General features: G+C 63.6%; 43 protein-coding genes (1 of these 43 only partly in view). 22 read left to right on the top strand and 21 right to left on the bottom strand.

Annotation, left to right across the window (positions count from 1 at the left end; translation table 11 throughout):
* The first annotated feature begins 282 nt into the window (after positions 1 to 282).
* The 9 genes from ACKLLE_RS16445 to ACKLLE_RS16405 all read left to right on the top strand — a co-directional run bounded on the left by ACKLLE_RS16445 (position 283) and on the right by ACKLLE_RS16405 (position 10,383).
* Positions 283 to 1,590 carry a CitMHS family transporter gene (locus tag ACKLLE_RS16445; RefSeq protein ID WP_009403428.1) on the top strand — a complete coding sequence of 436 codons (1,308 nt, stop codon included), beginning with the start codon at positions 283 to 285 and terminating at the stop codon, positions 1,588 to 1,590.
* 70 nt (positions 1,591 to 1,660) lie between these two features.
* A complete protein-coding gene (locus ACKLLE_RS16440) occupies positions 1,661 to 2,395 on the top strand; it encodes a TerC family protein (protein WP_009403423.1) in 735 nt (244 codons plus the stop codon).
* Positions 2,396 to 2,630: 235 nt separating this feature from the next.
* Positions 2,631 to 4,289: a Na/Pi cotransporter family protein gene (locus tag ACKLLE_RS16435; protein WP_009403422.1), complete on the top strand. Its 1,659-nt coding sequence runs from the start codon at positions 2,631 to 2,633 to the stop codon at positions 4,287 to 4,289.
* A gap of 37 nt (positions 4,290 to 4,326) precedes the next feature.
* Positions 4,327 to 5,700: a M16 family metallopeptidase gene (locus tag ACKLLE_RS16430; RefSeq protein ID WP_420058539.1), complete on the top strand. Its 1,374-nt coding sequence runs from the start codon at positions 4,327 to 4,329 to the stop codon at positions 5,698 to 5,700.
* 130 nt (positions 5,701 to 5,830) lie between these two features.
* Positions 5,831 to 6,853: a DUF5924 family protein gene (locus tag ACKLLE_RS16425; RefSeq protein WP_064303902.1), complete on the top strand. Its 1,023-nt coding sequence runs from the start codon at positions 5,831 to 5,833 to the stop codon at positions 6,851 to 6,853.
* 39 nt (positions 6,854 to 6,892) lie between these two features.
* Entirely contained in the window at positions 6,893 to 8,035 is a 1,143-nt protein-coding gene (locus tag ACKLLE_RS16420) for an ABC transporter permease (RefSeq protein ID WP_009403414.1), read from the top strand.
* On the top strand, positions 8,032 to 8,829 hold the full coding sequence (locus tag ACKLLE_RS16415) for an ABC transporter ATP-binding protein (protein ID WP_420058538.1): 798 nt from the start codon (positions 8,032 to 8,034) through the stop codon (positions 8,827 to 8,829). Before ACKLLE_RS16420 ends, ACKLLE_RS16415 begins: the two co-directional genes overlap by 4 nt.
* A gap of 1 nt (position 8,830) precedes the next feature.
* Complete coding sequence (locus tag ACKLLE_RS16410; protein WP_009403412.1) at positions 8,831 to 9,769, top strand: MlaD family protein; 939 nt, start codon at positions 8,831 to 8,833, stop codon at positions 9,767 to 9,769.
* The gene (locus tag ACKLLE_RS16405; protein ID WP_064303904.1) at positions 9,766 to 10,383 is read left to right on the top strand and encodes an ABC-type transport auxiliary lipoprotein family protein; all 618 of its coding nucleotides are present in this window, start codon (positions 9,766 to 9,768) and stop codon (positions 10,381 to 10,383) included. The genes ACKLLE_RS16410 and ACKLLE_RS16405 overlap by 4 nt, the downstream gene beginning before the upstream one ends.
* On the opposite strand, the gene ACKLLE_RS16400 is transcribed toward ACKLLE_RS16405, so the two are convergent.
* From ACKLLE_RS16400 to ACKLLE_RS16380, 5 genes are all read right to left on the bottom strand, one after another.
* Positions 10,365 to 11,594: a nucleoside recognition domain-containing protein gene (locus ACKLLE_RS16400; protein WP_064303905.1), complete on the bottom strand. Its 1,230-nt coding sequence runs from the start codon at positions 11,592 to 11,594 to the stop codon at positions 10,365 to 10,367. The genes ACKLLE_RS16405 and ACKLLE_RS16400 overlap by 19 nt on opposite strands.
* 218 nt (positions 11,595 to 11,812) lie before the next feature.
* Positions 11,813 to 13,144 (bottom strand): glutamate/aspartate:proton symporter GltP, encoded by a 1,332-nt coding sequence (gltP, locus tag ACKLLE_RS16395; RefSeq protein WP_064303906.1) that lies wholly within the window; start codon positions 13,142 to 13,144, stop codon positions 11,813 to 11,815.
* Positions 13,145 to 13,857: 713 nt separating this feature from the next.
* Positions 13,858 to 14,328: an inhibitor of vertebrate lysozyme family protein gene (locus ACKLLE_RS16390; protein WP_009401689.1), complete on the bottom strand. Its 471-nt coding sequence runs from the start codon at positions 14,326 to 14,328 to the stop codon at positions 13,858 to 13,860.
* A gap of 5 nt (positions 14,329 to 14,333) precedes the next feature.
* Positions 14,334 to 14,498, bottom strand: coding sequence for a DUF1328 domain-containing protein (locus ACKLLE_RS16385; RefSeq protein ID WP_009401691.1), 165 nt, complete (start codon positions 14,496 to 14,498; stop codon positions 14,334 to 14,336).
* 45 nt (positions 14,499 to 14,543) lie between these two features.
* Positions 14,544 to 14,822: a hypothetical protein gene (locus ACKLLE_RS16380; RefSeq protein ID WP_009401692.1), complete on the bottom strand. Its 279-nt coding sequence runs from the start codon at positions 14,820 to 14,822 to the stop codon at positions 14,544 to 14,546.
* A 325-nt stretch (positions 14,823 to 15,147) separates the two neighbouring features.
* Between ACKLLE_RS16380 and algB the strand changes: the two genes are divergently transcribed.
* Both algB and ACKLLE_RS16370 read left to right on the top strand, forming a co-directional pair.
* Complete coding sequence (gene algB / locus ACKLLE_RS16375) at positions 15,148 to 16,494, top strand: sigma-54-dependent response regulator transcription factor AlgB (RefSeq protein WP_009401694.1); 1,347 nt, start codon at positions 15,148 to 15,150, stop codon at positions 16,492 to 16,494.
* Entirely contained in the window at positions 16,491 to 18,281 is a 1,791-nt protein-coding gene (locus ACKLLE_RS16370) for a KinB sensor domain-containing domain (RefSeq protein WP_064303908.1), read from the top strand. The genes algB and ACKLLE_RS16370 overlap by 4 nt, the downstream gene beginning before the upstream one ends.
* On the opposite strand, the gene ACKLLE_RS16365 is transcribed toward ACKLLE_RS16370, so the two are convergent.
* From ACKLLE_RS16365 to ACKLLE_RS16335, 7 genes are all read right to left on the bottom strand, one after another.
* Positions 18,282 to 19,904, bottom strand: a complete 1,623-nt coding sequence (locus tag ACKLLE_RS16365) for an EAL domain-containing protein (RefSeq protein ID WP_420058536.1) — start codon at positions 19,902 to 19,904, stop codon at positions 18,282 to 18,284. It abuts the gene before it with no gap.
* Between the two features lie 151 nt (positions 19,905 to 20,055).
* The gene (locus ACKLLE_RS16360) at positions 20,056 to 20,841 is read right to left on the bottom strand and encodes an N-acetylmuramoyl-L-alanine amidase (protein ID WP_064303910.1); all 786 of its coding nucleotides are present in this window, start codon (positions 20,839 to 20,841) and stop codon (positions 20,056 to 20,058) included.
* Between the two features lie 63 nt (positions 20,842 to 20,904).
* Positions 20,905 to 22,866, bottom strand: a complete 1,962-nt coding sequence (locus ACKLLE_RS16355) for a GGDEF domain-containing protein (protein ID WP_420058535.1) — start codon at positions 22,864 to 22,866, stop codon at positions 20,905 to 20,907.
* 24 nt (positions 22,867 to 22,890) lie between these two features.
* Complete coding sequence (locus ACKLLE_RS16350) at positions 22,891 to 23,745, bottom strand: endonuclease/exonuclease/phosphatase family protein (protein ID WP_064303925.1); 855 nt, start codon at positions 23,743 to 23,745, stop codon at positions 22,891 to 22,893.
* 12 nt (positions 23,746 to 23,757) lie between these two features.
* On the bottom strand, positions 23,758 to 24,387 hold the full coding sequence (dsbA, locus tag ACKLLE_RS16345) for a thiol:disulfide interchange protein DsbA (RefSeq protein WP_009401704.1): 630 nt from the start codon (positions 24,385 to 24,387) through the stop codon (positions 23,758 to 23,760).
* 176 nt (positions 24,388 to 24,563) lie between these two features.
* On the bottom strand, positions 24,564 to 25,181 hold the full coding sequence (locus ACKLLE_RS16340) for a c-type cytochrome (protein WP_279899787.1): 618 nt from the start codon (positions 25,179 to 25,181) through the stop codon (positions 24,564 to 24,566).
* A 33-nt stretch (positions 25,182 to 25,214) separates the two neighbouring features.
* On the bottom strand, positions 25,215 to 25,517 hold the full coding sequence (locus ACKLLE_RS16335) for a c-type cytochrome (RefSeq protein WP_009401707.1): 303 nt from the start codon (positions 25,515 to 25,517) through the stop codon (positions 25,215 to 25,217).
* Positions 25,518 to 25,709: 192 nt separating this feature from the next.
* Between ACKLLE_RS16335 and yihA the strand changes: the two genes are divergently transcribed.
* Positions 25,710 to 26,342 (top strand): ribosome biogenesis GTP-binding protein YihA/YsxC, encoded by a 633-nt coding sequence (gene yihA / locus ACKLLE_RS16330; RefSeq protein WP_064303913.1) that lies wholly within the window; start codon positions 25,710 to 25,712, stop codon positions 26,340 to 26,342.
* Positions 26,343 to 26,635: 293 nt separating this feature from the next.
* On the opposite strand, the gene polA is transcribed toward yihA, so the two are convergent.
* On the bottom strand, positions 26,636 to 29,449 hold the full coding sequence (gene polA, locus ACKLLE_RS16325) for a DNA polymerase I (protein ID WP_420058534.1): 2,814 nt from the start codon (positions 29,447 to 29,449) through the stop codon (positions 26,636 to 26,638).
* Positions 29,450 to 29,523: 74 nt separating this feature from the next.
* On the opposite strand from polA, the gene ACKLLE_RS16320 reads away from it, so the two are divergent.
* Together ACKLLE_RS16320 and ACKLLE_RS16315 are read left to right on the top strand one after the other, a co-directional pair.
* Positions 29,524 to 29,811, top strand: coding sequence for a DUF2782 domain-containing protein (locus ACKLLE_RS16320; protein ID WP_009401712.1), 288 nt, complete (start codon positions 29,524 to 29,526; stop codon positions 29,809 to 29,811).
* 63 nt (positions 29,812 to 29,874) lie between these two features.
* The gene (locus ACKLLE_RS16315) at positions 29,875 to 30,825 is read left to right on the top strand and encodes a homoserine kinase (RefSeq protein WP_420058533.1); all 951 of its coding nucleotides are present in this window, start codon (positions 29,875 to 29,877) and stop codon (positions 30,823 to 30,825) included.
* 112 nt (positions 30,826 to 30,937) lie between these two features.
* Here ACKLLE_RS16315 and znuA read toward each other — a convergent pair whose 3' ends face one another.
* The gene (gene znuA / locus ACKLLE_RS16310) at positions 30,938 to 31,876 is read right to left on the bottom strand and encodes a zinc ABC transporter substrate-binding protein ZnuA (RefSeq protein WP_420058532.1); all 939 of its coding nucleotides are present in this window, start codon (positions 31,874 to 31,876) and stop codon (positions 30,938 to 30,940) included.
* A gap of 66 nt (positions 31,877 to 31,942) precedes the next feature.
* Here znuA and zur point away from each other — a divergent pair, with 66 nt between their 5' ends.
* The 4 genes from zur (at position 31,943) to ACKLLE_RS16290 (ending at position 34,822) form a co-directional block, all read left to right on the top strand.
* Positions 31,943 to 32,425, top strand: coding sequence for a zinc uptake transcriptional repressor Zur (gene zur / locus ACKLLE_RS16305; protein ID WP_420058531.1), 483 nt, complete (start codon positions 31,943 to 31,945; stop codon positions 32,423 to 32,425).
* On the top strand, positions 32,425 to 33,192 hold the full coding sequence (znuC, locus tag ACKLLE_RS16300) for a zinc ABC transporter ATP-binding protein ZnuC (protein WP_420058530.1): 768 nt from the start codon (positions 32,425 to 32,427) through the stop codon (positions 33,190 to 33,192). The genes zur and znuC overlap by 1 nt, the downstream gene beginning before the upstream one ends.
* Positions 33,185 to 33,967, top strand: coding sequence for a zinc ABC transporter permease subunit ZnuB (gene znuB, locus ACKLLE_RS16295; protein ID WP_064303918.1), 783 nt, complete (start codon positions 33,185 to 33,187; stop codon positions 33,965 to 33,967). The genes znuC and znuB overlap by 8 nt, the downstream gene beginning before the upstream one ends.
* Before the next feature lie 135 nt (positions 33,968 to 34,102).
* Positions 34,103 to 34,822, top strand: coding sequence for a PA5502 family lipoprotein (locus ACKLLE_RS16290; RefSeq protein WP_420058528.1), 720 nt, complete (start codon positions 34,103 to 34,105; stop codon positions 34,820 to 34,822).
* A gap of 95 nt (positions 34,823 to 34,917) precedes the next feature.
* Here ACKLLE_RS16290 and katE read toward each other — a convergent pair whose 3' ends face one another.
* Positions 34,918 to 37,056, bottom strand: a complete 2,139-nt coding sequence (katE, locus tag ACKLLE_RS16285; RefSeq protein ID WP_420058527.1) for a catalase HPII — start codon at positions 37,054 to 37,056, stop codon at positions 34,918 to 34,920.
* 228 nt (positions 37,057 to 37,284) lie between these two features.
* Here katE and ACKLLE_RS16280 point away from each other — a divergent pair, with 228 nt between their 5' ends.
* Genes ACKLLE_RS16280 through ACKLLE_RS16270 form a run of 3 tightly spaced genes read left to right on the top strand, consistent with a single transcriptional unit; the run spans position 37,285 to position 39,802 of the window.
* The gene (locus ACKLLE_RS16280; RefSeq protein ID WP_064303921.1) at positions 37,285 to 38,292 is read left to right on the top strand and encodes a methionine ABC transporter ATP-binding protein; all 1,008 of its coding nucleotides are present in this window, start codon (positions 37,285 to 37,287) and stop codon (positions 38,290 to 38,292) included.
* Positions 38,292 to 38,963 (top strand): methionine ABC transporter permease, encoded by a 672-nt coding sequence (locus ACKLLE_RS16275; RefSeq protein ID WP_009401743.1) that lies wholly within the window; start codon positions 38,292 to 38,294, stop codon positions 38,961 to 38,963. Before ACKLLE_RS16280 ends, ACKLLE_RS16275 begins: the two co-directional genes overlap by 1 nt.
* Positions 38,964 to 39,019: 56 nt before the next feature.
* Entirely contained in the window at positions 39,020 to 39,802 is a 783-nt protein-coding gene (locus tag ACKLLE_RS16270) for a MetQ/NlpA family ABC transporter substrate-binding protein (protein ID WP_064303922.1), read from the top strand.
* A gap of 99 nt (positions 39,803 to 39,901) precedes the next feature.
* On the opposite strand, the gene ACKLLE_RS16265 is transcribed toward ACKLLE_RS16270, so the two are convergent.
* Genes ACKLLE_RS16265 through ACKLLE_RS16245 form a run of 5 tightly spaced genes read right to left on the bottom strand, consistent with a single transcriptional unit; the run spans position 39,902 to position 43,815 of the window.
* Positions 39,902 to 40,534, bottom strand: a complete 633-nt coding sequence (locus ACKLLE_RS16265; protein ID WP_064302115.1) for an SCO family protein — start codon at positions 40,532 to 40,534, stop codon at positions 39,902 to 39,904.
* Entirely contained in the window at positions 40,531 to 41,430 is a 900-nt protein-coding gene (cyoE, locus tag ACKLLE_RS16260) for a heme o synthase (RefSeq protein ID WP_420058526.1), read from the bottom strand. Before cyoE ends, ACKLLE_RS16265 begins: the two co-directional genes overlap by 4 nt.
* The gene (locus tag ACKLLE_RS16255) at positions 41,415 to 42,497 is read right to left on the bottom strand and encodes a COX15/CtaA family protein (RefSeq protein WP_279899798.1); all 1,083 of its coding nucleotides are present in this window, start codon (positions 42,495 to 42,497) and stop codon (positions 41,415 to 41,417) included. Before ACKLLE_RS16255 ends, cyoE begins: the two co-directional genes overlap by 16 nt.
* 9 nt (positions 42,498 to 42,506) lie before the next feature.
* Positions 42,507 to 43,100, bottom strand: coding sequence for a hypothetical protein (locus ACKLLE_RS16250; protein WP_420058525.1), 594 nt, complete (start codon positions 43,098 to 43,100; stop codon positions 42,507 to 42,509).
* On the bottom strand, positions 43,066 to 43,815 hold the full coding sequence (locus ACKLLE_RS16245; protein ID WP_420058524.1) for an SURF1 family protein: 750 nt from the start codon (positions 43,813 to 43,815) through the stop codon (positions 43,066 to 43,068). The genes ACKLLE_RS16250 and ACKLLE_RS16245 overlap by 35 nt, the downstream gene beginning before the upstream one ends.
* A 60-nt stretch (positions 43,816 to 43,875) precedes the next feature.
* On the opposite strand from ACKLLE_RS16245, the gene ACKLLE_RS16240 reads away from it, so the two are divergent.
* Entirely contained in the window at positions 43,876 to 44,079 is a 204-nt protein-coding gene (locus ACKLLE_RS16240; protein WP_279899803.1) for a twin transmembrane helix small protein, read from the top strand.
* A 9-nt stretch (positions 44,080 to 44,088) separates the two neighbouring features.
* On the opposite strand, the gene ACKLLE_RS16235 is transcribed toward ACKLLE_RS16240, so the two are convergent.
* Positions 44,089 to 44,825: the 3' portion of a cytochrome c oxidase subunit 3 gene (locus ACKLLE_RS16235; protein WP_009401758.1), read on the bottom strand. 148 nt of this gene lie beyond the right edge of the window; only the last 737 of its 885 coding nucleotides appear in the window; the start codon falls outside the window, past its right edge — the gene reads right to left on this strand; the stop codon is at positions 44,089 to 44,091.

The following is a 44,825-nucleotide window of genomic DNA, read 5'->3' as shown; positions in this document are numbered from 1 at the left end:
GGGTCCGTGTCGCGCTTTCGAGGTCAAAAAGGAAGCTTTCAGCATCGAAAGCTGGCTGAAAGCTTAGGCCCTTAGCATCGCCTCACCACCGGCAAAACGACCGGCGCGCCAGGGCACCCGAAATCAGGATGCCCGGCCTATTCAACAAGAACAATGGTGATTCCGATGTCCTTCCGTACCGTCCTGCGCCCGCAATTCCCGCCGTTACTCCAGCCCCAGCACCCAACCCGCTGATCCGTCCGTTTCGTCCCGTCCCGACGCACCTACGCCTGGAGTACCCCCATGCTGACCTTCCTCGGCTTCGCCATGGTCATCACCTTCATGTACCTGATCATGACCAAGCGCCTGTCGGCCTTGATCGCGCTGATCCTGGTACCGATCCTGTTCGCCCTGTTCGGCGGCTTTTCCAGCAAGATCGGCCCGATGATGCTGGAGGGCATCAGCAAGCTGGCGCCTACTGGCGTGATGCTGATGTTCGCCATCCTGTATTTCGCCCTGATGATCGACTCCGGCCTGTTCGATCCGGCCGTGCGCAAGATCCTCAAGCTGGTCAAGGGCGATCCGCTGAAAGTCTCGGTCGGCACTGCCGTGCTGGCCCTGGTCGTGTCCCTCGATGGTGACGGCGCGACCACCTACATGATCTGCTGCGCCGCCATGCTGCCTCTCTACAGCCGCCTGGGCATGAGCCCGCGGATCATGGCCGGCCTGATCATCCTGGCCGGCGGGGTGATGAACATGACCCCCTGGGGCGGCCCGACCGCCCGTGCCGCCAGCGCCCTGCATGTAGACCCTTCGGACATCTTCGTGCCGATGATCCCGGCCATGCTCGCCGGTGTCGCCGCCATCCTGGTGATCGCCTACTGGTACGGCAAGCGCGAGCGTGCCCGCCTCGGTGAGCTGCACTTGCCGGGCGACGAGATCGACCACAGCGAAATCTCCGTGTCCCAGTACCCGGATGCCCGCCGTCCGAAGCTGCTGTGGTTCAACGGCGCCCTGACCGCAGCGCTGATGGCCGCGTTGATCGCCGGCCTGCTGCCGCTGCCGGTGCTGTTCATGATCGCCTTCAGTATCGCCATGATCGTCAACTATCCCTGCCTGCAGCAGCAGAAGGACCGTATCGCCGCCCACGCCGGCAGCGTCCTGGCGGTGACCGGCCTGATCTTCGCCGCAGGTATCTTCACCGGCATCCTGTCGGGCACCGGCATGGTCGACGCCATGTCCAAGAGCCTGCTGGCAGTGATCCCGGATGCACTGGGCCCGTACCTGGCGGTGATCACGGCGATCGTGAGCATGCCGTTCACCTTCTTCATGTCCAACGATGCCTTCTACTACGGGGTACTGCCGGTGCTTTCGGAAGCCGCCAGCCACTACGGCATCTCGCCAGTGGAAATGGCCCGCGCTTCGATCGTCGGACAGCCAGTACACCTGCTCAGCCCGCTGGTTCCATCGACCTACCTGCTGGTGGCCCTGGCCGGTATCGAGTTCGGCGATCACCAGCGCTTCACGCTCAAGTGGGCGGTACTGGTCTGCCTGTGCATAATGTTCGCCGCGCTGCTCATGGGAATTTTTCCGCTGTTCAGCAGCCTCTAAGTAAACGGGATTCAACCAACCTGTCGCGCGCCGCTGCGGTGCGCGACGCTTTACGCTCGAAGGAACACACATGGAATGGCTGACCAACCCGGAAATCTGGGTTGCCCTCTTTACCCTGACTGCACTCGAGATCGTGCTGGGCATCGATAACATCATCATGATCTCGATCCTGGTCAGCCGCATGCCCAAGCACATGCAGCAACGCACGCGGATCTTCGGCCTGGCCCTGGCCATGGTCACGCGGATCCTGTTGTTGCTGTCGATTACCTGGGTCATGCGCCTGACCGACGATCTGTTCGTGGTCTTCGACCAGGGCATCTCGGGGCGCGACCTGATCCTGTTCTGTGGCGGCCTGTTCCTGTTGTGGAAAAGCTCGCAGGAAATCTTCCACGGCCTGGAAGGCGAGGAAGAGAGCAACGAGGAGCCGGCCGGCGGAGCAGGGGGCAAGTTCCTGTTCACCATCGTGCAGATCGCGATCATCGATATCGTGTTCTCCCTGGACTCGGTGATCACCGCCGTGGGCATGGTGTCCCATGTTCCGGTAATGATCGCCGCGATCGTCATCGCCGTACTGGTGATGATGCTCTGCGCCAAGGCCATCAGCGAATTCATCGACAAGCATCCGTCGCTGAAGATGCTCGCCCTGTCGTTCCTGATGGTGGTGGGTACCGTGCTGATCGCCGAAGCTTTCGACGTACATGTGCCGAAGGGTTACGTCTACTTCGCCATGGCCTTCTCCCTGGCGGTGGAAACAATCAACATCCGCATGCGCACGGCCATTGCGAAAAAGCGGGGCGAGCAATAAGCCGACGCGGTGAAACTTCGCGCAGGCATCCCGGGTCAGTAATACTGGCCCGTCACTGAATCAAGGCCCCCGTCGGGGCCTTTTTTCATTCCAGGTCGTGGCAAAACCGCTGGCGCCATGGCTTTCAGCGGGCTAAAGCTTAAAGGGAGCACTGGAAAAAACCGCCGTATTCACGGCCAGGCTCCGAGCGTCGTTCATTTTGTCCCCATGGGGCACCGCAAACAGGGGGCCCAGCATGCTGACCCTGCTCAATCTATTGTCAGCCGTCGCCCTGCTGATCTGGGGCACGCACATCGTCCGGACCGGGATCCTGAGGGTCTACGGCTCCAACCTGCGCCGGGTCATTGGCCAGAACATGGCACGCAGGCCGCTGGCCTTCATTGCCGGCATCCTGGTCACGGCCATGGTGCAAAGCAGCAACGCCACGGCCATGCTGGTGACCTCGTTCGTCGGCCAGGGCCTGATGGCGCTGACCCCGGCCCTGGCGATCATGCTTGGCGCCGACGTCGGTACCGCGCTGATGGCCCGGGTGCTGACCCTCGACCTGTCGTGGCTGTCGCCGCTGCTGATTTTCCTCGGGGTGATCTTCTTCCTCTCGCGCAAGCAGACCCGCGCCGGCCAGCTTGGTCGCGTCGGAATCGGCCTGGGCCTGATCATCCTTGCCCTGCAACTGATCGTCGAAGCCGCCACCCCGATCACCACGGCCCAGGGCGTGAAGGTGCTGTTCGCCTCGTTGACCGGCGATATCCTCCTCGATGCCCTGATTGGCGCATTGTTCGCCATGGTGTCCTACTCCAGCCTGGCCGCCGTGCTGCTCACCGCGACCCTGGCCGGTGCCGGGGTGATCGGGCTGCCGGTGGCGATCGGCCTGGTGATCGGCGCCAATATCGGCAGCGGCCTGCTGGCTTTCATCAGCACCAGCATGCAGAACACCGCCGGGCGCCAGGTGGCCCTGGGCAGCCTGCTGTACAAGCTGTTGGGGCTGCTGATCACCATTCCGCTGCTGCACCCCCTGGTCGACTGGATGGACAGCCTGAGTTTTCGTCCGCAGGAGCTGGTGATCGGTTTCCACCTGCTCTACAACACCCTGCGTTGCCTGACCCTGCTGCCCACCGTCAACCTCATGGCCAAGGCCTGCACCTGGCTGATGCCGGACCGCCCGGACACCAATGGCCGCACCGCCCCGCGCCACCTCGACCCGGCCGCCCTGGCGACCCCGAGCCTGGCCCTGGCCAACGCCGTGCGCGAAACCCTGCGTCTCGGTGATCTGGTCGACAGCATGCTGGAAGCCATGAACGGCGTACTGCGGGGCACCAAGACCACGGTATCGCAGGAGATGCGCAGCCTTAGCGAAGATATCGAGGCGCTGTACAACGCGATCAAGCTGTACCTGGCGCAGATGCCCCGGGAAGACCTCAGCGAACAGGACAGCCAGCGCTGGGCCGAGATCATCGAGCTGGCCCTTAACCTGAAGATGGCCAGCAACCTGATCGAACGCATGCTGCGCAAGATCCAGCAGCAGAAGACCTCGCAGCGCCGCGAGTTCTCCGAGGTCGGCCTGGAGGAACTGACCGGCCTGCATGCCCAGTTGCTGGCCAACCTGCGCCTCGGCCTTTCGGTATTCCTCAGCGCCGACCCGGAGAGCGCGCGCCAGTTGCTACGGGAAAAACGCCGCTTCCGCGCCCAGGAGCGACGCCTGGCCCATGCCCACGTCAGCCGCCTGCAGCGCAAGGTGGTGCAAAGCATCGAGACCAGCGCCCTGCACCTGGAATTGATCGCGGACATGAAAAGATTGAATTCATTGTTCTGTAGCAGTGCCTATGTGGTACTCGGGGGTAACGACACTGGCGGTCTGCTGATCGACAGCGTACCGGATGAAATCCACTCACCGTGACCCCGTACCGCATCGACCTGGTTCAAGGAAGTTCTGCATGCGTTGCCTGATATTCGTCTGCCTGCTGCTGGGTTGTACCCCCGGCTTTGCCCTCGATCGCAACCAGGTCGAGGGGTATCTGCTGCCCAACGGTCTGCAGGTGCTGCTCAAGCCCGGTTATGAACGGGATCATGTGTCGATCCGCCTGGTGGTCGGGGTCGGCCTCGACGATTTCCCGTGCGAGCAGAAAGAGCTGCCCCATCTGCTCGAACACCTGCTGTTCAGCGGGATCGACGACAGCGGCGAAGGTGGCCTGGAAAAGCGCATGCAGGCCCTTGGCGGGGAGTGGAACGCCTACACCAGCAACACCGATACCACCTTCGTCATCGAGGCCCCGGCGCGCAACCAGCGCAAGGTTCTCGACCTGCTACTGGCAATCCTCCAGCGCACCCGGATCGACGAGCAGGCCGTGGCGCAGTCCAAGCGCATCATCGAGCGAGAGGACGGCGGGCATTACTCTCATCTGCAACGCTGGCTCGATCGCCAGGACATCGGCCAGCGCGCCAGCAGCCAACTGGCGATAGAACTGGGGCTCAAGTGCGCCGAACGCTCCGATATCCACGCCATGACCCTGGACCAGGTCGAAGAAATCCGCAAAGGCTGGTACGTGCCGAACAACATGACCCTGATCGTCGTGGGTGGTCTCGACCGGGTCCTGCCGGCCTATCTGGAGCGTGCCTGGGGCGAGCTGGAGCCCGGCGAGCCTGCCGAGCGCCGGACGCTCGATGGCGTCACGCGCCAGGCCGAGAGCAATCGCACCCTGGTCCGCGGCGTGCTGGGCAACAGTGCGCGGCTGAGCTGGCTGTTCCTCGAACCTGTCCTGGACAACGAACACGACGAAACCCTGGAGCTGCTGCAGCGCTACCTGGACTGGGCGTTGTACAGCGAACTGCGGCTTGAGCACGGGCTGTCGTACGGGCCATGGAGCCAGCGCGAAAGCTTCGGCGACAGCGGCATGCTCAGCCTGAATGCCGATTTGGAACGAGACCAGGTGGAAGACGCGGAAAAGGTCATGAAGGCAATGATCGAGCGCCTGCGCAAGGAAGGGCTGGATCCGGCGACCTTCGAGCGGGTCAAGGCGGCGGCGATTGCCCGGGAAGCCTGGACGACCCAGGGCAACAGCGCACTGGCGGATTACTACTGGGGCGCCTTGAACAGCTATGCCGATGGCAGGTTCGTCGATCCGGCGCAGCGGCTGCGCGGGGTGAGCCTGGACGAGGCCAACCAGGCGATGCGCGAAGTGTTCAAGGAAGCCGGATGGGTGAGGGTGGAAAAGCCGTTGCTCGGGTATGACGAACTGTTCTGGATCGGCGTGTTGGGGGTTGTGCTGGTGGTGGTCGGGGCAGGTGTCTGGTATCGGCGGCGGGCTTGAGGGCCTCATCGCTGGCAAGCCAGCTCCCACACGGACCCTGTGGGAGCTGGCTTGCCAGCGATGAGGCCCGAACAGGCAAAAACCAAGGTATCCTGTAACCGTATTTTTCAGCCTCAGCGAACACCCCAACATGCCAATCTACATCCAGCGCATCATCGAGCTGATCAAGCGCTACCCCGGGGTCATCGCACTTGGCGGTTTCGTTTCCGGTATCGGCAGTTTCATCCTGGTCGATCGCCAGGAGAGCCTGGCCAGCTGGGTGGCGATCCTGATGCTGGTGAGCTGGGTCTGGCTGATGCTGGAAAACACCTTCACCGAATTCTTCGCCCGCATCTTCAAGCGCGAGATCCCGCAGCCGCTGTTGCGCTACGCGACGCAGATGATCCACCAGGAAAGCCTGTTCTTCGTCCTGCCGTTCTTCTTCGTTACCACCACCTGGAACAGCGGCCAGGCGATCTTCACCGGGTTGCTCGGCGCTGCCGGGCTGGTGTCGATCATCGACCCGCTCTACTACAAATGGGTCGCACCACGGCGCTGGCTGTTCCTCGCCCTGCATACCCTGACCCTGTTCGCCGCGATGCTCACGGCGCTGCCGATCATCCTCCACCTGACCACCGCCGAGAGCTTCAAGCTCGCCCTCGGCGTCGCCATGCTGCTGTCCTTCCCCAGCCTGATCAGCAGCTTCCCGGTCAATACCGCGCGACGCGCCATCGCCCTGGTGCTGGTGACCCTGGCCATCGGCGGCGCCGGCTGGCTGCTGCGCTCCTGGGTACCGCCAGCGACCTTGTGGATGACCGAGGTCGCGATCACCACCGATGTCCGCGACCGCACCCCGAGCGAGAGCCTCAGGGAGGTCAACGCCAGCCAGATCCGCAGCGCCGGGCTGTACGCCTACACCGCGATCAAGGCGCCGCGCGGGCTGAACGAGCGGATCTACCACGTCTGGCAACTCAACGGCAAAGAAGTGGACCGCATCGCCCTGAACATCAACGGTGGGCGTAAGGAAGGTTATCGCGCCTGGACCCACAAGCAGGTGTTCCCGGCCAACCCGGTCGGGCGCTGGCAAGTGCGGGTGCTGACCGAGGACGGCCAGGTGATCGGTGTGCTGCGCTTCCGGGTTGTGGACGACGGTCAAGCAGCGGCGGCACAGTGACGCTATGCTGTGCGGCGCATCCAGGGATAGACGCAGCCCATGACCAGCACTTCCAGCCCCGCCAATGTCACGCTCGATACCAGCCAGAACCCGGCCTGCCTGCGCCTGGACGGTGACTGGACGCTGCCCCACTATGCCGGCCTCAAGCACGCCATCGCCGCCTTGAGTGGCCAATACGACCAGACCACCCGCATCGACCTGGACCGGCTCGGCAAGCTCGACACAGCCGGCGCCTCGCTGCTCGTCGAGCTGCTGGGCCCGGCCCGGGTGGCGCAACTGGACCAGTGCAATGCACTGCCCGAGGCCAGCCGCCATCTGGTGCGCAGCGTGCAGGCCTCGCTGACCGAGTTCTGCATCCCGCCCCGCGTCCCGCAAGTGCCGGTGCTGACCCAGTTGATGGCGCGCATCGGCTGCGCCGTGGATACCCTTTGGCAGGACTCGCGCCAGCTTCTCGGCTTCATCGGCCTGATCGTCACCACCCTGGCGCGCCGGGCCCTGCAGCCCAGGCGCTGGCGCATGACCTCGGTGGTCGCCCATATCGAGCAGACCGGCCTCGACGCCGCGCCCATCGTCGCCCTGCTGACCTTCCTGGTCGGCGCGGTGGTGGCCTTTCTCGGCGCCACGGTACTGGCCAGCTTCGGCGCGAGCATCTTTACCGTGGACCTGGTGGCGTTCTCCTTCCTTCGCGAATTCGGCGTGCTGCTGACCGCCATCCTCATGGCCGGGCGCACCGCCAGCGCCTTTACCGCACAGATCGGTTCGATGAAGGCCAACGAGGAAGTGGACGCGATCCGCACCCTCGGCCTCGACCCGGTGGAGCTGCTGGTGATCCCGCGGGTGCTGGCCCTGCTGATTTCCCTGCCGTTGCTGACCTTCCTCGCCATGATCTGCGGCATCGTTGGCGGTGGTGTGGTCTGTGCGCTGTCGCTGGATATCTCGCCGGCCATGTTCCTGTCGCTGCTGGAGGACGATATCGGTGTGCAGCATTTCCTGGTCGGCCTGGCAAAGGCGCCGTTCTTCGCCTTCCTGATCGCCTCCATAGGCTGCCTGGAAGGCTTCAAGGTCAGTGGCAGCGCCGAGTCGGTCGGTGCCCACACCACCTCGGCGGTGGTGCAGTCGATCTTCGTGGTGATCATGCTCGACGCCGTGGCTGCGCTGTTCTTCATGGAGATGGGCTGGTGAGCCCGGCAGGCGGCCGCGAGGCGGTCATCCAGGTGCGCGGCCTGTGCAACCGCTTCGGCGCACAAAGCGTGCACGAACAGCTCGACCTCGACCTGTACCGCGGCGAGATCCTTTCCGTGGTCGGTGGATCGGGCAGCGGCAAGTCGGTGCTGCTGCGCAGCATCATCGGCCTGCGCCGGCCCAACGAGGGCACGGTGAAGGTGTTCGGCCAGGACCTGCTGGAGGCCAATCCGACCGAGCGCTCGCTGATCGAACGACGCTTCGGCGTGCTGTTCCAGAAGGGCGCGCTGTTTTCCTCGCTGACTGTGACCGAGAACGTCGCCCTGCCACTGATCGAGCATGCCGGCCTGAGCCGCGACGATGCCGAGCACCTTGCCGGGGTCAAGCTGGCCCTGGCCGGCCTGCCGCAGTCGGCGGCGGACAAATACCCGGCCTCGCTGTCCGGCGGCATGATCAAGCGCGCCGCCCTGGCCCGCGCCCTGGCGCTGGACCCGGACATCCTGTTCCTCGACGAGCCCACCGCCGGCCTCGACCCCATCGGTGCAGCGGCCTTCGACCAGTTGATCCTGACCCTGCGCGATGCCCTGGGCCTGAGCGTGTTCCTCATTACCCACGACCTCGACACCCTCTACACCATCAGCGACCGGGTCGCGGTACTGGCGCAGAAGAAAGTCTTGGTGGCCGCCCCCATCGACGAAGTGGCCGGCTACGACGAGCCGTGGATCCACGAATATTTCCATGGCCCGCGTGGCCGTGCGGCGCTCGATGCCGCCTCAGCGCTGAAGGAGAAGTGAGATGGAGCCCCGTGCGCACCATGTAATGATCGGAATGGTCACCGTGCTGGTGGTCGCCGCCGCCATGCTGTTCGGCCTGTGGCTGGCCAAGGCCAGCGTCGATGCCACCTTCAAGGACTACGAGGTGGTCTTCAACGAGGCGGTGACCGGCCTGTCCAAGGGCAGCGCCGTGCAATACAGCGGGATCAAGGTCGGCGATGTGATCAGCCTGCGCCTCGACCCCGAGGACCCGCGCCGGGTCCTGGCGCATATCCGCCTCAACGCCGAGACCCCGATCAAGCAGGACACCCAGGCCAAGCTGACCCTGACCGGCGTCACCGGCACCTCGCTGATCCAGCTCAGCGGCGGCACCCCGGAAAGTCCGCCGCTGGTGGGCAAGGGCGGCAAGCTGCCGGTTATCGTCGCCTCGCCGTCGCCCATCGCCCGCCTGCTGACCAACAGCAGCGACCTGGTGACCAACATCAACCTGCTGCTGCACAACGCCAACCGGCTGTTCTCCGAGGACAACGTCAACCGCCTGAGCGCCACCCTGGAGAACCTGGAGCAGACCACCGGCGCGGTTTCCGCCCAACGCGAGGACATCAGCCTGGCGATCAAGCAGATGGCGACCCTCGGCCAGCAGGCGGGCGCCGCCCTGCAACAGACCGGCGACCTGATGCGTAACGCCAATCAACTCCTGGCCAAGCGCGGGCCGGATATCTTCGACAGCGCCGACCAGACCATGCAATCCCTGGCCCGAAGCACCGCGACCCTCAACGCCATGCTGGAAAGCAACCGCGACGCCATCGACAGCGGCGCCCAGGGCTTCCGCGACCTGTCCCCGGCGATCCGTGAACTGCGCGACACCCTCAATTCCCTCAAGGCCATTTCCCGCCGCCTTGAAGCCAACCCCAGCGGCTACCTGCTCGGCCGTGACCAAAGCAAGGAGTTCGAGCCATGAGACTCGCCAGCCGTCTGTCCCTGGCCCTGCTGATCAGCCTGAGCGGTGCCTGCTCGATCCTGCCCAAGGCGGAGAACGCCGAGGTCTATCGCCTGCCGGCGCATACCGCGCAATCCAGTGCGGCGCCAGTCAGCTGGTCGCTGCGGGTGAACAAGCCGATCACCAGCGACGCGCTGGACATGCCGCGCATCGCCGTGGTGCCGCAGGGCAACGTGATCAGCACCTACAAGGGCGCACGCTGGACCGACCCGGCCCCGGCGCTGTTGCGTAATCGCATCCTCGACGCCTTCCAGCGCGACGGCCGGGTACCGCGCCTGAGCGCCGATGACAGCAACCTGCAATCGGATTTCGAGCTGGCTGGCGAGCTGCAGGCGTTCCAGAGCGAATACACGGCGCAGGGCGTCGAGGCGGTGATTCGCCTGGATGCGCGGCTGGTGGACGGGCGCACCCAGCGCATCCTGGTCAGCCGGCGCTTCGAGGTGCGCCAGGTGCTGGGCGACAAGAACGTGCCGACGGTGGTCGCCGGCCTTGGCCAGGCGACCGACAAGGCCATGGCGCAACTGCTGGACTGGACCGTAGCCCAGGCCAGCCGGTATCAGCCGAAAAACCAGTAGCACACGCCGATGGCGCCCAGCACGCCGGCCAGCTCGGCAAGCAGGGCGCAGCCCACGGCGTGCCGGGTGCGCTGGATGCCGACGGCGCCGAAATACACCGCCAGCACATAGAAGGTGGTTTCCGTGCTGCCCTGCACGGTGGCTGCGACCAGCGCCGGGAAGCTGTCGACGCCGTGGGTCTGCATGGTTTCGATCAACATCGCCCGCGCAGCGCTGCCGGAGAACGGCTTGACCATCGCGGTAGGCAGGGCATCGACGAACCGGGTGTCCCAGCCGAGCCATTCCACCGTGTGGCGAATGCCCTCCAGGCCGAACTCCAGGGCCCCGGACGCGCGCAGCACGCCAACGGCGCACAGCATGGCGACCAGGTACGGCAGCAGGTTCTTCGCCACATCGAAGCCTTCCTTCGCCCCCTCGACGAAGGTTTCGTACACCTTCACTTTCTTAAGCGCACCGATCAGCAGGAACAGGATGATCAGGCCGAACAGGGTCAGGTTGCCGAGGATCGACGACAGGCTGGCCAAGGCGCTGGCCGACAGCCCGGCGAGGACGGCCATGAAGCCACCAAGCAGCAGCGCACCGGGAATCAGGTAAGCGAGCACGACCGGGTCCCACAGGCGCAGGCGCTGGACGATGGCCACCGAGAGCAGGCCGACCAGGGTCGAGCAACTGGTGGCGAGCAGGATCGGCAGGAACACCAGGGTCGGGTCCATCGCGCCTTGCTGGGCGCGGTACATGAAGATGGTCACCGGCAACAGGGTCAGGGACGAGGCATTGAGCACCAGGAACAGGATCTGCGCGTTGCTCGCCGTGGTCGGGCTCGGGTTCAGTTCCTGCAGGGCGCGCATGGCCTTGAGGCCGATTGGGGTGGCAGCGTTGTCCAGGCCCAGGCCATTGGCGGCGAAGTTCAGGGTGATCAGGCCCAAGGCGGGATGCCCTGGCGGCACTTCCGGCATCAGGCGGCGGAACAGCGGGCCGAGGACCTTGGCCAGCCATTCGACGATACCGGCCTGCTCGGCGATCTTGAGAAAGCCCAGCCACAGCGTCAGGGTGCCGAACAGCAGGACCATCACTTCCACCGAGAGTTTGGCCATGGCGAAGATGCTTTCCACCATCGCCGCGAAGATCCCGGCATTACCGCCTACCAGCCATTGCCCTAGCGCCGAAATGGCCGCCACCACGAAGAAACCAAGCCAAAGGCCGTTGAGCATCCGAACGAACTCCCCTCAAAGATGGGCTGAATGATAGGCGGAGTCGTCACTCGAAGCCATGACGCGAACCCTGTGGGAGCGGGTTCACCCGCGATTGCGGTAGTGGATTCACCATCGCAATCGCGGGTAAACCCGCTCCCACAGGGTCCGTGTTGCGGCGGCTGGATGTGAAAAAGCCCCGACAATGCGGGGCTTTTTCATTCGGCGCGGTACAGGACTCAGGAGTTGACGGTCTTGCCCGCCACCGCCGCTTCCTTGCTGCGCCAGTGTGGCAGGGAGTTCCAGTACTTCTGGCCTTTTTCGGCGTCGTACATGCCTTCCCAACGAGCGATCACCAGCACCGCCAGGGCATTGCCGATCACGTTCAGGGCGGTACGCGCCATGTCCATGATGCGGTCGACACCGGCGATGAAGGCCAGGCCTTCCAGCGGAATGCCGACACTGCCCAGGGTCGCCAGCAGTACCACGAAGGACACGCCCGGCACGCCGGCGATACCTTTCGACGTGACCATCAGGGTCAGCACCAGCAGCAGTTGCTGGCTGATCGATAGGTCGATGCCGTACAGCTGGGCAATGAAGATCGCCGCGATGCTCTGGTACAGGGTGGAACCGTCGAGGTTGAAGGAGTAGCCGGTCGGCACCACGAAGCTGCAGATGGCCTTTGGCGCACCGTAGGCTTCCATCTTCTCGATGACCCGCGGCAGCACGGTTTCAGAGCTTGCGGTGGAGTAGGCCAGGACCAGTTCGTCCTTGAAGATGCGCATCAGCTTGATGATCGAGAAGCCGAACAGCCGCGCCACCAGGCCCAGCACCATGAAGGCGAAGAAGGCGATGGCGAAGTACACCAGCAACACCAGCTTGGCCAGCGGCAGCAGCGAGGCGAAGCCGAAGTTGGCGACCGTCACGGCGATCAGCGCGAATACGCCGATAGGGGCGTAGTTCATGATCATGTGGGTGACCTTGAACATGGCTTCGGAAACGCCCTGGAAGGTCTTGACCAGCGGGTCGCGGATGTCCGCGTTGAGGCTCGACAGGCCCAGGCCGAACAGTACCGAGAAGAAGATGATCGGCAGCATTTCACCGCGCATCAGCGCCGCGAAGATGTTCGACGGGATCAGGTTGAGGATGGTTTCGATGAACGCATGCTCGTGCTGCACCTCGGCCGCTGTGGCCTGGTACTTGGAGATATCCACGGTGCCCAGGGTGCTCATGTCGATGCCGGCGCCCGGGTGGAACAGGTTGGCCAGGACCAGGCCGACGACGATGGCGATGGTGGTCACCACCTCGAAATAGATGATGGTCTTGAGGCCGATACTGCCAAGTTTTTTCGCATCGCCAACCCCGGCGATACCCACGATCAGCGACGAAATCACGATCGGGATGACGATCATCTTGATCAGGCGAATGAAGATGTCACCGGCGGGCTGCAGCACGTTGCTGATCCACCATGCCTTTTCTGCACTGAAATGATTCAGCAAGGCGCCGATGGCGATACCCAGTACCAGACCGATAAGGATCTGCCAGGCGAGGCTCAGTTTTGCCTTCTTCATGTCTTTACCTTTTTGTTCAAGTGGACACGGGCATTGCGCTGTAACCGGCGTTCCAGAGCGGCTTCTAGCCAATCCGGAGACTTCTTCGGCAACAGTCAAAGGCACCGCAGAAGGTTGCTGCCAACGAACCGGGACGGTCGCTTGCTGGCGAAAAAAGGCGCAACTATTCAGGCGGGAGGGGGAGCAGTCTAATGCCGGAAACGAGTATCCCATGCCGAATCGGCATGAGATTTTGAGCAGAAATCAAGCGTCGGAAGGGGTTTTTCGCAAGATGTTCGGAATCCCGAATAGGACCGATCCGCCATATTTCGGCAGATTCACAGGATGTTTAATGGATGGACGCTATCAGCGTTCGACAATCCGAATGGGTGAAAAAGCCGTTCGATGATGTAGGAAAATTGACAAAAAAATTTACGTCGACAGACGAACGGATGGCAGATTTGCCATTTGTCGGGACAAGGTGCTGCCGGGACAGCCCGGTCAGGATCTTCCATTCACGGAACACCCCCGACTGACTGATCCCGGCATTTGCTTTCCTGACCCGGCCCTCGACGGAGGCACTCCTTGTACCCCTAGGCTGCTCCGAACTGCATCGATCAGAGCTGCCCGGCCCCCTGGTCATGCACCCACCGTCCTCGGGAGGGCGCAACATAGAAGCTTGAACACAGGAAAGGTTCAGCTTCTGTCACGGCACCGACGCGCGCGGTCGCGCCTCAGTACCAGTTCGGATCACGTTTGAGCTGTTCCCTGAGCATGGCCTGCATGCCTTCGTCGGGATCACCGAGCCAACGGTAATCGGCATGGCGGGTCGGCGACTTGTCACCCGGTAGCCCTTCCGGCACCTCCACCAGCATTCCGTAGGCTTTTTCCTTATCCCAACGGAAAGCGACGATCAGACGCTTGTTCAAGCACTTGCCGGCGCTTTCGCACAGAGGGCCGACCAGGTACTTGTCGCCATCTTCCTCGACGGCGGACATCTGCAGTTCGGACACTCCGCTCAGGTTGAGCACCCAATCGGGCAGTCGTTCCTCTTTCTTGACCACGTCCTGCCAGGTTTCCCGATACTCGGGGTCCGTGCCGAGCAATTCACTGGCCCGGACCTGGCCGTCATTGGCCGCCATTGCCGCCGACCCGCCGGCCATCAACAGGCCGGCGACCAGGGCGCTGCGTATCACGCCTTTCATTGGCTTCAGCCTCGACCGCGACGACCAAAGAAGAACGAAGCCACGAACAGCACCAGGAAGACAATGAACAGGATCTTCGCGATACCGGTAGCGGCGCCGGCGATACCACCGAAGCCCAGCACAGCGGCGACAATGGCGATGATCAGGAAGGTAATGGCCCAACTCAACATGGTGATACTCCTTCTGTTTTGGAAACGTTCCCGGTCCGCATGCGGTCAAAAGACCCAGCGCTGTACCGGAGCCGGCGTCGAGTCATCGACACTGGCGGCCGGCAGCACTTGCGAGCGCATGATCGGAGTGGTTTGCAACGGGGCGGCGCGGCTTTCATGGATGCGCACCACCTGCACGGCGAGCTGGCTTTCGACCTTGCTGGCCTGCCAGGCGTGATAAAGCTGCCCGGCGACCAGGGTCAGCAACAGCGCCAGCACAAGAAACAGCGCCTGACGCAAATGATGTGGCGATATAAGCACCAGGGCGGCGGAAGTGCGTTTCATGTGCCGGGCTCCTCTTGCTGCATGTTCGTTATGACCTGGAAGGGTCATTGCAGCCTGCATGCCAGCCTTCAGCAGCTTAAATTATTCTTATAAATCAATAACTTATGATTTGACCGAAATGGCCTGGGAACGCATCCTGCACGATGCCCCCTGCGGCGGTCGTGCTTTTTGCATGGTGAAACGCCGGTTTTTCAACGTCAGAAATCCCGACAGTGGACGAAAAACGGCGAGCTAGCATGGAAGGGAAAGAATGAATCAGAATCTGCCATGCAACTTGCACGATTTTTCCGACACTAACCAAGATAATTCCCAAGGAGCGTAGGAAATGGAGTCAGCCCCGGAGCCTCAAGGCCGCATTCTGCTGGTGGACGATGAGTCCGCCATCTTGCGTACCTTCCGCTATTGCCTGGAGGACGAGGGCTATACCGTGGCCACCGCCAACAGTGCGGCCCAGGCCGAGACCCTCTTGCAGCGTCAGGTCTTCGACCTGTGCTTCCTCGACCTGCGCCTTGGCGAAGACAACGGCCTCGATGTGTTGGCGCAGATGCGCATCCTCGCGCCCTGGATGCGCGTGGTCATCGTCACTGCCCACTCGGCGGTGGACACTGCGGTGGATGCCATCCAGGCCGGCGCCGCCGATTACCTGGTCAAGCCATGCAGCCCTGATCAGCTGCGCCTGGCTACCGCCAAGCAACTGGAGGTGCGGCAACTCTCGGCGCGCCTGGAGGCCCTCGAAGGCGAGGTGCGCAAACCCAAGGATGGCCTCGATTCGCACAGCCCGGCCATGATGGTGGTGCTGGAAACCGCACGGCAGGTAGCAACCACCGATGCCAACATTCTTATCCTCGGCGAGTCCGGCACCGGCAAGGGCGAACTGGCCCGCGCCATCCATGGCTGGAGCAAGCGCGCACGCAAGGCTTGCGTGACCATCAACTGCCCATCGCTGACCGCCGAACTCATGGAGAGCGAACTGTTCGGCCACAGCCGCGGCGCCTTCACCGGCGCCAGTGAAAGCACTCTGGGCCGGGTCAACCAGGCTGACGGTGGCACCTTGTTCCTCGACGAGATCGGCGATTTCCCGCTGACGCTCCAGCCCAAGCTGTTGCGCTTTATCCAGGACAAGGAATACGAGCGGGTCGGCGACCCGGTGACACGCCGCGCCGACGTGCGCATTCTCGCCGCGACCAACCTCAACCTCGAGGACATGGTCCGCGAAGGCCGCTTCCGCGAAGACCTGCTCTATCGCCTCAACGTCATTACCCTCCACCTGCCGCCGTTGCGCGAGCGCAGCGAAGACATCCTGACCCTGGCCGAGCGCTTCCTCGCCCGTTTCGTCAAGGAGTACTCGCGCCCGGCCCGTGCCTTCAGCGACGAAGCCCGCACCGCGCTGCTCAATTACCGCTGGCCGGGGAACATTCGCGAGCTGCGCAACGTCATCGAACGGGCCAGTATCATCTGCGCCCAGGAGAAGGTCGAAGTCAGCCACCTCGGCATGGCCGAACAGCCGGCCAGCAACGCCCCGCGCATCGGCGCGGCATTGAGCCTGGATGAACTGGAGCGGGCACACATCGGCGCGGTGCTGGCCACCAGCGATACCCTCGACCAGGCGGCCAAGACCCTCGGCATCGACGCCTCGACCCTGTATCGCAAGCGCAAGCAGTACAACCTATGAGATGGGCGATGAAGCTGCGGACACGGCTGTTTCTCAGCATTTCCGCGCTGATCACCGTGGCACTGCTCGGCCTGTTGCTGAGCCTGGTGAGCGTCCAGCAGATGGCCAGCTCGCAGCAGACGATGATTCGCAACAATACCTTCGTCCTCGACATGGGCCTGAAGCTGCGGCAGAACCTCAGCGAACAGTTGACCCAGCTCCTCGACGACGGCAGCGACCCACGGGTCCTGGCGGACCTGCAGGCGCAGTTCCAGCAGTTGCTCGATGAAGGCATGCAGCATGAAAGCCAGTTCAGTGACAACGAACAGGAGTTTTCCAGGGCCAATGCCAAGTACCAGGATTTTCTCCAGCAACTGAAGGCCGCCGCATCGCCGGCACGCAGCCTCAGCGTCGACGAACCGTTGGGCCAGGCTTTCAGCGAGCTGCGCGCCACGCTGATTGCGTATCACAAGCAGGCGGTGGAACAGATCCGCGATGCCGAGAAGATCTCCCGGGATCGCGCGGTGTTGATGTCGGGCGTGCTCGGGCTGGTCGCACTGGCCGTGCTGGCGCTGGGCTTTTTCACCGCCCACGGTATCGCCCGGCGCTTCGGCCAGCCCATCGAAGCGCTGGCCAGCGCCGCCGACCAGGTCGGCCTGGGAAATTTCGATGTGACCCTGCCAGTAACTTCGGCCTTGGAAATCAACCAGCTGACCAAGCGCTTCGGCCTTATGGCCGAGGCCCTGCGCGAGCATCAGGCAACCAATGTCGATGAATTGCTGGCCGGCCAGCAACGCTTGCAGGCGGTGCTGGACAGCATCGACGACGGTCTGCTGATCATCGACCGCCAAGGCCGCCTTGAACACCTCAATCCGGTAGCCCAGCGCCAACTGGGCTGGGACGACTCTCGCACCGGCAGCCCCCTGGGCGAGGCACTGCAGCGCCCCGAACTGGACCAGCAACTGCACCTGATCCTGCGCGGCGGCAGCCTGGAGCGGGTCCCGGAAGACCTGCACCTGGAGATCGACAAGGAAAACCGCGTCCTGACCTACAGCCTGACCCCGGTGTGTCGCCCGGACGGGCAGATCCTCGGTGCCGTGATGGTGCTGCACGATGTCACCGAACAGCGCGCTTTCGAGCGGGTGCGCAGCGAGTTCGTCCTGCGTGCTTCCCACGAATTGCGCACACCGGTCACCGGCATGCACATGGCCTTCGGTCTGTTGAAGGAGCGAATCAAATTCCCCGAAGAAAGCCGCGAAAATGACCTGCTGGATACCATCGGCGAGGAAATGCAGCGCCTGACCCAACTGATCAACGACCTGCTGAACTTTTCGCGCTACCAGAGTGGCCAGCAGAAGCTCGAGCGCAGCGTCTGTGCCCTCGACGATCTGCTCGAACGCGCCCGCGTGCGCCACGCCCAGGCCGCAGCGGCCAAGCAGATCGAGCTGCAACTGGAATTGGGCTCGCCCTTGCCACGGATCCAGGCGGACATCGCGCAACTGGATCGGGTCATGGACAACCTGCTGGACAATGCCATCCGGCATACCCCGAAGAACGGCACTATCCGACTGCAGGCCCGTCGGCACGGCGAGCGGGTGATTGTCAGCGTCGAGGACAGCGGCGAGGGCATCGCCTACAGCCAGCAAGGACGTATTTTCGAGCCTTTCGTCCAGGTCGGACGCAAGAAGGGCGGCGCCGGCCTCGGCCTGGCCTTGTGCAAGGAAATCGTGCAGTTGCACGGTGGGCGCATGGGCGTGTATTCGCGGCCGGAACACGGGACCCAGTTCTACATGGCCCTGCCGGTCTGATCAGGCTTCGTCGTCGATCCGCCGAGGCCCGAGGCGACGACCGCGGGTGATGAGTTCGGTGAATTGCCGCGCGTTCAGCGGGTGGGCGAACAGCCAGCCCTGGCCATAATTGACCCCCTCGCTGTTAAGCAGCACGGCCTGTTCCTCGTACTCGATCCCCTCGGCGATCACCCGCAATTGCAGGGCGTGGGCCATACGAATGATATGCGGGGCGACACCGCTGCTGGCCGCGTCATGGCCGAGAGCGTCGATAAAGGCCTTGTCGATCTTCAGGCAATCCACCGGCAAGGTTTGCAAATAGGCGAGGCTGCAATAGCCGGTGCCGAAATCGTCGATCAACACCTGATGGCCCAGCGCCCGGAGCGCCTGAAGGTTGTCCCGCGCTATCGCCACATCAATCAGGCCACGCTCGGTTACCTCGAAGGCAATTTGGCTGGCCGCCACATGGTGGCTCGCCAGCAGGCGCGCGGCGACCCGATCGATACGCGGCACCATTACGTCGCATGCCGCGAGGTTGACCGATACGTACAGTTGCGGATTGGCGCGTAGCAGTTGCCCCAACTGGTCGAACACCCGTTGCAGGACGAAATCGGTGATCTGGCGGATCTGCCCGGTATTTTCCGCCAGCGGGATGAACAGCTCAGGGCTGGTCAGGGTACCGTCCGGGCGGCGCCAGCGCACCAGGGCCTCGGCGCCGACACAGCGACGGCTGGCCAGTTCGAATATCGGCTGGTAGAGCACCTGCAATTCGCCCCGGCGCAGCGCGCCCTGCAATTGCGAACTCATGGAGCGGCTTTGCTGCACCAGTTGCAACACCGCCCAGCCGATGCACCAGGCCAGCAGCAGGCTGCCGGGAAACAGCAGCCACAGGGCACCGCTCATCTTCAGCGGCTGACTGACGCGCGGGGCAATCAACACCAGTTGGTAATCCGGTGATCGGGTCGGCATTCGATAAAGCAAGCGGTCAGGCAACTCGATCAGGGCGGTTTTCGAGCTCGGCGGCCAATTGCCGCTGGGCGGTGGCCAAGGTTGTACGGGCCCAAGAACCGGCACGGCACGGGTACCTTGGTCGAGAACGACCAGCAGGCTGCCGCCGGCGGGCAGATCGACCACATCGGTGAGATGTCCGCGAGAGGTGGAGACGCGAAACGGCCCGCGACCGAGGATCAATGCCGCACGGTTATCGTCCGGTTCGGTGCTGGTATTGAGCCAATAGCTATAGGTCGGGCCGCGAATATCCGGGGGCGGCAAGGACTGGAAGGTGCGATCGCCGAGGCGGCTGGAACAGATCTGTCGATCATCGATATAGGCCGCCTCGAACACGAAGCGATTGTTGAAGGCGACCTGTTGCAAAGCGGAATACATTTCGAAGCTGCAGCCGCGCACGGGCTGTTTGTACAACTGGTCGACGCCCTGTCGGAGCTGGCCGAAGATCTGCTCGAGGCGCTCCAGGAACCGCTCACCGCGGGCGTTCATGCGCTCGCTTTCATTGACCTGCACCTGGTGCATGGCCAGGCCCAGGCTGCCCAGCAGAAGCAAAAAGGCGCTTGCCGAGGCGGCCAGCGATGCCAGGAGCCAGGGTCGATATAACAGGCCGCGTAACAGCTGGAGGGCAGGCGACATCGGAAATATCCCGTTTCATACCAAAGGTATAGCAACTTGGTTGGATATCGTCCTGGCCGTTTGGCGGGGTTTTGACGGTGAAGCTTCTTGCAGGCGACACCTGTCCCCTGTGGGAGCTGGCAAGCCAGCCACAGGGTTTGAAGTGATCCTGCTAGCGCTGGTTGTTGAGGACCTGCAGCATTGCGGCCGTCTGCGCATCCGGCTGGCCGTCGAAATTTTGCGGGCGGAAACGCATCTGGAACGCGGCGATCACGTGACGGGTGGCAACATCGAATACCCCGGTCTGCTCGATCGCATAACCAAACCGTGCCAGCTGTTGCTGGTACCAGGTAATGCTCGGTGGATTCACCGCAAAGCGCGCCTGCTGCTGCACCACCGCCTGGGCATTCGGCCAGATAGCCAGGCCTTCGTCGGCCAGACGCTTCCACGGAAACAGTGGCCCCGGATCCAGCTTGCGCAACGGCGCGATGTCGCTATGACCGATGATGTGCCGCGGCAGGATGTTGTTGCGCTTGGCGATGTCCTTGAGCAACAGGATCAGCGATTGCACCTGCGCCTCGCTGTACGGATGCCAGACCCGTCCGGTCGGGGTGTCGGTGAAGCCGGGATTGACGATTTCGATGCCGATCGACGTGGAGTTGAGCCAGGTCCGGCCCTCCCACTGGCTTTCACCGGCATGCCAGGCGCGGCGACTTTCGTCCACCAGTTGGTAGACGGTGCCATCACGGTCATCGCCGATCAGGTAATGGCTGCTGACCTCGCCATGGGTCAGCAAGGCCAGCGAGCGCTCCAGCGAGGCATTGGTGTAATGCAGGACGACGAACTGGATGCGGCTGTCCTGGTTGGCCGAAACATGGCTACGGTCGATACGCAACTGCGGGCCACTGGTGCAACCGGCCAGCAGGGCCAGCAGCAGGATGGAGAAAAACGCTTTCATGGGAGAAGGGACTGCCTGGGAAGTGTGCAATGCAATAGCATAACGTGCCTCCTGTAGGGTCGTTCATCCGAGTTGCAAGCGATTGCGTCCAAGGTGCTTGGCCCGGTAAAGCGCTTCGTCGGCGCGCTTGAGCACCGTGTCGCTGCGTTCGCCATCGCGAAACTCGGTCATACCCACCGACAGGGTAATGGTGACCCGCTCACCCTTGAAGTGGAACGGGCAGGCCTCCACCGCTGCACGCAGGCTCTCCGCCAACTGTAGACCACCCGTCACCGTTGTCTGTGGCACCAGCAGAACGAATTCCTCGCCACCGAAGCGGGCGATGAAATCCCGAGGACGCAGACGCTTGCGCAGTTCGTTGGCGACGATCTTCAGGACCTTGTCGCCAGCCAGGTGGCCATAACTGTCGTTGATGCGCTTGAAGTGATCCAGGTCCAGGATCGCCATCAGCAACTGGCCGCCTTTTTCCTCCCATTCAGCAACTTCCAGCTCGAGACGCTCGGACCAGGCGGCGCGGTTGGGCAGGCCGGTGAGCGGATCGACCAAGGCTTTTTGACGCTGCTCCTCCAGGTGCTCGCGGTAGCCCTGGGCCTCCTGCTCCATGTGGGCGACCCGCTCGGACAGCCCCTTGAGGCGGTTGGCCATTTCCTCTTCGCGCTTGTCGCGCTGCTGCTGGTGCTCGTCCATGACGCCAAGCAGCCCTTCGAGACGCCCCTCCAGCACGTGCTTGAGGCTTTCCAGATCAGCCGCGCCCTGCACGCTGCTGTGCAGGCCGTCGACCTGTTCGCGCAACTGGCTGTTCAGGTCACGTTCGGCGGACTGATTGTCGGCGTGGCCTTCGCTGGCCTCCTGCAGGTGGCTCTGGAACGACTCCAGACGCTCATTGAGCTGTTTCAGATAGGCTTCGAACTCATGCTGCCCGCTGTCGGTGATGGCCAGCATCAGTACCGCCAGATCATCCAGCACCGGAAGCAACTCATACCAGTTCAGGCCATGCTCCAGGCGCTGGCGCATGGACTCCGCCTGGGGACGGTGGCGCTCCGGCAGGGCCAGGTCGTTGAGCAGCCCGAGCAGGGTGTGCTCGATATGGGTCGCCACCGAGCTGTAGGTTGGCTCGGTACCGTCGGGCAGGGCGTAGAGCATCTGTTCCGCGGTCAGCTCCACGACCGGCTCCGGCTGCACAGGCTCCTCTTCGCGTGAAACGGCTTCGACAGGCTCTGGATTGGCGGGCTCCGCCACCACCTCCAGTTCCATTGGAGCCGGATCGGCAACCTCAGGCTCGGCAACCGCGGTCGCTGTCACAGCGGCAGTGACAGGGACAGGCACCTCAGACGCAGTATCGATATCCGCCGCAGGCGCACTGGTTGCGCAGGCATCAGCTGTCCGGGAAGAAGGTCGCAGTTCGTCTATATCGGCAACCGGGGCAACTTCGGCCTTCGGCGCGGCCGGCACGACAGGCGCCTCGCCCACCGGCGCCGCCGACGGCACTTCTTCCGCGGCATCGCGGCCGCCGAACAACCGTTGCAGAAAGCCCGGTCTGTTCTGTTCCTCGGGATGGGTCAGCACGCCGATCGCTTCGCCCTGCAGCTTGCTCAGCTCACTCAACAGCAAGGGGATTTCCCGCGACTGGCCAGCACGGGCCTCGACCTGCTTGCCGAGCTTCTTCAAGGGACGCCGCACCTCGCTGGGCAAGGACAGCGTTTGCAGCTGGTTGACCAGCGACGTCAACGCGGTGATTACCTGGGTTACCCGCGTGGCACGGCGCTGCTCGGAGTCGAGCACGGCTTTTTCGAGACGGGGAATGAGTCCGGCAAGACCAGCGTCCATGTTGTCGGAGCGGATGACATCGCGCATTTCCTTCATGCACTCGTCTACCACACGGTCGCTGCCCTCAGCGGCCAGGGTACTGCGCACGAGACCGCGACGCAGCAGGTCGAGGCGGGCCTCCCAACGGCGCTCCAGCTTTTCCTGCTGTTCGATACTCTTGAGGTACTTCTCTTTCCAGCGCTCTGCTTCGTCGCTCATGCCCGGGCCCGCAATCAGGGGGGATTAACGCAAAACCGGAAGCGTATCCACAGTCAGGGCGTCAGGCAAACGAATCTCAACGGCGACCGGTAAATGATCGGAAATCGGCTGCGAAAGCACTTCGACCTTTTCCAGGGTCAGGCTCGGGCTGAGCAGAATGTGGTCCAGGCAGCGTTGCGGGCGCCAGCTGGGGAACGTGGCTTCGACCTGTGGCGCGATCAAGCCGAGGTCACGCAGGGGGGAATGTTGCAGAAGGTCGGTGGCGTGGGTGTTCATGTCGCCCATCAGCACCTGGTGACGATAACCACCGATCAACTCACGGATATAGGCAAGCTGGCGGGCGCGGGTCTTGGAGCCCAGGGCCAGGTGCATCATTACCACGACCAGGGCGTCCTCGCCTTCGCCAAAACGCACCAGGATCGCCCCGCGACCGGCAGGGCCGGGCAGCGGGTGGTCTTCGAGCAGCTGCGGCTTGAGCCGGCTCAGCACGCCATTGCTGTGCTGGGCGAAGCGCCCGAGATTACGGTTGAGCTGCTGGTACCAGTAGGGGAAAGCACCGAGATGGGCGAGATGCTCGACCTGGTTGACATAACCCGAGCGCAGGCTGCCGCCGTCGGCTTCCTGCAGGGCCACCAGGTCGAAGTCGTTGAGCAACGCGCCGATCTTCTGCAGGTTGCCGGCGCGTCCCACATGCGGCAGCAGATGCTGCCAGCTGCGCGTCACGTAGTGTCGATAGCGCTCGGTGCTGATCCCGACCTGGATATTGAAGCTGAGCAGGCGCAGGCGACCGTCCCTTGGCAGGTTGTCCTCGCCGACATGCAGCTCGTTGATCCGTGGATCACACAGGCCCACTACCCGCTCGCTTCTCCAGCGCGCCATGATCATCGCCGCTTACTTCGCGGCGCGCTCCTTGGCGATCAGCTGGTCGGCAACGTTCAGCACGCCTTCCGGGCCACCGGCGCTGCCCAGGTCGAAGCGATACTTGCCGTTGACCACCATGCTCGGCACGCCAGTGATCTCGTATTTCTTCGCCAGTTCCTTGGCCTGGTTGACCTGGCCCTTGATCGCGAAGGAATTGAAGGTGGCGAGGAACTTGTCCTTGTCGACACCCTGGGTGGCGAGGAAGTCAGCCATGTCCTGCGGGTCGGTCAGGCGCTTGCGCTGGTTCTGGATGGCGTCGAAGACGGCGGCATGCACCTTGTGCTCGACGCCCATGGCTTCGAGGGTCAGGAACATCTGGCCGTGGGCATCCCATGGGCCGCCGAACATGGCCGGCACGCGCTTGAAGTTGACGTCGGCGGGCAGCTTGTCGATCCAGGGATTGATGGTCGGTTCGAAGTGGTAGCAGTGCGGGCAGCCGTACCAGAACAGTTCGACGACCTCGATCTTGCCCGGTTGGGATACCGGCACCGGGTTGCTCAGCTCGATGTATTCCTTGCCGGCGACCGGTTCCGCGGCCTGGGCAGTCATACCGAAAACGCTGGCAGCTACCAGCGCGGCGCTGAGAATCAGATTACGCATGCTTTGCTCCTGTGCAGTCTTTGAGTCGCCCTGAAACGACTTGTCTTTCTGACAGGCCAAGGCGGGTCCGAGTTCGTAAGTGTAACGGCTGAAGAATGAAAAAAGGGTGGCCGAGGCCACCCTTTTCATGTTCGGCACGCGCCATTAACGCAGCGTTAACGTTGCCGCCGGACGGATCAGTGCAGGCCCTGGATGTAGCTGGCCAGCGCCTGGATGTCCTTGTTGCTGAGCTTGGAAGCGATGGTGCGCATGGTGGTGGCGTCGCCGTCGTTGGTTCGCTCACCCTCACGGAAGTCGGTCAGCTGCTTGGTGACGTACTGGGCGTGCTGGCCACCCAGGTGCGGGAAGCCGGCGGATGCGATACCCGCGCCATTGGGCGAGTGGCAACCGGTACAGGCCGGCAGGCCCTTGGACAGATCACCGCCGTTGAACAGGGCGCGCCCGCGTTCGACGAGGGCCGGGTCGGCAGCACCGACGCTGCCTTTCTGGCTGGCGAAGTAGGCGGCGATGTCGGCCAGGTCCTGGTCGCCGAGGTTGGTCAGAAGGCCGGTCATTTCCAGGACCGTGCGCTTGCCGTCCTTGATGTCGTGGAGCTGCTTGGTCAGGTAACGCTCACCCTGGCCTGCAAGTTTCGGGAAGTTCGGCGCGACGCTATTGCCGTCCGGGCTGTGACACGCCCCACAAACGGCCGCTTTTGCCTGACCGGCAGCGGCATCGCCAACGATAGTGCCAGCGGCATTGGCGCCGCCTGTAACGCCCAGGGTCAACAGCAGACTCACGATCAGTTTGTTCATCAGCTAATCCAACTACGGCTAAGGGTGAAAGAGTTATGTATCGGGCCTACCGCTCATCCACTGGATGATTGCCTGGTAGTCCTCGGCACTGCAGTCCATGCACAATCCACGCGGTGGCATAGCCTTGAAACCCTGGGTTACATGCCCGACCAATATCTCCATACCCTGCGCCAGCCTTGGCTCCCAGGCTGCACGATCACCGGCTTTCGGGGCCTGTGGCAGCTGCCCGGCGTGACAGGCCGCACAGGTGCGGTTGTACAACGCCTCGGGATCCTGTGTAGCCTGAGCGCTGGAAAACGGTATCAAGACACCGATTGCAAGCAGCCATTTCGTCATCGAACGACCCTTCAGGGTTGGAAGCTCATTGCGTTCTAGTGCGCAACCTTTAAAGTCTGAGCCCCCGTGCACATCCTCCTACGCTGGGATAATGCGCACACAAAATCTAGGGCATTATATACTCCCGTTGCCGAAACGGAAACGACACACCCTGCCGCACCCACCCCGGGCAACGCTCACTTCGGACATCCCATGCAAGTCAAAAACCCCATCCTCGGACTTTGCCAGACGGCAAGATTCGCCCTCAGTGCCGCCAAGGTCGACCAGTGTCCACCTGACGAAGGCTATGAAGTCGCCTTCGCCGGCCGCTCCAACGCCGGCAAGTCCAGCGCGCTCAACACCCTGACCCACGCCAGCCTGGCGCGTACCTCGAAAACCCCGGGCCGGACCCAGCTGTTGAACTTCTTCAGTCTGGATGACGATCGGCGTTTGGTCGACCTGCCGGGCTACGGATATGCCAAGGTGCCGATTCCGCTCAAGCAGCACTGGCAGCGCCACCTCGAGGCCTACCTGGGCAGCCGCGAAGCGTTGAAGGGCCTGATCCTGATGATGGACGTGCGCCATCCGATGACCGACTTCGACAAGATGATGCTCGACTGGTCCAAGGCCAGCGGCATGCCGATGCATATCCTGCTGACCAAGGCCGACAAGCTGACCTTCGGCGCGGCCAAGAACACCCTGCTCAAGGTGCAGTCGGAAATCCGCAAGGGCTGGGGTGACAGCATCACCATCCAGCTGTTCTCGGCACCGAAACGGCAGGGGCTGGAAGAAGCCTACGCCGTCCTCGCGCGCTGGCTGGAACTGGCTGACAAGCCCGAGGCATAAGGGCTGCCCGGCGAAAAATCCGGGCAAAAAAAACCCCGGACTTCGTATGGGGAGGGGGAAGTTCGGGGTTCAAGTTCCGAACCGCTAGGGCGGGGTCCGGATATCTGCCAACACTTAACACAACATAGGAGCATTGAAGGGCTTCACCAGCCATTCAGTACCTCTGAGTGTCGGTTCACCGGATTAGTTCCGGGCGTGTAGAAACTATTTGCGATAAGTAGGAATTCTCTTAATGCCCGACTGCCGGAGTCGGGCATTTCGCGCGACCTTATGTCGCAGACATTCCCCGATGTTCAGTGCGCTTCGTCCCAGTTCGCCCCCACTCCAACGTCCACCACCAGCGGAACATCCAGTTGCGCAGCGTTGCTCATGTACGGACGAATGTCCTCACGCACCTGCTCCACCAGGTCTTCGCGCACTTCCAGCACCAGTTCGTCGTGTACCTGGAGAATTACCCGGGCATCGAGCCCGGAGCTTTCCAGCCAGTTGTCCACCGCGACCATGGCGCGCTTGATGATGTCCGCCGCGGTACCCTGCATCGGCGCGTTGATCGCCGTACGTTCGGCTCCGGCACGCTCCATCGGGCGGCTCGAGTTGATCGCCGGCAGGTACAGGCGACGACCGAACAGGGTTTCCACGAAGCCTTGCTCGGCGGCCAGCTTGCGGGTGCTTTCCATGTACTGGCGTACACCCGGGTAGCGGGCGAAGTAGGCATCGATATAGGCCTTGGCCTGCTTGGTCTCGACGCCGATGTCCTTGCCGAGCTTTTTCGCGCCCATGCCATAGATCAGGCCGAAGTTGATCGCCTTGGCGCTGCGGCGCTGGTCGGAAGTCACTTGGTCCAGGGCCACGTTGAACACTTCGGCGGCAGTCGCGGTGTGCACGTCGAGGCCGTTGCGGAAGGCGTTCATCAGGCCTTCGTCGCCGGACAGGTGGGCCATGATGCGCAACTCGATCTGCGAGTAGTCGGCCGCCAGCAGCTTGTAGCCCGGTGGCGCGATGAACGCCTGGCGGATGCGCCGCCCCTCGGCAGTGCGGGCCGGGATGTTCTGCAGGTTCGGATCGCTGGACGACAGGCGACCGGTGGCCGCGACCGCCTGGCCATAGGACGTATGGATGCGCTGGGTGCGCGGGTTGATCTGCTCGGGCAGACGGTCGGTGTAGGTGCTCTTGAGCTTGCTCAGCGAGCGGTACTGCATCAGCACCCGTGGCAGCGGATAGCCTTCCTCGGCCAGTTCGTCCAGCACCTCTTCGGCAGTGGAGGGCTGGCCCTTGGCGGTCTTCTTCAAGACCGGCAGGCCGAATTTGTCGTAAAGGATCGCGCCTAGCTGGCGTGGCGAACCGAGGTTGAACGGCTCACCGGCGAGTTCGATGGCCTCGCGCTCCAGCTCGACCATCTTGTCGCCCAGCTCCTGGCTCTGCAGCCTCAGCAATTCGGGATCGACCAGCGCGCCCTGGCGCTCGATCCGCGCCAGCACCGGCACCAGCGGCATCTCGATGTCGGTCAGCACGCTGGCCAGGGACGGGATCGCCTGGAGCTGCGCGAACAGCGTCTGGTGCAGGCGCAGGGTCACGTCGGCGTCTTCGGCGGCGTAGGGGCCGGCCTTGTCCAGGTGGATCTTGTCGAAGGTCACCTGCTTGGCGCCCTTGCCAGCGATGTCTTCGAACTTGACGGTGCTGTAGTCGAGGTACTTCTTCGCCAGGCTGTCCATATCGTGGCGGATCGCCGTGGAGTTGAGCACGTAGGATTCGAGCATGGTGTCGAAGGCGATGCCGCGCACGGTGATGCCGTTGGCCGGGTCGCCGCCGATCGCGCAGTTGGCGAGGATGTTCATGTCGAACTTGGCGTGCTGGCCGACCTTGAGCTTTTGCGGGTCTTCCAGCAGCGGCTTCAGGGCCAGCAACACGCTGTCGCGGTCCAGTTGCGCGGGGGCATCAGGGTAACTGTGGGTCAGCGGAACATACGCCGCCTCATGGGCTTTCACCGCAAAGGACACACCCACCAGTTGCGCCTGCTGCGCGTCGATGCCGGTGGTTTCGGTGTCGAAGGCGAACAGCGGGGCGTCCTTGAGTTTCTGCAACCAGGCATCGAAACGCGCCTGGTCGAGGATGGTCTCGTAATCCGGCTCGACCGGCACCTCGACCTCGGCCACCACCAGCGCCTCGTCGCTGACCGCCGCCACGGTGACATCCAGCACCGCCACCGGGGCCGGCTGCGCGGCACGGCGCGCTTCGCGCTCGAGTTCGTCGATCCAGCCCTTGAACTCCAGCTCGGTGTAGAGCTCCATGAGCTTGTCGCGATCCGGCTCGCCCAGGTGCAGGTCATCCAGGCCGACGTCCAGTTCGACGTCGCACTTGATGGTCGCCAGGCGATAGGAGAGGAAGGCCATTTCCTTGCTTTCCAGCAGCTTGGCCGGCAGGGTCTTGGCACCACGGATGGGCAGGGACGGCACCAGGTCGAGGTTGTCGTAGAGCTCCTTGAGGCCGCCATTGACCCCGACCAGCAAGCCGACGGCAGTCTTCTCGCCGACACCCTTGACCCCCGGGATGTTGTCGGCGGTATCGCCCATCAGGGCCAGCAGGTCGATGATCTGTTCCGGAGCGACACCGAATTTCCCTTTTACGCCCTCGATATCCAGCACGGTTCCGGTCATGGTGTTGACCAGCGTAACGTGCTCGTCCACCAGCTGCGCCATGTCCTTGTCGCCGGTGGACACCACCACCGGGCGCGCTGCCGCGGCGCTGCTGCGGGCCAGGGTGCCGATCACGTCATCGGCCTCGACACCCTCGACGCACAAGAGCGGGAAGCCCAGGGCCCGTACGGCGGCGTGCAGCGGTTCGATCTGCACGCGCATGTCGTCGGGCATGCTCGGGCGGTTGGCCTTGTAGTCGGCGAACATCTCGTCGCGGAACGTTCCGCCCTTGGCATCGAAGACCACCGCGAACGGGCTGTCCGGATATTGCTTGCGCAGGCTCCTGAGCATGTTCAGCACACCCTTTACCGCCCCGGACGGCATGCCCTTGGACGTGGTCAGCGGCGGCAGCGCGTGGAAGGCACGGTAGAGGTACGAAGAACCGTCCACCAGGACGAGGGGGGTTTGGCTCATGAGCGGAATCAACCTTTTCGACGGGCCCGGCGCTAGAATGTCCGGAACATTGACGACAAAGGGACAAGGTTATCATGGGTACATTCAATCGCCTGTTGTTGCTCGGCCTTCTCGTCGGCACGCCGGTCGCAGCCCTGGCAGCGGACGAAGCGCCCTCGGCCGAGCCGGAAGTAACCATTCGCACGGAAGGTGACAAAACCATTCAGGAATACCGTCAGAACGGCTTCCTGTACGCGATCAAGGTCACACCGAAGAACGGCAAGCCGTACTTCCTGGTGCGTGCCGACGGTAGCGACGCCAACTTCATCCGGTCCGACCAACCCGACATGCTGATTCCCTCCTGGAAAATCTTCGAGTGGTAACGCGGACCCTTAACATCCACCCGGCACGTCGCGACGACGTGCCTGACTGAGCAGTTTTTGACCATGTCTGTCTTCACCCCCCTGACCCGGCCACAGCTGGAAACCTTCCTGGCCCCCTATGGACTGGGCCGCCTGCTGGATTTCCAGGGCATCGCCGCCGGTACCGAGAACAGCAATTTCTTCATCAGCCTCGAACAGGGGGAGTTCGTGCTGACGCTTGTGGAGCGCGGACCGATCCAGGACCTGCCGTTCTTCGTCGAACTGCTTGAGGTGCTGCACCAGGCCGACCTGCCGGTGCCTTATGCCTTGCCCGCCACCGACGGCGTGGCCCTGCGCGAGCTGGCCGGCAAGCCGGCGCTGCTGCAACCGCGCCTGGCCGGCAAGCACATCAAGGCGCCCAACGCCCAGCACTGCGTGCAGGTCGCCGATTTCATGGGCCACCTGCACCTGGCGACCCGCGAACACACACTGGAACGCAAGACCGACCGGGGGCTGGACTGGATGCTGCAGGCCGGCAACGAATTGATGCCGCGACTGAATGCCGGGCAGCAAGCCCTGCTGAAAGCCAGCCTGGACGAGATCAGCGCCAATCATGCACGGATCATGGCCCTACCGCGGGCCAACGTGCATGCCGACCTGTTCCGTGACAATGCGATGTTCGAAGGCACGCACCTGACCGGTGTGATCGACTTCTACAACGCTTGCTCGGGGCCGATGCTGTATGACCTGGCGATCAGCCTGAACGACTGGTGCTGTGACGAGGCGGGAGCGATCGATCTGCCGCGAGCGCGGGCGTTCCTCGGCGCCTATGCGGCACTGCGGCCGTTCACGGCGGCGGAAGCCGAGCTCTGGCCGGTGATGCTGCGGGTCGCGTGCGTGCGCTTCTGGCTGTCGCGCCTGATCGCGGCGGAATCGTTCGCGGGGATGGATGTGATGATTCACGATCCGGTGGAGTTCGAGGTGCGCTTGAAGGCGCGGCAGGATGTAAGCCTGGCGCTGCCTTTCGCCCTATAAGGATCACGCGGACCCTGTGGGAGCGGGTTTACCCGCGATTGCGATAGTGATTCCACCATAGCAATCGCGGTTAAACCCGCTCCCACAGGGTACAGCGTCGTTGCCAGGGACTTTATAGGCTTTCCAGACACCCCGCCAACCCGTTCCCCAGGTTCGCCAGCAAGGTCTCGTAGCCCTTGGCATCCACTGGCAGCGTCCCGCCCAGCGCATCCAGTTCCGCCAGTTTCACCGGCAAACCGGCGGTCAGGGTTTCAGCCAGGCGCGGCCGCAGTGGCGGCTCACTGAACACACAGGTCTTGCCTGCCTCCTGCAAGCGCTTGCGCATGGCGGCCACATGCTGGGCGCCCGGCTGCACTTCCTGGACCACGCTGAACACGCCTGCATGCTTCAGCCCATAAGCCGATTCAAAGTAATCGAACGCCTCGTGGAAGACGAAGAACGGCTTGTCCGCCACGCCGGCCAGTCGCTGTTTCAAGCGCTGGTCCAGCACATCCAGGCGCTGCTCGAAGCCCTTCAGGTTGCTCTGGTAGCGCGCGGCATTGGCCGGGTCCGCCGCACTCAGGTCCGCCGCCATGCGCGCCGCAATCACCCGGGCGTTGACCGTGGACAGCCATAGGTGGGCATCGAGGCTGCCAGGGCGGTGGTCGTGATCATGTTCATCCGGGTCATCCCCGTGCGCGTCATGCTCTTCATGGGATTGGCTGTCCTCGCCAAAGTGGCGCAGGCTCATGCCGGGCAGCCCCTGCACCGCAACGGTAGGCTTGCTGCGCCCAGTGATGACACGCGGCAGGAAGCTTTCCATGTCCGGCCCTACCCAATACAGCAGGTCCACCTCCGCCACCCGCCGTACATCCGACGGACGCAGCGCATAGTGGTGCGGCGAAGCGCCCGGCGGCAGCAGCACTTCCGGCTTGCCGACGCCGTCCTGGACCGCTGCGGCAATCAGTTGCAGCGGCTGGATGCTGGTCAGAACGCGAACGTCGGCGCGGGCCGGGGCCAGCACGACCAGGGTTGAGGCAAAAGCGACAAAAAGGGCAAAAAATCGGGACACGATAAGCGCTCATTGATGCAAAGAGAGGTAACATAATAACGTCTCTCACCAGAACCGTCGCCGCCCATGCCCATTACCCCGCTGGCCAACCGCCCACACGACCATTCCCATTGCGTCCACACTGCCCTGGCCGAAGCCGATGCCCTGTGTGCCCGCCAGGGGCTGCGCCTGACCGCGTTGCGCCGGCGTGTGCTGGAACTGGTCTGGCAGAGCCATAAACCGCTGGGTGCCTATGACATCCTCGGCGTACTGAGCGAACAGGATGGCCGTCGCGCTGCGCCGCCAACCGTTTATCGGGCCCTCGATTTCCTTCTGGAAAACAGCCTGGTGCACCGCATCGCCTCGCTCAACGCCTTTATCGGCTGCAATCACCCGGAACATGCGCACCAGGGTCAATTCCTGATCTGCCGCGAGTGCCATGTCGCGATCGAGCTCGAGCAGGCGGCAATCAGCGACGCCATCGTCACCAGTGCCAAGGAGGTCGGTTTCAGCGTCGAGGCGCAGACCGTGGAAGTCGTCGGCATCTGCGCCAGTTGCCGGAGCGCCTGATGAGCAATGCCTTGATCCGCCTGCAGCAGGTGGGAGTGACCATCGCCGGGCAGAGCATCCTCGACAGCATCGACCTGACCGTCGACCCCGGGCAGATCGTCACCCTGATCGGCCCCAACGGCGCCGGCAAGACCACCCTCGTGCGCGCCGTCCTCGGCCTGCTCAAGCCAGATCGCGGCAGCGTCTGGCGCAAGCCGAAGCTGCGTATCGGCTACATGCCGCAGAAGCTTCAGGTGGACGCGACCCTGCCGCTCTCGGTTCTGCGCTTCCTGCGCCTAGTTCCGGGCGTAGACCGCACCGCCGCCTTGGCGGCCCTGGAGGAAGTCGGTGCCGAACAGGTGATCGACAGCCCGATCCAGAACATTTCCGGCGGCGAGATGCAGCGCGTGCTGCTGGCCCGCGCCTTGCTGCGCGAGCCCGAGCTGCTGGTGCTGGACGAACCGGTCCAGGGCGTCGACGTCGCCGGCCAGGCCGAGCTGTACAGCCTCATCACCCGCCTGCGCGACCGCCACCGTTGCGGCGTGCTGATGGTCTCCCACGACCTGCACCTGGTCATGAGCACCACCGACCAGGTGGTCTGCCTCAATCGTCACGTCTGCTGTTCCGGGCATCCGGAGCAGGTCAGCGGCGACCCGGCCTTCGTCGAGCTGTTCGGCAACAACGCGCCAAGCCTGGCGGTCTATCACCATCATCACGACCACAGCCACGACCTGCATGGTTCGGTGGTCACCCCGCATGTGCATGGAGAAAACTGCAAGCATGGCTGATTTCCTGCTCTACGCCCTGCTCGCAGGCCTGGCCCTGGCCGTGGTGGCCGGCCCCCTGGGTTCCTTCGTGGTCTGGCGGCGCATGGCCTATTTCGGTGACACCCTGTCCCATGCCGCACTGCTCGGCGTGGCCATGGGCTTCATGCTCGACATCAGCCCGGCGCTGGCGGTAACGGTCGGCTGCCTGCTGCTGGCGTTGCTCCTGGTTACCTTGCAGCAGCGCCAGCCGCTGGCCTCGGACACCCTGCTCGGTATCCTTGCCCCCAGCACCCTGTCCCTCGGCCTGGTGGCGTTGAGTTTCATGCGCGATGTGCGCATCGACCTGATGGGCTACCTGTTCGGCGACCTGCTGGCGATCAGCCCGGCCGATCTGGCCTGGATCCTCGGTGGCAGCGCAGCGGTGCTGTTGTTGATTGTGGCGCTGTGGCGGCCGCTGCTGGCGGTGACCGTGCATGAAGAGCTGGCCCGGGTCGAAGGCCTGCCGGTGGCCGGCCTGCGCCTGGCACTGATGCTGCTGATCGCGATCGTCATCGCCGTAGCCATGAAGATCGTCGGCGTGCTGCTGATCACGTCGTTGCTGATCATCCCCGCCGCCGCCGCGCAAAGACATGCACGCTCTCCGGAACAAATGGCCCTTGGCGCCAGTCTTATCGGGGTCGTCGCGGTCTGTGGCGGCCTGGCCATGTCCTGGTTCAAGGACACCCCCGCAGGGCCCTCGATCGTGGTCTGTGCCGCGGTGCTATTCTTGCTGAGCCTGGCCCTGCCCAAGCGCTGAATGCAACAGCGAACGCCGCCTGCGCGGTGGCGTCCGCCCCCATGCACCCCGCGAGCGCCAGCGAAGGAATGATGTTCCCGCCCACGGACTGGGTGTAGACTTGCTCGTTTTTCGCGCAAATAGAGAGTCGTAGGAATGAAGCCGTTCGCCTCCCGTTATCTGCTCCTTGCCGCGTTTTCCCTGATTCTGACCGCTTGCGCAGGCAAGCCGGTCGAAAGCGCCGCCGTGCCTGCCGCGCCGGATGCCTGGCAGCAATTGCAGCAGAGTATCGCCAGCAGTGAACTGGCCACCGCCGAGGACCAGCTGGCTGCGTTACAGGCCCAAGCGCCGGACGACAGCCGCCTCGAACAGTACCAGCGGCAATTGGCCGAGGCGTATCTGCAACGCAGCCAGATCGTCCTGCAGAAGGGTGATGTGAATGCTGCCGCCACCGCCCTGGCCCGCGCCCGTGCCTTGATGCCCAAGGCTCCGGCCCTGACCGGCGGCGTCAACGGTGCCATCGCCCAGGCGCGCAAGGCCGAGCTGGACCGTGCCGAAGCAGCGCTGAAAGCGGCCGAAGCCAAGCCGAAGGCCAAGGTGATCGACCCGACGGCGCCAAGCACCGTGATCGCCCTGGATATCCGGGATATCGGCAAGCTGCGTCGGCAGCTCGACGATATCGCCGACGATGTCGTCAACTACCAGTGCGAAGTGGTCTTCCAGGTGCCGCGCAAGGCCGATTATCCATGGCTGTCGACCCTGCTGGGCAAGCGGGTCAGCAAGCGTGATCCGTCCTTCGAGCTGCAGCAGCGCAGTGAGATTCACCGCAGCCAGCCGGCCCAGGTGGTCCTGACGCCGAAGCGCACCTACGAATAATCTGCGGACCTTGTGGGAGCGGGTTCACCCGCGATTGCGATGGTGGATCCACTACCGCAATCGCGGGTGAACCCGCTCCCACAAGGGGACGATGATCAGGCCGGAATGGCTTTAGCCGCAGCCTCCCGCTCCCACACCCGATGCTTGCCGATGGCCTGGGTGAACGCCTTGATCACCTTGGCATCATTCCCCGCCAGCAACCCGCTGTCTTCCTTGAGATTCAGGCTGTCGAACCAGGCTTTCGCCTCGGCATGCCCGGCCACCGGCTTGAGATGCTTGTAGGCCTCGAGGATGTAATGGACCGCCACACCATCCCCTTGCAGCGCGTCGATCACCGCCTTGCCACCCGCGACCCAGACCGCGTCGAATGCGATCGATGGCATGCCTTCCATCGACGCATCCACGGGCAAGGTCTTGCCATCGGCGGTTTTCACCGGCGCTGAAGTCGGCCCCAGCACCTTGATCTGCACGCTCTCGGCTTCCAGGGCCTTGGTCAGCTTGTCGGCCAGCCCGGCATCGACGCCATCCGCCACCAGCAGCGCCACCTTGCGCCCCTTGATGCTTTCGCCAAGGTGATTCATCTGGCTCAGCGCCGGCGAAGCCTTCAACGACGGTTCCGGCACATCCACCGTCCCGGCCTTCGGTGCCGGGAGGCCAAGCTTGGCCGCCACCTTTGCAGCCAGGTCCAGGTCGATATTGGCCAGGATCTCGTTCACTTCCCGGGCCCGGATGTGCTCACGCTCGACCTTGCCCAGCTCGAAGCTGTAGGCATTGACGATGTGCTCCTGCTCGTTCGGGCTCATGCTGCGATAGAACAACCGCGCCTGGGAGAAGTGGTCGCCGAAGGATTCGCTGCGCTGGCGGATCTTGTGCGCGTCGATGCGCTCCTGGTAAGACTCGAACCCGCCGTCCTGCGCCGCTGGCGGTGTTTCCTTGGGCCAGCCACCGTCGATGGAGTTGGGCTCGTAGGCCGCGCGCCCCTTGTCGATGCGCACACGGTGCATGGCGTCGCGCTGGCCATTGTGGTTCGGTGCGATGGGCCGGTTGATCGGGATTTCATGGAAGTTCGGCCCGCCCAGGCGGCTGATCTGGGTGTCGGTGTAGGAGAACAGGCGACCCTGTAGCAACGGGTCGTTGGTGAAGTCGATACCCGGCACGATATGCCCGGGGCAGAAGGCGATCTGCTCGACTTCGGCGAAGAAATTGTCCGGGTTGCGGTTGAGCACCATCTTGCCCAGCGGCGTCACCGGCACCAGTTCCTCGGGAATGATCTTGGTCGGGTCGAGCAGGTCGAAGTCGAACTTGTGCTCGTCGGCCTCGGGGACGATCTGCACGCCCAGTTCCCATTCCGGATAGTTGCCGGTCTCGATCGCTTCCCACAGATCGCGACGGTGATAGTCGGTGTCCTTGCCGGCGAGCTTCTGCGCTTCGTCCCAGAGCAACGAGAGCACGCCCTGCTTGGGTTTCCAGTGGAACTTGACGAAGCTGGCCACGCCTTCGGCGTTGATCAGGCGGAAGGTGTGCACGCCGAAACCTTCCATGGTCCGCAGGCTTTTCGGGATCGCGCGGTCGGACATGGCCCAGATCACCATGTGCGCCGATTCGGGTACCAGCGAGACGAAGTCCCAGAAGGTGTCGTGGGCGCTGCCGCCGGTGGGGATCTCGTTATGGGGCTCGGGTTTTACCGCATGCACGAAATCGGGAAACTTGATCGCATCCTGGATGAAGAACACCGGCATGTTGTTGCCGACCAGGTCGAAGTTGCCTTCGTCGGTGAAGAACTTCACGGCGAAGCCGCGCACGTCACGCACCGTATCGCCCGAGCCACGCGGCCCCTGCACGGTGGAGAAACGCACGAAGACCGGGGTGATTTTCTCCGGATCCTGGAGGAAGCCGGCCTTGGTCAGTTCCGCGTGGTTGCCGTAGGACTGGAAGTAGCCGTGCGCCCCGGTACCGCGGGCATGAACGATGCGCTCCGGAATCCGCTCATGGTCAAAATGCGTGATTTTCTCGCGCATGATGAAGTCTTCCAGCAACGACGGGCCGCGCGGGCCGGCCTTGAGCGTGTTCTGGTTGTCGGCGATCTTCACGCCCTGGTTGGTACGCAGGGCCTGGCCGGTGGCGTCGCTGCGCACGGTTTCCAGGCTTTGCAACTTGGCATTGGTATTGGCGCGGTCCGGGGTGTCGGTTCCGGCAAGCTGGCTTTCCCGTGGCGCATCGTTCTTGCTAGGCATGGCTGGCGGTCCTCATCAGTTCCATCGCGGGGATGCCCGTTGGCGGGCTGTTTTGCTAGTGACCGGGGCCGCTTGGCTGGCGTTCCATCGGATTGACCACTGATCGCGTTATGCCTGCAGCAATGGACGATGACGAAATAAATGCTAAGAACCTCTAAACGAACAGGCTAAAATGCGCGACCGGCTAACCGCTGACCCCATTCCCATGCGCCCCACAAGGTTCGCTACGTGATCGAGTTCCAACAAGTCCACAAGACCTACCGCGTCGCCGGTAGGGACATTCCCGCGCTGCACCCCACGAGCCTGAGCATCGACAACGGCCAGGTGTTCGGCCTGATCGGCCACTCCGGTGCCGGCAAAAGCACCCTGCTGCGCCTGATCAACCGCCTGGAAGCGCCAAGCGGTGGCAAGATCATCGTCGATGGCGAGGACGTCACCGCCTTCGATGCCAACCAGCTGCGCGGCTTCCGCCAGCAGGTCGGGATGATCTTCCAGCACTTCAACCTGCTGGCCTCCAAGACCGTCGCCGATAACGTCGGCCTGCCGCTGACCCTGGCCGGCGAACTGTCGCGCAAGGAGATCGACGCCCGCGTCGCCGAACTGCTGCAACGCGTCGGTCTGTCCGAGCATGCGAAGAAGTACCCGGCGCAACTGTCCGGCGGGCAGAAGCAGCGCGTCGGCATCGCCCGTGCCCTTTCGACCCGGCCGAAGATCCTGCTGTGCGACGAGGCCACCAGCGCCCTCGACCCGCAGACCACCGCCTCCGTCCTGCAACTGCTGGCCGAGATCAACCGCGAGCTGAAGCTGACCATCGTCCTGATCACCCATGAAATGGACGTGATCCGCCGGGTCTGCGACCAGGTCGCGGTGATGGACGCCGGGCAGATCGTCGAGCAGGGCCCGGTTGCCGATGTCTTCCTGCATCCCAAGCACCCGACCACCCGGCGCTTCGTCCAGGAAGACGAGCAGGTGGATGAAGCCGAACAGCGCGACGACTTCGCCCACGTCCCGGGGCGCATCGTGCGCCTGACCTTCCAGGGCGACGCCACCTACGCGCCGCTGCTGGGCACCGTGGCCCGCGAGACGGGCGTCGACTACAGCATCCTGGCCGGCCGCATCGACCGCATCAAGGACACTCCATACGGGCAACTGACCCTGGCCGTCACCGGCGGCGACATGGAAGCGGCCTTCGCCCGCTTCACCGCGGCTGACGTTCATATGGAGGTATTGCGCTGATGGACGCCCTGAATTTCTTCGCCAACGTGGACTGGTCCGAGATCTGGCTGGCCACCGGCGACACCTTCATCATGCTGTTCGGTTCGCTGTTCTTCACCGTGCTGCTGGGCCTGCCCCTGGGCGTTTTGCTGTTCATGTTCGGCCCGCGGCAGATGTTCGAGCAGAAGGGCATCTACGCCGTGCTGTCGCTGGTGGTGAACATCCTCCGCTCGCTGCCGTTCATCATCCTGCTGATCGTGATGATCCCGGTCACGGTGCTGATCACCGGCACCTCGCTGGGCGTCGCCGGGGCCATTCCGCCGCTGGTGGTGGGGGCCACGCCATTCTTCGCGCGCCTGGTGGAAACCGCGCTGCGCGAGGTGGATCGCGGCATCATCGAGGCCACCCAGTCCATGGGCGCGACCACCCGGCAGATCATCATGAATGCGCTGCTGCCGGAGGCGCGGCCGGGCATCTTCGCCGCGATCACCGTCACCGCCATCACCCTGGTGTCCTACACCGCCATGGCCGGCGTGGTGGGCGCAGGCGGTTTGGGTGACCTGGCGATCCGCTTCGGCTACCAGCGCTTCCAGACCGACGTGATGATCGTCACCGTGGTCCTGCTGCTGATCCTGGTTCAAGTTCTGCAGAGCATTGGCGACAAACTGGTCGTCCATTTTTCCCGTAAGTAAAGGGTCGGCGTGACCGACACATCGGGGGCCGAGCGGCTCCCTCAAGGAGTGATGCAATGAAAAAGCTGTTCGCTGCCGTCGCCGCGTTCGCGGCCCTTTCCACCACTGCCGCCAACGCCGCGGAAACCCTGAGCGTCGCCGCCACCGCGGTGCCGCACGCGGAGATCCTCGAATTCGTCAAGCCGACCCTGGCCAAGGAAGGCGTGGACCTGAAAGTGAAGGTCTTCACCGACTACATCCAGCCCAACGTACAGGTCGCCGAAGGCCGCCTGGACGCCAACTTCTTCCAGCACCAGCCGTACCTGGATGAGTTCAACAAGGGCAAGGGCACCAACCTGGTGAGCGTTGCCGGCGTGCACATCGAGCCGCTGGGCGCCTACTCCACCAAGTTCAAGAAGCTGGACGAGCTGCCGTCGGGCGCCAACGTGGTGATCCCGAACGACGCCACCAACGGCGGCCGTGCCCTGTTGCTGCTGCAGAAGGCTGGCCTGATCAAGCTCAAGGACGCCTCGAACATCCTGTCGACGCCGAAGGACATCGCCGAAAACCCGAAAAACCTGAAGATCCGCGAACTGGAAGCCGCCACCCTGCCGCGCGTGCTGACCCAGGTCGACCTGGCGCTGATCAACACCAACTACGCGCTGGAAGCCAAGCTGAATCCTGAGAAGGATGCCCTGGTCATCGAAGGTGCCGACTCGCCTTACGTGAACATCCTGGTGGCTCGTCCGAACGACAAGGACTCCGATGCCATCAAGAAGCTGGTCGGTGCCCTGCACTCGCCTGAGGTGAAGCAGTTCATCCAGGAGAAATACAAGGGCGCGGTGATTCCGGCGTTCTGATAGTTCTCTATCGCTCTTGAGGGCCTCATCGCTGGCAAGCCAGCTCCCACAACCTGTGGGAGCTGGCTTGCCAGCGATGAGGCCCCCAAATCCCCCACCTCAATCCCGCTTCACCAACCCCGGCAATTGCGCCACCAGCTTCTGGTTGTTGAACGGCGCCCGAATGAACCCCCGCTGCGCCCCATCCGGTCCGATCAGGGCCAGGTTGCCGCTGTGATCCACGGTATACCCCGGCTTGCTGGTATCGGCCGGAATGAACGGGATACTCAGGGCATTGGCCAGCTTCTGCGTCGCCTCCAGCGAGCCGGTCAGGCCGCGGAAATCCTTGTCGAAATAGCCCAGGTATTGCTTGAGCTGGGCCGGTGTATCACGGTTCGGATCGACGCTGACCAGCACCACCTGCAACCGCTCCAGCGCCTCCTTCGGCAGCTCGCTCTTCACCTGGCGCAACTGCGCCAGCGTAGTCGGGCAGATATCCGGGCAGAAGGTATAGCCGAAGAACACCAGCGACCACTTGCCCTTCAACTGATCGACCCGCACCGGCTGGCCGTTCTCGTCGCTCATTTCCAGCTCCGGCACTGCACGGCTTTGCGGCAGCAGGATGATGCCGGCATCGATCAGTTCGGTCGGGTTGCCCTGGCCACGGCCGTTGAGCACCTTGTTGATGGTCAGCCCGAGAATCAACGCGACGAGGGCGACGAGGATAAAGACGGTTTTCTGGGTTCGAGTCATAGATTCAACAACAGGTAATGGTCTACGAGCAGCGCGATGAAGAGCAGGAACAGGTACCAGACAGAGTACTTGAAGGTCTTGATCGCAGCGTGCGGCCGAACGCCACGGTACAACACCCAGGCCCACTGCAGGAAGCGCAGCCCCAGCAGCACGGCGCAGGCAAGGTAGAGCGGCCCGCTCATATGGATGGCGAACGGCAGCAGGCTCACCGCAAGCAATACGCAGGTGTAGAGCAGGATGTGCACCTTGGTGTAGTGCTCGCCGTGGGTGACCGGCAGCATCGGGATATCCGCCTTGGCGTACTCGGCCTTGCGGTGGATGGCCAGGGCCCAGAAATGCGGCGGGGTCCAGGCAAAGATGATCAGCACCAGCAGCAGCGGTTCGGCGCTCAGATGACCGCTGACCGCCACCCAGCCAAGCAGCGGCGGGGCCGCACCAGCCAGGCCGCCGATCACGATATTCTGCGGCGTGGCGCGCTTGAGAAAGCCGGTGTAGATCACCGCATAGCCGAGCAGCGAGGCCAGGGTCAGCCACGCGGTGAGCGAGTTGGTGAAGGTCAGCAGCAGCACCATGCCGAGCACCGCCAGCAACAGCGCGAACAGCAGCGCCGGCACCGGAGCGACCCGGCCCTCGGCCAGCGGCCGCTTGTGGGTACGGGCCATCAGCGCATCGATGCGCCGATCCACCACATGGTTGACCGCCGCCGCCGCCCCGGCACACAGGCCGATGCCGAGGTTGCCGAACAGCAGCACCGTCCAGGGTACGCCCGCCCGGGTAGCGAGGAACATGCCGACCAGCGAGGTTATCAGCATCAACACCACCACCTTGGGCTTGGTCAACTCAAGGTAGTCGCGCCAGCCGGTGTCGAGCTGACGTTCACTCAGGTGCGTTGCCATGGATTGCCTCCCAGGTAGTGAAAGTCACCGGCCAGGCGCAACGGCGTGAGCCGCCAGCCGGGACTGACCCTGCGTGCCCGTGGCTGCAGGGCCGGACGGGTGCGGTAGTTGACCAGCACCATGGTCAACAGGAGACCGGCGCCACCGGCGTTGTGTGCTACGGCCACGACCAGTGGCAGGTGGAACAGCACGTTGCTGATACCCAGGCCGACCTGCAGGAACAACGCCGCCACTACCAGTTTCGCCAGCCGCCGCAACCCGACCCGGTGCAGTTGCCAGGCCAGGGCCAGCAGTACGCAGGTCACCAGCAGCGCGCCGAGGCGGTGGGTGATATGGATGGCGGTGCGCGCCTCGCTGTCGAGCTGGCCGCCGAGGTAGTTGGGGCCGATATGCTGGGTCAGGTGGAAGCCGTTGGCGAAGTCCGCCTGCGGCCACCATTCACCGTGGCAGGTAGGCAGGTCGATGCAGGCCACCGCCGCGTAGTTGGCGCTGACCCAGCCGCCCAGGGCGATCTGCCCGATCACCAGCATCAGCGCCACGGCCGCCAGCCGGCGCACCCTGCGCGGCAGCCCGGGCAGCGGCATATAGGCCCGGGACAGGCGCAGGCTGAGCAGGAACAGCAGGCTCAAGGTCGCGAACCCGCCCAACAGGTGCGCCGTGACCACCTGCGGCCACAGTTGCAAGGTCACCGTCCACATGCCGAAGGCGGCTTGCAGGAACACCACACCGAGCACCAGCAACGGCAGGCGGTAGGGTTGCCCGTCGCGCCCGTGCCGGCGCAGCGCCTGCACCGCCAGCATGGCGATCACCAGGGCCAGGGTGCCGGCGAAGTAGCGGTGGACCATCTCGTTGCGGCCCTTGTGGGCTTCGACCGGCGAATCGGGGAAATGCAGTTCGGCATGGGCCAGTTGCGCCTCGGTCTTGGGCACGCTGATAAAGCCGTAGCAACCGGGCCAGTCGGGGCAACCAAGGCCGGCGTGGGTCAGGCGGGTATAGGCACCGAGCAGCACCACCAGCAGCGCCAGTCCGGTGGCGAATACGGCAAGGCGATATCCGGGACGGGTCATGGCGGGCTCCTAGCCGATATTGGACAGTTTGAGCAGGTGGCGCAGGTCGTTGAGCACATCCTTGCCCTTGACCTTCGCGTCGTAACGCAGCACCAGGTTGCCGTGGGGATCGACGATCCACAGTTGCGCCTCGCTACGGTTCGGCGCGACCGCGCCATAGCGAGCGGCATCCAGCGGATAGCGCTGGAGCTGCGGGTATTCGCTCTCCAGCCGGGACAGGTAGGCGCCGCTCACCGGCTCTCCGCTGGCCAGGGCATGACCGGCGCGGCTGGCATCGCGGCCCAGGCCGATATTGATCTGCCGGGCCAGGTAGACCAGTTGCTGGCAATCGACATTGCAGTCCTTCGGCGCACTCACCAGCAGTTGCCAGCGCTCGGCCGGAGCCTGCACGCCTAGGTCGGCCAGCCCCAGGCCGTTGCCGATCATCTCGCCGTGATAGCTGCGCCCCTCCGGCACCCAGAACTGCAATTTGTACATGCCGGTGGCGAGTATCATCGGCCCGATCACCACCAGCAGGATCAGGATCAGTTGCAGGCGGCCCTTGGCACGATTCCTTGGTGGCCTGCCCTCAGACATGTCGAGTGGACCCGTGGCGACGCCCATGAGGTTTCTCCTTTTTATTGTGTCGATGCCAACCGAAGTAGAGGTAAAGCGCGATCAGGGCCGTGGCCAGGGCAAACCATTGCACGGCGTAGCCCAGGTGTTTTTCCGGGCCCAGGGGCACCAGGGGCCAGTCCACCCGGTAACTGGCCGGCCCCGGCTCCAGGCGCAGTTCGTGGGGGTAGCCGGCGCGGGCCAGTTGTTGCCACAGGTGCGCCGGCTCGGCGCTGTTGAGCAGGCGCGGGAAGTCGCCGTCAGGCGCATCGGCGCGCAGCAGGAAGCTGGCGCCCGGCGCGATATAGACCCAGGCCGTCAGGTCGAGTGTGTGTGCCGGGGTGTCGAAGCTCGCCGGTACCCGCCGGTCCGGCCATGGCAACCAGCCGCGATTGACCAGCCACCAATGCCCGCTGGACTCATCGAGGAAAGGTTGCAACAGCTCCACGCCGGCCTTGCCGTCGCGCATGCGGCTATCGAGGAGAATGCTGTGCTGGCCGTCGAAATGGCCATGCAGATGGACGCGGCGGTAGGCCGGATCAGCCTGGTCCTCCAGCAATTGCCCGGCTGGTACGGGCGCCTCGACCTCGCGCTCTGCATACACATTCAGCAGCGCACGCTTCTGCTCGGCGCGACCGAGCTGCCAGAACCCCAGGCCGACCAGCACCGGCAGCAACGCCAGCACCACCAGGGTCGGCACCAGGCCGGGACGAAAGGCGCTCATCGAGCCCCCATGAAGGCTGCCGCTATACTCGAATGCATCACGTCCCCCGGAGATGTCGCCATGCTCAAAGCCGCGATCGTTGTGATGTTGCTGGCTACCATCGCCAGCCTCTTCAGCGGCCTGGTGTTCCTGGTCAAGGACGACGAGAACTCCACCCGCCTGCTCAAGGCCCTGACCGTCCGTGTCTGCCTGGCCGCCGTGACCCTGGGCCTGATCACCTGGGGCTTCGTCAGCGGCCAACTGGTGTCGCACGCCCCTTGGTGATTCCTCCCTTCACAGCACGTAGACGAAGATGAACAGCCCCACCCAGACCACATCGACGAAGTGCCAGTACCAACTGGCCGCCTCGAAGCCGAAGTGCTTGTCCGGGTTGAAATGGCCCCTCAACACTCTCATCAACATCACGAACAGGATCAGGGTGCCCATGGTCACGTGGGCACCGTGGAAGCCCGTGAGCATGAAGAAGGTCGCACCGTAGATCCCGGAGCCGAGGGTCAGGCCAAGCTTGGTGTAGGCCTCGTGGTACTCGTAGGCCTGCAGGACGAGGAAGGCGATGCCCAGGACCACGGTCAGCGCCAGCCAGAATTTCAGCGGGCCACGATGGTCCTTGCGCAGGGCATGGTGGGCGATGGTGATGGTCACGCTGGAGCTGACCAGCAGGATGGTGTTGATCAGCGGCAGGTGCCATGGATCGATCACTTCCCTGGGCGGCGGGAACAGCTTCGGATCCGGCGTATGCAGCAGCGGCCAGGTGAACTCGAAGTTCGGCCAGAGCATGTGCGCCACGCCCTTGGCCCCTTCGCCGCCAAGCCACGGCCCCGACATGTGCCGCACATAGAACAGCGCGCCGAAGAAGGCGATGAAGAACATCACCTCGGAAAAGATGAACCACGACATCCCCCAGCGGAACGAGCGGTCCATCTGCGGGCTGTACAGGCCGGCACGGCTTTCCTTGATCACCGCGCCGAACCAGCCGAACAGCATGTACGCGAGGAACAGCGCACCGACGA

Origin of the sequence: Pseudomonas bharatica, assembly GCF_048586865.1 — a bacterium.
In the GTDB taxonomy this organism is placed as follows: Bacteria; Pseudomonadota; Gammaproteobacteria; order Pseudomonadales; family Pseudomonadaceae; genus Aquipseudomonas; species Aquipseudomonas bharatica.
This window is presented reverse-complemented; position numbering and strand designations above follow the sequence as displayed.

Coding starts and splice junctions, on each gene's coding strand:
- ACKLLE_RS16410 (WP_009403412.1), top strand. CDS start 8,831: ATGGAGCCCCGTGCGCACCATGTAATGATCGGAATGGTCACCGTGCTG.
- ACKLLE_RS16385 (WP_009401691.1), bottom strand. CDS start 14,498: ATGTTGAGTTGGGCCATTACCTTCCTGATCATCGCCATTGTCGCCGCT.
- ACKLLE_RS16400 (WP_064303905.1), bottom strand. CDS start 11,594: ATGCTCAACGGCCTTTGGCTTGGTTTCTTCGTGGTGGCGGCCATTTCG.
- gltP (WP_064303906.1), bottom strand. CDS start 13,144: ATGAAGAAGGCAAAACTGAGCCTCGCCTGGCAGATCCTTATCGGTCTG.
- ACKLLE_RS16445 (WP_009403428.1), top strand. CDS start 283: ATGCTGACCTTCCTCGGCTTCGCCATGGTCATCACCTTCATGTACCTG.
- katE (WP_420058527.1), bottom strand. CDS start 37,056: ATGCCTAGCAAGAACGATGCGCCACGGGAAAGCCAGCTTGCCGGAACC.
- ACKLLE_RS16335 (WP_009401707.1), bottom strand. CDS start 25,517: ATGACGAAATGGCTGCTTGCAATCGGTGTCTTGATACCGTTTTCCAGC.
- ACKLLE_RS16370 (WP_064303908.1), top strand. CDS start 16,491: ATGAGATGGGCGATGAAGCTGCGGACACGGCTGTTTCTCAGCATTTCC.
- ACKLLE_RS16390 (WP_009401689.1), bottom strand. CDS start 14,328: ATGAAAGGCGTGATACGCAGCGCCCTGGTCGCCGGCCTGTTGATGGCC.
- ACKLLE_RS16405 (WP_064303904.1), top strand. CDS start 9,766: ATGAGACTCGCCAGCCGTCTGTCCCTGGCCCTGCTGATCAGCCTGAGC.
- polA (WP_420058534.1), bottom strand. CDS start 29,449: ATGAGCCAAACCCCCCTCGTCCTGGTGGACGGTTCTTCGTACCTCTAC.
- ACKLLE_RS16270 (WP_064303922.1), top strand. CDS start 39,020: ATGAAAAAGCTGTTCGCTGCCGTCGCCGCGTTCGCGGCCCTTTCCACC.
- ACKLLE_RS16420 (WP_009403414.1), top strand. CDS start 6,893: ATGACCAGCACTTCCAGCCCCGCCAATGTCACGCTCGATACCAGCCAG.
- ACKLLE_RS16430 (WP_420058539.1), top strand. CDS start 4,327: ATGCGTTGCCTGATATTCGTCTGCCTGCTGCTGGGTTGTACCCCCGGC.
- zur (WP_420058531.1), top strand. CDS start 31,943: ATGCCCATTACCCCGCTGGCCAACCGCCCACACGACCATTCCCATTGC.
- ACKLLE_RS16425 (WP_064303902.1), top strand. CDS start 5,831: ATGCCAATCTACATCCAGCGCATCATCGAGCTGATCAAGCGCTACCCC.
- ACKLLE_RS16265 (WP_064302115.1), bottom strand. CDS start 40,534: ATGACTCGAACCCAGAAAACCGTCTTTATCCTCGTCGCCCTCGTCGCG.
- ACKLLE_RS16435 (WP_009403422.1), top strand. CDS start 2,631: ATGCTGACCCTGCTCAATCTATTGTCAGCCGTCGCCCTGCTGATCTGG.
- ACKLLE_RS16380 (WP_009401692.1), bottom strand. CDS start 14,822: ATGAAACGCACTTCCGCCGCCCTGGTGCTTATATCGCCACATCATTTG.
- yihA (WP_064303913.1), top strand. CDS start 25,710: ATGCAAGTCAAAAACCCCATCCTCGGACTTTGCCAGACGGCAAGATTC.
- ACKLLE_RS16355 (WP_420058535.1), bottom strand. CDS start 22,866: ATGAGCGACGAAGCAGAGCGCTGGAAAGAGAAGTACCTCAAGAGTATC.
- algB (WP_009401694.1), top strand. CDS start 15,148: ATGGAGTCAGCCCCGGAGCCTCAAGGCCGCATTCTGCTGGTGGACGAT.
- ACKLLE_RS16275 (WP_009401743.1), top strand. CDS start 38,292: ATGGACGCCCTGAATTTCTTCGCCAACGTGGACTGGTCCGAGATCTGG.
- znuC (WP_420058530.1), top strand. CDS start 32,425: ATGAGCAATGCCTTGATCCGCCTGCAGCAGGTGGGAGTGACCATCGCC.
- cyoE (WP_420058526.1), bottom strand. CDS start 41,430: ATGGCAACGCACCTGAGTGAACGTCAGCTCGACACCGGCTGGCGCGAC.
- ACKLLE_RS16440 (WP_009403423.1), top strand. CDS start 1,661: ATGGAATGGCTGACCAACCCGGAAATCTGGGTTGCCCTCTTTACCCTG.
- ACKLLE_RS16245 (WP_420058524.1), bottom strand. CDS start 43,815: ATGAGCGCCTTTCGTCCCGGCCTGGTGCCGACCCTGGTGGTGCTGGCG.
- ACKLLE_RS16320 (WP_009401712.1), top strand. CDS start 29,524: ATGGGTACATTCAATCGCCTGTTGTTGCTCGGCCTTCTCGTCGGCACG.
- ACKLLE_RS16360 (WP_064303910.1), bottom strand. CDS start 20,841: ATGAAAGCGTTTTTCTCCATCCTGCTGCTGGCCCTGCTGGCCGGTTGC.
- ACKLLE_RS16250 (WP_420058525.1), bottom strand. CDS start 43,100: ATGGGCGTCGCCACGGGTCCACTCGACATGTCTGAGGGCAGGCCACCA.
- ACKLLE_RS16290 (WP_420058528.1), top strand. CDS start 34,103: ATGAAGCCGTTCGCCTCCCGTTATCTGCTCCTTGCCGCGTTTTCCCTG.
- ACKLLE_RS16365 (WP_420058536.1), bottom strand. CDS start 19,904: ATGTCGCCTGCCCTCCAGCTGTTACGCGGCCTGTTATATCGACCCTGG.
- ACKLLE_RS16240 (WP_279899803.1), top strand. CDS start 43,876: ATGCTCAAAGCCGCGATCGTTGTGATGTTGCTGGCTACCATCGCCAGC.
- ACKLLE_RS16315 (WP_420058533.1), top strand. CDS start 29,875: ATGTCTGTCTTCACCCCCCTGACCCGGCCACAGCTGGAAACCTTCCTG.
- ACKLLE_RS16340 (WP_279899787.1), bottom strand. CDS start 25,181: ATGAACAAACTGATCGTGAGTCTGCTGTTGACCCTGGGCGTTACAGGC.
- dsbA (WP_009401704.1), bottom strand. CDS start 24,387: ATGCGTAATCTGATTCTCAGCGCCGCGCTGGTAGCTGCCAGCGTTTTC.
- ACKLLE_RS16255 (WP_279899798.1), bottom strand. CDS start 42,497: ATGACCCGTCCCGGATATCGCCTTGCCGTATTCGCCACCGGACTGGCG.
- znuB (WP_064303918.1), top strand. CDS start 33,185: ATGGCTGATTTCCTGCTCTACGCCCTGCTCGCAGGCCTGGCCCTGGCC.
- ACKLLE_RS16350 (WP_064303925.1), bottom strand. CDS start 23,745: ATGGCGCGCTGGAGAAGCGAGCGGGTAGTGGGCCTGTGTGATCCACGG.